At 61.3% G+C, this 57,671-nt stretch carries 49 protein-coding genes, 1 tRNA gene and 2 pseudogenes (2 of these 52 only partly in view); 28 read left to right on the plus strand and 24 right to left on the minus strand.

Going from position 1 to position 57,671, the window contains the following annotated elements:
- On the plus strand, positions 1–450 hold the 3' portion of the coding sequence (locus E3O25_RS14165; RefSeq protein ID WP_134361453.1) for a CGNR zinc finger domain-containing protein. The gene continues 129 nt to the left of window position 1, outside the view; 450 of the gene's 579 nt are visible here — the last part of the coding sequence; the start codon falls outside the window, past its left edge; the stop codon is at positions 448–450.
- On the opposite strand, the gene E3O25_RS14170 is transcribed toward E3O25_RS14165, so the two are convergent.
- Positions 416–1,396 carry an NAD(P)-dependent alcohol dehydrogenase gene (locus E3O25_RS14170; protein WP_092111417.1) on the minus strand — a complete coding sequence of 327 codons (981 nt, stop codon included), beginning with the start codon at positions 1,394–1,396 and terminating at the stop codon, positions 416–418. The two genes, E3O25_RS14165 and E3O25_RS14170, sit on opposite strands and share 35 nt — an antisense overlap.
- A 202-nt stretch (positions 1,397–1,598) precedes the next feature.
- On the opposite strand from E3O25_RS14170, the gene E3O25_RS14175 reads away from it, so the two are divergent.
- A complete protein-coding gene (locus tag E3O25_RS14175) occupies positions 1,599–2,666 on the plus strand; it encodes an NAD(P)-dependent alcohol dehydrogenase (protein WP_134361454.1) in 1,068 nt (355 codons plus the stop codon).
- Between the two features lie 103 nt (positions 2,667–2,769).
- On the opposite strand, the gene E3O25_RS14180 is transcribed toward E3O25_RS14175, so the two are convergent.
- Positions 2,770–3,264 (minus strand): SRPBCC domain-containing protein, encoded by a 495-nt coding sequence (locus tag E3O25_RS14180; protein WP_092111421.1) that lies wholly within the window; start codon positions 3,262–3,264, stop codon positions 2,770–2,772.
- The gene (locus E3O25_RS14185) at positions 3,261–3,623 is read right to left on the minus strand and encodes a helix-turn-helix transcriptional regulator (RefSeq protein ID WP_134361455.1); all 363 of its coding nucleotides are present in this window, start codon (positions 3,621–3,623) and stop codon (positions 3,261–3,263) included. The genes E3O25_RS14180 and E3O25_RS14185 overlap by 4 nt, the downstream gene beginning before the upstream one ends.
- 260 nt (positions 3,624–3,883) lie before the next feature.
- On the opposite strand from E3O25_RS14185, the gene E3O25_RS14190 reads away from it, so the two are divergent.
- Positions 3,884–5,869 carry an HNH endonuclease signature motif containing protein gene (locus E3O25_RS14190; RefSeq protein WP_134361456.1) on the plus strand — a complete coding sequence of 662 codons (1,986 nt, stop codon included), beginning with the start codon at positions 3,884–3,886 and terminating at the stop codon, positions 5,867–5,869.
- A gap of 122 nt (positions 5,870–5,991) precedes the next feature.
- On the opposite strand, the gene E3O25_RS14195 is transcribed toward E3O25_RS14190, so the two are convergent.
- The 3 genes from E3O25_RS14195 to E3O25_RS14205 form a co-directional block, all read right to left on the minus strand.
- Positions 5,992–6,270, minus strand: a complete 279-nt coding sequence (locus tag E3O25_RS14195; protein ID WP_092111434.1) for a cupin domain-containing protein — start codon at positions 6,268–6,270, stop codon at positions 5,992–5,994.
- A 57-nt stretch (positions 6,271–6,327) separates the two neighbouring features.
- Positions 6,328–7,593, minus strand: a complete 1,266-nt coding sequence (locus E3O25_RS14200; protein ID WP_134361457.1) for an MFS transporter — start codon at positions 7,591–7,593, stop codon at positions 6,328–6,330.
- A 176-nt stretch (positions 7,594–7,769) separates the two neighbouring features.
- Positions 7,770–8,213: a VOC family protein gene (locus E3O25_RS14205; RefSeq protein ID WP_092111436.1), complete on the minus strand. Its 444-nt coding sequence runs from the start codon at positions 8,211–8,213 to the stop codon at positions 7,770–7,772.
- Between the two features lie 301 nt (positions 8,214–8,514).
- On the opposite strand from E3O25_RS14205, the gene E3O25_RS14210 reads away from it, so the two are divergent.
- On the plus strand, positions 8,515–10,386 hold the full coding sequence (locus E3O25_RS14210) for an FAD-binding monooxygenase (protein ID WP_134361494.1): 1,872 nt from the start codon (positions 8,515–8,517) through the stop codon (positions 10,384–10,386).
- A 24-nt stretch (positions 10,387–10,410) separates the two neighbouring features.
- Here the strand turns inward: E3O25_RS14210 and E3O25_RS14215 are convergent, their stop codons facing one another.
- The 7 genes from E3O25_RS14215 to E3O25_RS14245 form a co-directional block, all read right to left on the minus strand.
- Complete coding sequence (locus E3O25_RS14215; RefSeq protein WP_166787817.1) at positions 10,411–10,935, minus strand: FHA domain-containing protein; 525 nt, start codon at positions 10,933–10,935, stop codon at positions 10,411–10,413.
- 20 nt (positions 10,936–10,955) lie between these two features.
- Positions 10,956–11,621, minus strand: a complete 666-nt coding sequence (locus E3O25_RS14220; protein ID WP_134361459.1) for a hypothetical protein — start codon at positions 11,619–11,621, stop codon at positions 10,956–10,958.
- Entirely contained in the window at positions 11,611–12,231 is a 621-nt protein-coding gene (locus E3O25_RS14225; protein ID WP_134361460.1) for a hypothetical protein, read from the minus strand. Before E3O25_RS14225 ends, E3O25_RS14220 begins: the two co-directional genes overlap by 11 nt.
- A gap of 2 nt (positions 12,232–12,233) precedes the next feature.
- The gene (locus tag E3O25_RS14230; protein ID WP_092111443.1) at positions 12,234–12,932 is read right to left on the minus strand and encodes a hypothetical protein; all 699 of its coding nucleotides are present in this window, start codon (positions 12,930–12,932) and stop codon (positions 12,234–12,236) included.
- On the minus strand, positions 12,932–14,107 hold the full coding sequence (locus tag E3O25_RS14235) for a hypothetical protein (protein ID WP_134361461.1): 1,176 nt from the start codon (positions 14,105–14,107) through the stop codon (positions 12,932–12,934). Before E3O25_RS14235 ends, E3O25_RS14230 begins: the two co-directional genes overlap by 1 nt.
- A gap of 68 nt (positions 14,108–14,175) precedes the next feature.
- Entirely contained in the window at positions 14,176–14,463 is a 288-nt protein-coding gene (locus E3O25_RS14240; protein WP_092111445.1) for a hypothetical protein, read from the minus strand.
- A 53-nt stretch (positions 14,464–14,516) separates the two neighbouring features.
- Complete coding sequence (locus tag E3O25_RS14245) at positions 14,517–14,813, minus strand: WXG100 family type VII secretion target (protein ID WP_092111446.1); 297 nt, start codon at positions 14,811–14,813, stop codon at positions 14,517–14,519.
- Between the two features lie 144 nt (positions 14,814–14,957).
- Here E3O25_RS14245 and E3O25_RS14250 point away from each other — a divergent pair, with 144 nt between their 5' ends.
- Both E3O25_RS14250 and E3O25_RS14255 read left to right on the plus strand, forming a co-directional pair.
- Positions 14,958–15,542: a hypothetical protein gene (locus E3O25_RS14250; RefSeq protein WP_092111447.1), complete on the plus strand. Its 585-nt coding sequence runs from the start codon at positions 14,958–14,960 to the stop codon at positions 15,540–15,542.
- Positions 15,543–15,568: 26 nt separating this feature from the next.
- Positions 15,569–19,990, plus strand: a complete 4,422-nt coding sequence (locus tag E3O25_RS14255) for an FtsK/SpoIIIE domain-containing protein (protein WP_134361462.1) — start codon at positions 15,569–15,571, stop codon at positions 19,988–19,990.
- 12 nt (positions 19,991–20,002) lie between these two features.
- Here the strand turns inward: E3O25_RS14255 and arfB are convergent, their stop codons facing one another.
- The 6 genes from arfB to E3O25_RS14285 form a co-directional block, all read right to left on the minus strand.
- Positions 20,003–20,425 carry an alternative ribosome rescue aminoacyl-tRNA hydrolase ArfB gene (gene arfB / locus E3O25_RS14260; RefSeq protein ID WP_134361463.1) on the minus strand — a complete coding sequence of 141 codons (423 nt, stop codon included), beginning with the start codon at positions 20,423–20,425 and terminating at the stop codon, positions 20,003–20,005.
- A 36-nt stretch (positions 20,426–20,461) separates the two neighbouring features.
- Entirely contained in the window at positions 20,462–21,223 is a 762-nt protein-coding gene (locus E3O25_RS14265; protein ID WP_134361464.1) for an SCO1664 family protein, read from the minus strand.
- On the minus strand, positions 21,223–21,786 hold the full coding sequence (locus tag E3O25_RS14270) for a DUF3090 domain-containing protein (RefSeq protein ID WP_092111455.1): 564 nt from the start codon (positions 21,784–21,786) through the stop codon (positions 21,223–21,225). The genes E3O25_RS14265 and E3O25_RS14270 overlap by 1 nt, the downstream gene beginning before the upstream one ends.
- Before the next feature lie 18 nt (positions 21,787–21,804).
- Positions 21,805–22,503 (minus strand): histidine phosphatase family protein, encoded by a 699-nt coding sequence (locus tag E3O25_RS14275; protein WP_092111457.1) that lies wholly within the window; start codon positions 22,501–22,503, stop codon positions 21,805–21,807.
- A gap of 52 nt (positions 22,504–22,555) precedes the next feature.
- Positions 22,556–23,323 (minus strand): MOSC domain-containing protein, encoded by a 768-nt coding sequence (locus E3O25_RS14280; RefSeq protein ID WP_166806030.1) that lies wholly within the window; start codon positions 23,321–23,323, stop codon positions 22,556–22,558.
- A gap of 81 nt (positions 23,324–23,404) precedes the next feature.
- Positions 23,405–23,605 carry a hypothetical protein gene (locus E3O25_RS14285; RefSeq protein ID WP_092111461.1) on the minus strand — a complete coding sequence of 67 codons (201 nt, stop codon included), beginning with the start codon at positions 23,603–23,605 and terminating at the stop codon, positions 23,405–23,407.
- Between the two features lie 230 nt (positions 23,606–23,835).
- Here E3O25_RS14285 and E3O25_RS14290 point away from each other — a divergent pair, with 230 nt between their 5' ends.
- Positions 23,836–24,840: an NYN domain-containing protein gene (locus tag E3O25_RS14290; RefSeq protein ID WP_092111463.1), complete on the plus strand. Its 1,005-nt coding sequence runs from the start codon at positions 23,836–23,838 to the stop codon at positions 24,838–24,840.
- On the opposite strand, the gene E3O25_RS14295 is transcribed toward E3O25_RS14290, so the two are convergent.
- On the minus strand, positions 24,837–25,577 hold the full coding sequence (locus E3O25_RS14295) for a hypothetical protein (RefSeq protein WP_092111465.1): 741 nt from the start codon (positions 25,575–25,577) through the stop codon (positions 24,837–24,839). The genes E3O25_RS14290 and E3O25_RS14295 overlap by 4 nt on opposite strands.
- A 251-nt stretch (positions 25,578–25,828) precedes the next feature.
- On the opposite strand from E3O25_RS14295, the gene E3O25_RS14300 reads away from it, so the two are divergent.
- A tRNA-Pro gene (locus tag E3O25_RS14300) sits at positions 25,829–25,905 on the plus strand.
- A 235-nt stretch (positions 25,906–26,140) separates the two neighbouring features.
- Here E3O25_RS14300 and E3O25_RS14305 read toward each other — a convergent pair.
- Positions 26,141–28,081, minus strand: coding sequence for a hypothetical protein (locus tag E3O25_RS14305; RefSeq protein WP_134361466.1), 1,941 nt, complete (start codon positions 28,079–28,081; stop codon positions 26,141–26,143).
- Complete coding sequence (locus E3O25_RS14310; RefSeq protein WP_166806031.1) at positions 28,078–29,079, minus strand: tyrosine-type recombinase/integrase; 1,002 nt, start codon at positions 29,077–29,079, stop codon at positions 28,078–28,080. Before E3O25_RS14310 ends, E3O25_RS14305 begins: the two co-directional genes overlap by 4 nt.
- A 541-nt stretch (positions 29,080–29,620) precedes the next feature.
- On the opposite strand from E3O25_RS14310, the pseudogene E3O25_RS17950 reads away from it, so the two are divergent.
- Positions 29,621–29,677: pseudogene (locus tag E3O25_RS17950) on the plus strand (hypothetical protein); the annotation flags it as partial.
- Positions 29,678–30,072: 395 nt separating this feature from the next.
- On the opposite strand, the gene E3O25_RS14320 reads toward E3O25_RS17950, so the two are convergent.
- Positions 30,073–30,399 (minus strand): hypothetical protein, encoded by a 327-nt coding sequence (locus E3O25_RS14320; protein ID WP_134361468.1) that lies wholly within the window; start codon positions 30,397–30,399, stop codon positions 30,073–30,075.
- Between the two features lie 162 nt (positions 30,400–30,561).
- Here E3O25_RS14320 and E3O25_RS14325 point away from each other — a divergent pair, with 162 nt between their 5' ends.
- From E3O25_RS14325 to E3O25_RS14415, 19 genes and pseudogenes are all read left to right on the plus strand, one after another.
- Complete coding sequence (locus tag E3O25_RS14325) at positions 30,562–31,158, plus strand: helicase associated domain-containing protein (RefSeq protein WP_134361469.1); 597 nt, start codon at positions 30,562–30,564, stop codon at positions 31,156–31,158.
- A 267-nt stretch (positions 31,159–31,425) separates the two neighbouring features.
- Positions 31,426–32,094, plus strand: coding sequence for a hypothetical protein (locus E3O25_RS14330; protein WP_134361470.1), 669 nt, complete (start codon positions 31,426–31,428; stop codon positions 32,092–32,094).
- A gap of 891 nt (positions 32,095–32,985) precedes the next feature.
- Complete coding sequence (locus tag E3O25_RS14335) at positions 32,986–33,723, plus strand: hypothetical protein (protein WP_198410993.1); 738 nt, start codon at positions 32,986–32,988, stop codon at positions 33,721–33,723.
- Positions 33,724–34,267: 544 nt separating this feature from the next.
- Positions 34,268–35,274 (plus strand): annotated as a pseudogene (locus E3O25_RS17585) (Eco57I restriction-modification methylase domain-containing protein).
- Between the two features lie 29 nt (positions 35,275–35,303).
- Complete coding sequence (locus tag E3O25_RS14345) at positions 35,304–37,883, plus strand: GIY-YIG nuclease family protein (protein WP_134361471.1); 2,580 nt, start codon at positions 35,304–35,306, stop codon at positions 37,881–37,883.
- Positions 37,884–37,919: 36 nt separating this feature from the next.
- Positions 37,920–39,329, plus strand: coding sequence for a competence protein CoiA family protein (locus E3O25_RS14350; protein ID WP_134361472.1), 1,410 nt, complete (start codon positions 37,920–37,922; stop codon positions 39,327–39,329).
- Between the two features lie 726 nt (positions 39,330–40,055).
- Entirely contained in the window at positions 40,056–43,109 is a 3,054-nt protein-coding gene (locus E3O25_RS14355; protein WP_134361473.1) for an RNA 2'-phosphotransferase, read from the plus strand.
- Between the two features lie 364 nt (positions 43,110–43,473).
- Positions 43,474–44,058, plus strand: coding sequence for a hypothetical protein (locus E3O25_RS14360; RefSeq protein WP_134361474.1), 585 nt, complete (start codon positions 43,474–43,476; stop codon positions 44,056–44,058).
- A 501-nt stretch (positions 44,059–44,559) separates the two neighbouring features.
- A complete protein-coding gene (locus tag E3O25_RS14365; RefSeq protein ID WP_134361475.1) occupies positions 44,560–45,354 on the plus strand; it encodes a hypothetical protein in 795 nt (264 codons plus the stop codon).
- A gap of 401 nt (positions 45,355–45,755) precedes the next feature.
- Positions 45,756–46,013, plus strand: coding sequence for a helix-turn-helix domain-containing protein (locus E3O25_RS14370; RefSeq protein WP_241988610.1), 258 nt, complete (start codon positions 45,756–45,758; stop codon positions 46,011–46,013).
- Between the two features lie 6 nt (positions 46,014–46,019).
- On the plus strand, positions 46,020–47,207 hold the full coding sequence (locus tag E3O25_RS14375) for a tyrosine-type recombinase/integrase (protein ID WP_134361476.1): 1,188 nt from the start codon (positions 46,020–46,022) through the stop codon (positions 47,205–47,207).
- 277 nt (positions 47,208–47,484) lie between these two features.
- Positions 47,485–47,979 (plus strand): DUF1801 domain-containing protein, encoded by a 495-nt coding sequence (locus E3O25_RS14380; protein WP_134361477.1) that lies wholly within the window; start codon positions 47,485–47,487, stop codon positions 47,977–47,979.
- 355 nt (positions 47,980–48,334) lie between these two features.
- Positions 48,335–49,558, plus strand: coding sequence for an ABC-three component system protein (locus tag E3O25_RS14385; protein WP_134361478.1), 1,224 nt, complete (start codon positions 48,335–48,337; stop codon positions 49,556–49,558).
- Complete coding sequence (locus E3O25_RS17955; protein ID WP_134361479.1) at positions 49,555–50,043, plus strand: three component ABC system middle component; 489 nt, start codon at positions 49,555–49,557, stop codon at positions 50,041–50,043. The genes E3O25_RS14385 and E3O25_RS17955 overlap by 4 nt, the downstream gene beginning before the upstream one ends.
- Positions 50,040–51,995: a DUF3732 domain-containing protein gene (locus E3O25_RS14395; protein WP_134361480.1), complete on the plus strand. Its 1,956-nt coding sequence runs from the start codon at positions 50,040–50,042 to the stop codon at positions 51,993–51,995. The genes E3O25_RS17955 and E3O25_RS14395 overlap by 4 nt, the downstream gene beginning before the upstream one ends.
- Before the next feature lie 1,228 nt (positions 51,996–53,223).
- Positions 53,224–54,270 (plus strand): helix-turn-helix domain-containing protein, encoded by a 1,047-nt coding sequence (locus E3O25_RS14400; protein WP_134361481.1) that lies wholly within the window; start codon positions 53,224–53,226, stop codon positions 54,268–54,270.
- Positions 54,267–55,031: a hypothetical protein gene (locus E3O25_RS14405; protein ID WP_134361482.1), complete on the plus strand. Its 765-nt coding sequence runs from the start codon at positions 54,267–54,269 to the stop codon at positions 55,029–55,031. Before E3O25_RS14400 ends, E3O25_RS14405 begins: the two co-directional genes overlap by 4 nt.
- Before the next feature lie 158 nt (positions 55,032–55,189).
- Positions 55,190–55,657, plus strand: coding sequence for a hypothetical protein (locus E3O25_RS14410; RefSeq protein WP_241984066.1), 468 nt, complete (start codon positions 55,190–55,192; stop codon positions 55,655–55,657).
- 100 nt (positions 55,658–55,757) lie between these two features.
- On the plus strand, positions 55,758–56,225 hold the full coding sequence (locus tag E3O25_RS14415; RefSeq protein WP_134361483.1) for an SRPBCC family protein: 468 nt from the start codon (positions 55,758–55,760) through the stop codon (positions 56,223–56,225).
- A 110-nt stretch (positions 56,226–56,335) separates the two neighbouring features.
- Here E3O25_RS14415 and E3O25_RS14420 read toward each other — a convergent pair whose 3' ends face one another.
- Positions 56,336–57,671, minus strand: the 3' portion of a protein-coding gene (locus E3O25_RS14420) for an ABC transporter ATP-binding protein (RefSeq protein WP_092111487.1). It continues 566 nt past the right edge of the window; the window shows 1,336 of its 1,902 coding nt (coding positions 567–1,902); its start codon lies off the right edge, out of view — the gene reads right to left on this strand; its stop codon occupies positions 56,336–56,338.

Genomic DNA, 57,671 nt, shown 5'->3' on the forward strand with positions numbered 1-57,671 from the left:
CCGATTCCGTTCACCGGGCGCATCGACGGGAACGACGCCGAACTGGCCGACGTTCGGCAGACCCGTGCGCTGCTCCGCCGAGTCTGGACCCTCGACCGCGATGATGCCGTGGTCGAGGTCAACCGCATGCTGCGCGAGGCGAAGGCGCTGCCCCAGCTGGCGCGCCATGACGTGTCGGACTGGCACCTGCACGCGACGGTGCCCGAGGCACCGCTCGGGGAGCGCATGCGCGTCGAGGCGGCACTGGCCCTGATCGACGTGATCCGCAGTGACGAAATGGGTCGCCTGCGCATGTGCGAAGCGGATGCCTGCACCGGCCTGGTGCTCGATCTCTCCCGCAATGGGTCCAAGCGGTTCTGCAGCGTGCGCTGCGGCAATCGGATGAATATGATCGCCTTCCGCGGGCGTCAGGCGGCTACTGCCCAGAGCTCTCGTCGCGAACGCGAATGACGACGTTGCCGATCTTCTGGCCGACCGCCACGTACTCGTAGGCCTCACGAATCTGTTCGAGGGAATAGGTGCGGTCGATTATCGGCCGAAACTCACCCGATTCGGCCAGCCCCTTGAGCAGCAACACATCGTCTCGGGTGTCCTTCGGGATGGGAAACAGCACGCGTTTGCGGCGCAGCAGCGGGGTGGTCACGGCCAACACCGGGTTCTGCCACATCGAACCAAGCTCGGACGACACGTAGATCCCCCCGGGAACGAGCAGCCGCCGGCAACGCCCGAAACTGCTCTTGCCGACCGCATCGAGCACCACGTCAAATTCGTCATCGAGAGTCGTGAAGTCATCCCGGGTATAGTCGACGACCCGCTCGGCACCGAGGGAGTCGAGCACAGACAGGTGCGCCGTGGCGCAGACCGCGGTGACTCGAGCGCCGAGGTGCACGAGCAATTGCACTGCTGCCGAACCGATTCCCCCGGTGCCTCCGTTGACCAGCACCTTCTGCCCGGCCGTGATCTTCGCCGCGCGAATCATGTTGAGCGCATAGTGGGCACCCTCCACGATCGGTGCGGCCTCGCCGTACGACCATCCCGCCGGAATCTCGGCAACCAGATCTGTTTCGGAGATGGTCAGGTATTCCGCATGCCCACCAAACTTCACCGCGTTGTAGCCGAACACTCGCTGCCCGACCGTGAACGACCGCACGCCGGAGCCGACCGCGGCGACGTCACCGGCGAACTCGCAGCCGAGAATCGTCGCTCGCGGCGCACGCAGACCGCTGAAAAATCGAACCACACGTGGCTTGCCGCTCAGAAAGCCGCAGTCCGTGCGATTCACGGTGCTGGCGTAGACGCGCACAAGCAGCTCGCCCGGACGAGGAACCGACGACAACGCATTCTCGACGTGCACAAAGCTCGGCGGTCCGTAGTGGCGGTACACGGCAGCTCTCATGCGGCACAGCGTACTCTTCCCGTCCCAACGCATCAGTGGACTGCCTGACAAGCGGATGCCCAGGGAGGGTCTGTCAGAACCCCCTGCGGTCCTGACAATGCCACCCGCTTCGCGTAGCGTTGAAGCAGCGGATCTCACCGTCGACACGTGCCACGGCACGGGGTCCCCCCGCATTCCATCACCCGTACTGGAAGAGTTTCTTATGACGACTACCGTTCCCGCCATCGCCGCCCCCGCAGCTGGCCAGCCACTCCTACGCACCACGATCGAGGTGCGCACGCCCGGCGCCCACGACGTGGCCATCGATATCAAGTTCTCGGGTATCTGCCACTCCGACATTCACCAGGCCCGCGACGAGTGGGACGTTGGACTGTTTCCCATGGTCCCCGGCCACGAAATCGCCGGCATCGTTTCAGCCGTCGGCAGCGATGTCACCCGTTACCGCGTGGGCGACCGCGTTGGGGTGGGATGCTTCGTGGACTCCTGTCGCGAGTGCGTCAACTGTCTGGCCGGGGAGGAGCAGTACTGCCTGAAGGGTGAAGTGGGCACCTACAACTCGCGGTACTACGACGGAACTCCCACCAACGGCGGCTACAGCACCGCAGTCGTTGTGGACGAAAACTTCGTTCTGGGCATCCCGAACGGCATCGAGCTTTCCGAGGCCGCTCCCCTGCTCTGCGCCGGCATCACGCTGTACTCTCCGCTCAAGAATTGGAAAGCGGGCCCCGGAAAGAAGGTCGCTATCCTCGGCATGGGCGGCCTGGGGCACATGGGCGTGAAGATCGCGCACGCGCTCGGCGCCGAGGTCACCGTACTCAGCCAGACCCTGAGCAAGCAGGAGGATGGCCTGCGCTTCGGCGCAGACCACTACTTCGCCACGAGTGACCCGACCACGTTCACAGAACTGGAGAACCACTTCGACCTCATCGTGAACACGGTGGCCGCGAACCTCGATATGGAACGCTACCTGCAGCTGCTCGCACTCGACGGCACCCTCGTACACGTGGGAATTCCTACTGAACCCGACAGCGTGAAGATGTTCTGGCTCGCCTCCCAGCGGCGCTCAATCGCCGGCTCGAAGATCGGCGGCATCCGTCAGACCCAGGAGATGCTCGACTTCTGTGCTGCCCACGGGATCGGCGCCGACATCGAGATCATCTCGGTCGATCAGGTCAACGAGGCCTACGAGCGCGTCGTCCGCAGCGACGTACGCTACCGTTTCGTCATCGACGTGGCCACCTTCGCGAGTGAGACTCGCTCCGCCGTGTAATACAGGCCGGGTGCGCGACGCAGGTCGATAGCGGCTTAGACCAGCCGTCCGAAAATCGCTCCCGAAATGTACTTTCGGGAGCGATTTTCATTCTGCTCGGGGATTACGCCCGCGCCTCGGCGAGCAGGCTGTCGATTTGGCCCATCGCCTCACGCATGCCCTCTTCCATGCCCATATCCATCATCTTCTGCAGCTGCTCGGCGGTCTCGAAGGTGCTGAAAACGGTCATGCGTGTTCCCGCTTCAACCTGCTCCAGGGTGACCACCGCGTGCGTCACCCCCAGTTCACCGGTGGGCTCACCGTCGTCATCGGCGAAGCCATCGTCAAATTCCAAATGCTCGGGCGAGCGGATGGCGGTGGTCACCCACCAGCCGCGCGCCTTCTCGCCGTCGGGGCCGGTCATGTAATACTTCGATCTTCCGCCGGGTACGAAGTCGTGGCGGTCGAAGGTGGCTGGCCAGGTGGGCGGCCCCCACCAGCGCTCCAGCTGGCGCGGATCCTCCCAGATCTGCCAGACACGTTCGACGTTCGCGTCGAATTCGGCCACAAAGGTGAGGGTCAACGCCTCAGGATCTGTCTGTGAACTGACGACGGTCATGATTCTTCTCCTTTTTCTTGTTCCGCGACACCCTGGGACAAGATGTCACTGATGCTCTGGGCGCGATCCCGCCAGAGTTCTTCATAGTGCTGCAGCAGTACCGTGGCTTTGCGCAGCGTGTCAGGGTTGCTGCGCACGATTTGTTCCCGACCGCGACGCTCTTTGACGATGAGGTGCGCTCGTTCGAGCACGGCGACGTGCTTCTGCACGGCGGCGAAGCTCATGGCGTAGCGCTCAGCGAGCGTCGACACCGACTGCTCTCGCTGCACGACCCGCACGACGATGTCGCGGCGCGTGGCATCCGCGAGCGCGTGAAAAATGCGATCGGTCTCGTTACTCACGTCTTGATATACAACCATTTGGTTGTATGGTATCGCCTAGGCCGACGTTCGGCAAGGGAAATTTCCCTCCGGACTGCACGATGGCGCACCCGACTCGCAGGGCGCGTATTCGTGACAGAAAATCACTCATGACTTCGATCTCGCGAAGTGGTGCAGGAGCGATATTTCAGGCATTTACTGGAATCAGCGGCGTAAAATTCGCGAAAGCCGCCAAATCACTTCGCTAGACCACTTCTGAGTTTTTCTCGCTTTTCTGTTCGATTTGCGGTAAAATCGTTGTGAAGGAGGCACTGGCGCCCATGTTCATGGAAAACCCGAGTGAGTCCAGTTCATCTGCCGCCATTGTGGCGGTGGAGCAGGCCAGGAATTCCTTGTTGGCGGCGTTGGGCGGGGTGTCGTTTGGGTTGCTCGGTGACGAGGAATCGCTGAGCATGCTGCTGGCTTTGGAGAGCGTGGGCCGGGTCGTCGACGGGGCTCGGGTGCTCTCCACGTCGGATGTGCTGCGCCGCTCCGAATACTTCGATGCGGCCGCTGCTAAAGCCGCCGCTCAGGCTGCTGTTGATCAGAGTGCCGCCGCCCCGAGTACCGCCCCGGAACATGCTGGTGCGGTGGGGGCGGCTCCGAGCGTGGCGGGTGCGTCGGCGGCTCTGGCGGCGCCGACGTTGGCGCGGCGGCTCGGGTGCCGCAGCGGGGTCGAGCTGGTCTGCACCCTGGCCAGGCTCTCCCGCAGCGAGGTGCGCCAGCGGGCCGCGCTCGGCGAGAAAGCCGGCCAGCGCATGCTGCTCGGCCGGCCCCTCGCCCCCACCTACCCCGTGCTCGGCGCCGCCCTGCAGGGCGGGGCGCTCGGGCTGGAGCAGGCGCGGGTGATCGTGACGGTGCTCGACGGCCTGCGTTCCTCCGTGCTGGTGGAGGATCTCGACCGGGTCGAGCGTTCCCTCGTCGCCAGCGGATCCGGTGCGATCACCCCCGAAACCGAGGGGCTTCCCGGAGCGGGCATCGCGTTCGCGCCGGCGTTACTGCGGCAGCAGGGCATCCAGTGGCAGGCACGCCTCGCCCCCGACGGATCCGCGCCCGGCGACACCCCCACGGAGCGGCGCAGCTGGCTCACCTTCGGCGGCCTCAGCAACGGCGGCTATAGCCTCAACGGCTGGTTCACCACCCTCGACCGCGCCATCATCGGCAACGTCTTCGACGCGTATCTTTCCGCTGCGGCGGTCAATCCCGTGCCCGGCGCGGCCGGCACGACCGAATCCGATGTCACCCCACTCCCCGATGCCGCCCCGGTACCCGAGGCCACCCCCAGATTTGCGCCCGACACCACCCCGCGTGCCAGGGTCGCATTCCATGAAACCGAACCGACCGACGCCGAGCACGCCGAGGCCAACGAGGGCAGCGAGGAATCGGCAGCTAGCGAGAACGCGATCGAGGCCGAGGTCGACCACGCCGCTGAGTCGGATGCAGAGTCGGATGCGGAGTCGGATGCGGAGTCGGATGCGGAGTCGGATGCGGAGTCGGATGCGGAGTCGGATGCGGAAGAGGAGGCTGAAAATGCGGCCGAAGCCGAAGCCGATGCCGGGGTAGAAGCCGACGCCGGGGCTGAGACCGGAGCGGGAGAGAGTAAGCCGCCCGACCCGGGCGGTCCCTGTCCGCAGCACCCCGATGACACGCGCTCGATCAGCGAGAAACGAGCCGACATCCTCCGCGCCGTGTTCGAAGCCGCCGCACGACACCCCAGCACCCCGACCATGGGCGGCGCCGCCCCCACGGTGCTCGTGCACATCAACATCAACGATCTCCTCGCCGGGCGCGGAGCCGGCTGGATCGACGGCATCGACGGGCCCCTCACCCCCCAGCAGGTCGAGGAGTTGATCTGCGCCGGCGGCTACCAACCCGTGTTGTTCGGCCACACCGGCACCATTCTCAACCTCGGCACCAGCAACCGGTTCTTCACCACCCAACAACGAAGAGCCCTCGCCGCCCGCGACGGCGGCTGCGTCATCCCCGGCTGCACCGTGCCACCCCAACACACCCAAGCCCACCACGTCATCCCGTGGAACCAAGGCGGCCCCACCGACATCGGAAACGCCGTGCTCATCTGCAACGCCGCCCACTCCAGCATCGACACCTCCGGCTGGAACATCCAAATGCGAGACGGCCGGCCCTGGATCCGCGGCCCCCTCCTCTTCGACCCCACCCAAACCTGGCGCCCCGCCGGCCAGAACCGCGCCGCCACCCCCACAGAACCACCCAATTGGAACAAATAAGTCCCACAGACGCACGGCCAGCTAAATCGCCTTGGAGGGCGCCCGCTCGGCAGTAATCAGTCTCTCCATGTTTGCGGAGATGACCGTTGACCAGATCGAGGATTAGGGCAATAAGTCGACCGTCAGGCTAGCTTTTCTACCTCAACGAATTCGATGATGCGCGACCCGCGATTCTCGACGGTGTGTTCGGCACCCGAGGGGCGTGTATAGCTCTGGCCGGCGCGAATTTCCGCGACGATTTCGGAACCGTCGGCGTTGATGACGTGCATGGTTTCACTCACCATGGGTACGACCACGTACTCATATTCGTGCACGTGCATAGGAATGGCGTCTCCCGGTTCAATCGTCCACTTGGTCGACCGAAAAATACCATTGTCGATTTGCGTCTCACCGGTGGCCATGCGTTCCCCTTGCTCGATTAGCAGACATTGGGTCGATCCTACTCAGGGCGGGACGGCCTACGCGGCGGGTGCGGCGGCATCCGCTCGTGCGGTGTTGGTGTCGGCGCGGTCTCTCTGGCGGCGGCTGGCCAGCAGAAACGGCACGCCGATCAGCTCGACGACGGCGCCGATCACGAGCGACGGGCCGTAGCCCTGCAGGTCGGCCGCGCGGCCCAGGGCTGGCTGAATGACAACCCCACCGAGGCTGCCGAACAGGGAGTCGAACGACAGCACCGTCGCGCGCTGCTTCGACGGGATCATGTCGTTGAGATAGGCCTGCCGCACCGGCCCGGCCACGGCGAAGACGAAACCCCAAACCACCAGGAGCACCACGGCTAGCCAGAACACGCCGTTCAGGCCGAGCGCCACGAGTGTGCCGATACTGATGAGACCGGCCACGAGCATCATGCTCGTGCGCTTGTCGAACAGGGAGCGGATGCGCGGCGCCAGCAATCCGCCGCCCACCTGCGCCAGAGACAGCACGGCCGCGGCCAATCCGGCGATGGAGTAGGCCGTCGGGTCGCCGTAGAGCTGCAATAAATAGGGCTGCAGCGCGTAGAACGCGTAGATGCCAACCCCGCCGGCGAACGGCGCCGAAAAGATGACGTAGCGCACCGAGCGCTTGCGCAGGCCGTGTTCGACCGACTGGGTGAGCACGTTGCGGGTCGCTTTCAGCGGGCCGGCGGAGCGGTCCGGGGTGAAGCCGAGGTCTCTCATCACCATGTAGGCGAAAATGAACATCACCACGAGCACTCCCGCGCGCACCAGGAACGGCACGCCGAGGTTGGTGGCCTGGGCTATCACGCCGCCGAGCACCGAGCCGGTGAACATGGCGATTCCGGTCACCACGAGACCGCGGCCGAACACGGCCTCGAGGCTGCCGGTGTATCCGGTGAAGGCGAGGGCATCGACCAGCCAAGCCTCCACCGCACCGGAGAAGAAGGTGAAGCCGAGCCCGAGCAGCACCGAGACGAGCGCCCACCAGACGAAGGGAGAGTGCCAGAGCCACAGCATCCAGTACAGGCCGGTCGTGACCGACAGGGTGATGGTGCCGAGCAGGTACGACACCTTGCGGCCGACCGTGTCGGCAACCACGCCGGTGGGAATCTCGAAGATCACCATGCCCACCGTGAAGAACGCGTTGGCGGCGAAGGCTTCGAAGTTCGACAGCCCCGCGTCGAGCAGAAAGAGCGTGTTGATGCCCCAGATGAACGAAGCTGCGAGAGTGTTGCCGAGCATCAGCGTCAGGTAGATGCGCTGCACCCGGCGCGCAGCCGGGTTCACAACCAGCTCCGCACGCTGCATGTTTTCACAGAGCAATCATCGACCCTGTTCGAGCGGATGGCTACCGCGAGCACCCCGCGGCGTTTCGGTCACCCGCGTCTAACGTAACCGGCGGCCGGGCCAACATTGGGCCCGGCCGCTGATCGTGAGGACCGTGGCTGTGAGGCCACCAGGGATCAGATCGCCGACGGATGCTCGGCCAGGTAGGCCTCCGGACCCTGTTCGGCGGCGACCGGGTCCATCCAGAGGGCGCTGAACTCGTTGCCGTCGGGGTCTTGAAAGTCGCGGGCGTACATGAACCCGTAGTCCTGGGCTGCACGCGGTTCGGTGGCGCCCGCGGCAAGCGCCGTGTCTACAATCAAATCGACCTCCTCCCGGGAGTCCCGGCTGAATGCGGTCTGCGTGAGTACCGTGGTGCTCGGGTCGGCGATCGGTTTGTCGGTGAAGGTGGCGAAGAAGTCTCGCGTGAGCACCATGAGGTAGAGGTTCTCCTCGATCACGATGCAGGCGGCGTTCTCATCGGTGAACAACGGGTTGATGCTCCAGCCCAGTGCGGTGAAGAAGGCTTTCGACCGGTCGAGGTCGATCGTGGGGAGATTGACGAAGATGCTGGTAACCATGGTGACTCCTTGGTCTGGCGAGATTGGTCTGGCGAGGTTTGCCCGGACGTTGCGAGCTCCTTCCATCGTTGTGAGAACACGCGATGTGTCAAGGGCCAGTTGCCGGGCGGGCGGTGCCGACCAGGTCGCGCTCAACCCGCAACCGATGGTCCGTGCCCCAGTCGATACCGGCCGACGTTGCGAATTTTCCCAGAACGTATATGATTCGACAAACGATAATAGAACACCTCGTTCTATTATCGAACAAGCAATGAGGCTGGCATTCGACCTGCCGCCGACCACACAGAGAAGTGAGGAAGCCGTGCAGTTTCACCACCACGGATACGTGTCCACCGATCCCCGCAAACAGGATGCAGCCGGGGTCGGCATCGATCGCCCCGAGGAACTGCCCGACAACGTCGACGTTCTCATCGTGGGAACGGGACCGGCCGGCATGATCACCGCCGCCCAGCTCTCCCAGTTTGCAAACATCACGACCCGCATCGTGGAGCGTCGCGGCGAACGCCTCGCGATCGGCCAGGCCGACGGCATTCAGGCGCGCAGCGTCGAGACCTTCCAGGCCTTCGGCTTCGCGGAGCGCATCATCGCCGAGGCCTACCGCATTACCGAGATGGCGTTCTGGAAGCCGGACCCCACCAACCCGGCCAACATCATCCGCACGGCCCGCGCCATCGACGATCCCACCGGCATCAGCGAGTTTCCGCACCTCATCGTCAATCAGGCGCGGGTGCTGGACTACTTCGCCGAGGTGATGGCCAACGCCCCCACCCGCATGACCCCGGACTTCGGCTTCGAGTTCGTCAGCCTCATCAACACCAACGAAGGCGACTACCCCGTCACGGTCACACTCCGATACACGGCGGGTGCCGAGCAAGGCCAGGAGCGTATCGTGCACGCCAAGTACGTGGTGGGCGCCGACGGCGCTCGCAGCGGAGTGCGCGATTCCATCGGCTGCACACTCGCCGGCGACGCGGCCTTCCACGCCTGGGGCGTCATGGACGTGCTCGCCGTCACCGACTTTCCCGACATTCGCACCAAGTGCGCGATCCAGTCCGGAACCGGCGGGAGCATCCTGCACATTCCGCGCGAAGGCGGCTACCTGTTCCGCATGTACGTCGACCTCGGCGAAGTGGCCGCCGACGACAACGGCGAGGTGCGCAAGACCTCGATCGACGAGATCATCGTCAAAGCAAACGAAATTCTCCACCCCTACACACTCGAGGTGAAGAATGTCGCCTGGCACAGCGTGTACGAGGTCGCCCACCGGCTCACCGACCGGTTCGACGATGTGCTGCCTGACGAGGTCGGCATCCGCTCGCCGCGGGTGTTCATCATGGGTGACGCCTGCCACACGCACAGTGCCAAGGCCGGCCAGGGCATGAACGTCTCGATGCAGGACGGCTTCAACCTCGGCTGGAAGCTCGGCTATGTACTCGACGGCCGCAGCCCCGAGACGCTCCTCGGCACCTACTCCGCCGAGCGTCAGGTCATTGCCAAGAACCTGATCGACTTCGACAAGGAGTGGTCGTCTCTCATGGCCGCGAAGCCGGAGGACCTCAAGGTTCCGCTCGAAGATTTCTATGCCCAGACGGCGGAGTTCCCCTCCGGCTTCATGACGCAGTACCCGCCGTCGATGTTGATCGGCGAGGCCACGCACCAGTCACTCGCCACCGGTTTCCCCATCGGCAAGCGCTTCAAGTCCGCCCCGGTTGTGCGCGTCGGCGACGCCAACCCGGTGCAGCTGGGCCACCACCACCGCGCCGACGGCCGCTGGCGCGTGTACGCCTTCGCTGACGCCGACAACTCCGCCGTCGCCGACTGGGCCGAGTGGATGCGCACCGCTGCCGATTCTCCGCTGCTCGCGCACACCCCGGCCGACAGCGACATCGACAGCGTCTTCGACGTCAAGGTGATCCATCAGCAGGCGCACACCGAGGTGGACCTGGGCCAGGTCGACGCGGCGTTCCTGCCGACGACCGGCCCGTTCGGGCTGATCGACTACGAGAAGGTCTACGCCGCCGACCCGCACGACGACATCTTCGATCGCCGCGGCATCAGCTCGGGCGGCGCCGTCGTCGTGGTGCGCCCCGACCAGTACGTCGCCCACGTGCTGCCGCTGACCGCCACCGCCGAGCTCGCCGCGTACTTTCGGCAGATGCTGCTCGTTCGGTAGACGCTTGCCGCCGGGGTGTCGCGATCAGCTGCGGGCGATTTTTACCTCGAAGTTGCCCAGCAACAAGGCGTCGCCGTTTTCAACAACGTATCGACGACCGGGCACGCACTCGACGCGTGTGCCGTCGACTGCCATGATTTCGCTGCCATTTGCTGAACGCAGGTCGACGACGAGCAGCCGACCTCTGGCATCCACTTCGAACCCGAGGTGGTTACGGGAAAGCGACCGCCCGTCATCGGTGACAGCGATGGTTTGCAGGCCGCTGGAGGAGTCCGGACTTCGGCCGATCACTCCCGACGGGGCCTCCACCGCGATCGGTCGACCGTCAACGATGAAACGAAAATGCGGAGTGTCCGCAGCTCGCCGACCGGACACTGGCCGTACCGGGACCGCTACGGGGAGCTGCGCGGGCCGCACGATCGCGCTCGGCGTACCGGGCGCCACCGACTCCGGAATCGGATACACCTCAATGCGGCCAAAATGGCCAGCGCGCCACCGAGCACTCACGTCGTCGGCCGTGATCACGGGCAGTTCGGGCACAACGTCCACTGAGCGACGAGAGCGTCTGGTCACAGGGTCCCGAGAACAAGACAGGCCAGCACTATCGCCAGGAGGATTGCACTCGCTTCCCAGAGGAGAAATGCGAGAAATCCGATCTCATAACGAATGGGACGATGCTCGAGCCAGGTGTAGTAATCCGGCTGTCGCTTAGCCACAGCCAAGGGACTGATCGACTCGGAATGCACGCGAAGCCTCGCTGGCATTGCTTGCGCGATGGCGACCAGGTCATTCATGCGCCAGAGCCGCATGCTCAGGCGCAGCACCGTCTTCTTTCCAGAGCGTATGACCGCCCAGCGTTCATCGTTGACTCCAATCGGCGTTCGAAATTCGCGAATCGGAATCGATCCCGAACCCACCACCGACGCAAAATACACGATCTCGGTCGATGCGTCCGACTCAATCCGGCGCAGGCGAAAGAATACATCCCGATATTCCAGGTAGCCACCGGGAACGATACGCACTGATCTCGACCGTGCTCCGGCATACATGACCGTGAGGATTCCCGGAATGATGAAAACCAGAAACCACATCACGCGCGCAGCCCCAGGATAAACGAGTAAGAAGGCGATTATGGCGAGCGCCGTAGCGCTGACCATCCCCACCGATGCCCAGAAACGCCAGCGTATTGGCGTCAGCACAACGCTGTCGAGAACAACGGATGCCTCAATCGCCACGCGTGATCCCCTTCGCGAATTCCTCGGTCAAGGTGCGCAGTGTCGGGGTGAACGTGAGATCGTCTGTGGTTGTCGTGACGGTGAGCAACATCGTTGGCCCGGCGTGATCGTCGAGAAGCCAATACCAGCAAATGTGTTCGGAGATCACCGCATCGCTTTTGCGCGCGCGGCCGCGGCGGAGTGCGCGTCCAATGGCCTGCGGCTCGTTCACGTAACGTTGAATGCACAGCGTTGCCTTGCCAAGCGGCGTGTCGTTCGGCGAAATCTCCGGATCATCGATCATGAGCGGGCCCGCTGCTAACGACTCAGTAATCGCATCGGCGACGGCACCATCTCCGGCGGCCAACCGCCATCGCACAATCAGTGCGCCCAGGAGCCCCACATTCGGCGCATCGGGCACAAGAGCAAACCCCGCGTCGGCTTCGACCGAAACCATGAGATTCGCCGTGGCTTCGAACCTTGTTTCCAGATCTGCCGCGAGTTCGCGCGAGACCGGTGCGTCAAATCGACTCAGTACCACCTGAGCCGCCATGATCGCTCCGGCGTGAACGTCGTCGAGATGGAGCTCGACCCAGGAGTCAGGATAGGTGAAATTCAGGGGAACGGTCACGATCAGACCCACTTCAATGTCGTCACAATGGCATCGAACATCAGCACCTGCACCTCGCTGAAACTGCTGTCGTCGCAGCTGAAGACGACGAGAAGGAAGGCTCCCGGCGAGGCAGGAACCGGTAGGAGATAACTCACTCGTGTGCTGGGGAGCATTCGTCCGGACGATTCCTCGTTCCGGATGAGCGCGACGGCCTCAAACGCTTGGGCGGTATCGGCCTTCGGTAGGTCGAGCTGCGCACTCCCAGCGAATTGGCCTGCGACGAGACGTCGAAACTCAGCCACCGTCGATGCCCGATGTTCAACCGCACGAAAGCAACGCCCGACTTCAAGATCAACGAACTCCGACTCTGTCGCTCCGAATCCGGCAACCTCGGCCAGGTCCGCCTCGTCGAGGTCAGCAGCACTTGCGCCGAGGTACGTCATCGAGACGACAAAACTCATTACTACCGGGACGCCGCGGATCTCCTCCGAAAAAACGTAAAGATCGAGTGCACCGGCCGCCTCCGCGTCGGAGACCAGACGCGGCATCTGTTCACGCAGAGCGCGCTCCGTGAGTACGTGGTCACGTCCAGACTGTTTCCGCAGTTTCCAGGCAATGAACCGTTCGATTGATTCAGCTGAGCCGTCGCCGGTCGTGACCCGTTGCCAGCCCGCCGGAACGGTGATGCGGTATCCGGAAACCGTGTCGGAAGCCGTCATCACAGTGAACCGACATGAACGCGCGTGAGGTCTGCCACGTAATCACCCGCCATGACTCCGCCAATATTTTGTACGCTCTCAAACAGGCCACCTATGCCGAACATGGTCGCACCCGTGGCAGCAAACGCCGGAATGATTCCGGCCTTGAGCCCGCTAGCTAGAATTTCGGGGGCTCGCAGGGACGCTCCCGCGCTGTTCACGCTGAGAAGTTTGGCGAGTCCGTGGCCGAAGAGTTCGTCGACGACCCGGGTCGACGCTGCCGACTGCGTCGCCACTGCTTTCGTGCCGGAGTAGGCAGCACTGTAGCTGAACCCAGCCGCCCTCGCCGCATGGCCCGCGGAGTGAGAGATCGAGCTGGTGAGTTTTGTGGTGACCTTCGCCAGCGCACCGCCAGAACCGAAAGCGACACACGACAACGCCAGGCCGGCCACGGAGATCCACACGTCAGTGCTGGTGGCGTCACCGGTGCCTGCTTGCGCCAGGGTGATCGCGGTGCTGACGGCGGCCAGGACGATTCCGACCAGTACCAGGCCAATGATGCTGGTCGCCGGGAACACAACGAGAACGAACAGAACCGCCAGAGCGAGGATAACGCCGATGACCGACAGGATGTCCTTGACCACGTTCAACCAACCGCGCGCATCGTGGACCCACTGTTTAATGCCTTCGTACCACTGGTCAGTCATCTCGTCGTTGCTCGAGGCCCGGATGGCGTTCGCGGCACGAGTATTGGTGGCCGCCCACTCGCCCCCCGCCTCGGTGAGGCGTGCGATGTAATTCTTGTTGTTCCGCACAACCGTCTGTGCCGCCTCGAGGGCCTTCTTACGCTCAGACTCGGCAAGGACATATTCCGGGCTGCCGGGTTCTCCAGGCACAATCCGGTGCACGGCCTCGCTGACGTCCACGGCCCCGATGCGGGCCGCCGCGAGATACCCATCGGCACTCGCCTGCACGAGGTCCAGCTCGGTCTTGTAGTCTTCCAGGGCCTTCGCGGTTCCTTCGTATCGGCCCTTGGCCTTCTCGATTGCGTCTGCGAGATTGCCTGCGGCCGACTTGAACTCGCGTCCTGATTCCGAGTCCCAGCCATCTTCCACGTATAACTTGCCGAGCGCGGTCACCTGGTCAGCAATCCGCCTGGCGACGCGGCGCATGTCGCGCGCACTCGCCTCGATCACTGACGTGTCCCCAGCGACAGGATCGCCGGACAGCCCGAGCGGCTGCCAATCTGTTGGACGTGCCATCGCTAGGTCCCCAATATTTCGTTGGCTAACTTGAGATCGACCTGCGAGAACGACGATTCAGCATCGCTGGCCATCGTTTGCACGGCGTCGATCGACTCGAGCAACCGTCCGCGCCGGGTCTTCCAATTGTTCCAGAACTCGTCCAGGGCATCGAGAACGTCGTGCGCACTAATCGCACTCGCGGTTTCGGCGGCACTCTCGGGGACCTCCGAGAAGTCCGAGTGGAGGGTGCTGAGATTGGTGGCCAATCCTGCGATGACGCCCAGTGAGACGGAGATGCGCGTAGTCATGCCGGTTTCTCCCTACCGCAGCGCCACGCGAATGACCCTGGCTATCAAGTTGCTCAGCCCTTCAGTGCGTTGGCGAGCTCGGTGTCGGTGGAGCCCAAGGCTTCGGCGGTCTTCTCGAGAAACGTTGCAAGGCCGTCAATGGCCTGGATCGTTTCGGTCGCGCTCTTGTTATAGCTCGTGTACGTCTCCTCAAAGGCAACGGAAGACTTTTCAGTGACGAATCCATCACTCACCAGGCCTTCGATGTGACTCTTGAGCTTGCCGAGGACGCCCTCCGCCTCTTTCTGCCCGTCACGTAAAACCTTGGCGCCGGTTGCGAGATCCTCATAGCTAACCTTGATGCTGCCCATCGCGCACTCCCCTTGTTCGAAATCTCAGTGTTGGTTCCACGGAGGCGAACGTCGCCCACCCCGCGGTTCCTATCAAAGATAGCCGACACCGAACCCCACAATGGGTGACTTAGGCTCGTCAAGACGGTTTCATACGATCTGGGGGTGGACATGCGCGCAAAACAGAAGGCACCGGGGTTCAGCAAACCGAAGTCGCTGTGGTCGCACATTGGCAACGGGATCATCATCGTCGGTCTGCTCGGCTGCGCAGCCTATTTCATGTACGCGGGAGCAACCGGAGTTGCTTTCGACCTGCGCCGCAGCAACCTGACGGGGGCCATGGAGCATAGCGCGGCCGCTTCGTCGGGGAAAGTACCGTTCATCGCTAATCAACTTCTGTGGTTTCCGGTCGCCCTGGCTTTTCTGAACATTTTCGCTCTGAGGTATCTCAGTCGTTCCGATCGGCAGTTCTGGGTCATTTTCAAGTCGGGTGCAGCGAGCATGGTGGCGTTGTGCTGCGTCGGCCTCGGTGTGGAAATAGTTTGGGTCGCCAGCGGTGTTCCGTTCTCAAACTATTCGGGCATCTCGTCGAGCTGGACCGATCCGGCAAGCTACTTCTGGTCAATCGTTGCCTTCAGCGTCTGCCTGCTGACCGCTGTCGGGGTCGCCGCAGTCGGGGTATTCGCGGCGCGATTACAACGTCGAATTGTGAAGCCCGGGAGCTCCGGAAGGTCGCGCAAACCTGCCTGAGATGCTGGCCCAGCCAATGGCGCAGCGTGCCACCGCATACTCTGGATCTGCACTCATCCGTTTGGGGGATCAACGTGAAACTCGCCGTCACCGTCACGCATTCTGCGTCCGAGCGCAGTTCCGACCTGGTATTCGAGGTTGAAGCAGCGACGCTCATCGGTGAGGTTGTGCGCCACGCCGGAAAACTCTTTGAACTACCTGACGACGAGCTAACGGTAGCGTTTCTCGACACCGTTCCGGTCGACCTGTTGGATGAAATCGGTTCTGGCCCCCTCCTCGACGGTGCTGAACTCATGATCGGAACCCCCCGTGCGTACTCCGCTCGCCCCTTCGAGCATCAATCCAGTCTGCGCATCGTCAGTGGTATCGGCGCCGGTACGGTGTTCTACCTGTCACCGGGCATCGGCGTCATCGGCACAGATTCGCGCTGCACACTGCGCGTTGGAGATCCCGATGTCGCTCCCTTCGCCGCTTGGGTATCGACGGATGCCTCCGGTCGCGTTGAAATCACTCCGTCCAGAGACGCTCCCCTCTTCATCTCCGGCCTGGCCGTGGCCGCAGCCACCGGAGTAGACCCGAATACCGAGATCCGCATCGGCAACACCTTGTTTGAGTTCGCTGTTCCTCAAGGCTCGGATGCCGCTATCACCCGTTCCGACGAGCTGCCCCGGCTCGACTACACCCGACCCCCTCGGTTGCTGCCGCCGGAACGACCGAGCGTATTCAAGCTTCCTACCCCGCCGAAGGAATCTGCTCGGCGACCGCTGCCGCTGATCACGGCCCTCGCGCCAATCGTGGTCGCAGTCCTGATGGCCGTTCTCTTCAAGCAGGTGAGTTTTCTCGCCTTCGCGGTGCTCTCTCCCATCATGATGATTGCCACGTACACGAGCGATCGACGCAATGGTCGAGTGTCATTCCGCAAGCAGCGGGAGGACTACGTCATTCTCAAAGGAAGGATCGAAGCCGACGCTGATGCCGCGCTCGTGCGCGAACGCATCGAACGGCGCAGGGAGGCACCAGATGCCGCAACCCTGCTCGAAATTGCCGTCGGTCTGCGGTCACGCCTGTGGGAGCGCCGCCGAACCGACGATGACTACCTGAATGTGCGCATCGGAACGGCCGACCTTCCGTCCGAGGTGATCCTAGAAGATCCGGAAGAGTTGGAACACCGCCGCGGTGTCACGCGGATTGCCACGGAAGTACCCGTCGTCCTCGATCTTGCCGCGAGAGGGGTTGTGGGAATTGCCGGTACGAACCCGGCCGCTCAGAACCTGGCGGGCTGGTTCGTCGGGCAGATAGCTGTACTGCAAACACCGCGCGACACCTCGATTTATGTTCTGACCGATTCACACTCGGTGCAAAATTGGTCGTGGTTGCGCTGGCTTCCCCATGCGCGTCCGGCGGTCGGTCAGGACGCAGCGGTAATGATCGGGAACGATGCCGAGACCCTCGGCCGTCGCGTGGCGGAACTTGGCCAGATTGTGGAAGCCCGGCTGCGGGCATCCGTCGGCACTCGTGGACGCGTCTGGGCCGACCCGGATATTGTCGTCATTATCGACGGCGCGCGCCGCTTGCGAGCCTTACCCGGGCTGATTCGTATTCTGAAAGACGGGCCGGGCGTCGGCGTGTACGCCGTCTGCATCGACGTCGATCGACGACTCCTTCCCGAAGAGTGCACGGCCGTCATTGTGATGGGGCCGACCAGCGTTGACCTGTTTCAGCAGCGGGCCGAAGATGTCATCAATGCTCGCACCGATGTGCTCCCTGAGGCCTGGTTCGCTCAGGTAGCCCGTGCTCTCTCCCCCATCGTCGACATCAACGACGAAACGGCATCCGGAGCACTGCCTGGGTCGAGCCGGCTGCTCGACGTGTTGCAGCTCGACCCCCCAACCGAGAACGCAATTGTTGCGAAGTGGCGTATGGGCGGTCGCACCACGGAGGTGGTCGTCGGCGAGAGTCTCGATGGCGCTTTCAGCTTCGATTTGCGGCGCGACGGGCCTCACGGCCTCGTCGCCGGCACGACCGGATCGGGTAAATCCGAGCTGTTGCAGACTATTGTCGCCTCACTCGCTCAGGCGAACAGACCAGACTCCATGACTTTTGTACTCATCGACTACAAGGGCGGGGCAGCGTTCAAGGACTGCGTCGACTTACCGCACACGGTTGGCATGGTCACCGACTTGGACACCCATCTGGTCGAGCGCGCCTTGGAATCACTCGGGGCCGAACTGCGCCGACGTGAACATCTGCTCGCCGTTGCCGGAGCCAAAGACATCGAAGACTACACCGAGCTGTCCGACGCCGACCCGGCGATCCAATCGTTTCCCCGGCTGCTGATTGTCATCGATGAGTTCGCGTCGCTGGCACGTGAACTGCCCGACTTCGTCAGCGGCTTGGTGAATGTCGCCCAGCGTGGTCGGTCATTGGGGATCCATCTCATTCTGGCGACTCAACGCCCCAGCGGAGTGATTTCTCCCGAAATCCGCGCGAACACGAATCTGCGTATCGCCTTGCGAGTGACGGACGCCGCGGAAAGTGCCGACGTCATAGATGCGCCCGACTCGGCACAGATCTCAAAGAACACTCCGGGTCGGGGATATATTCGCCTCGGAGCATCAGCGTTGTTGCCGTTTCAGTCCGGACGTGTTGGTGGTAAGCGACGCAGTGCCAGTGCAGCCCCCAGTCGCGCCCTATGGAGCAATGAAACTCGCTGGGAGGACCTCGGCCGTGCGGCAGCGGAACCGCCAAAAATCGAACGGAACACCGAGAAAGAAACGGATCTGCAAGCACTCGTACAGGCGATCTGCCGGGCTAGTGAGAACATGGCTATTCCGCCGCAGCACAGGCCCTGGCTTCCGGCCCTCACGACGTCCATCGTGCTCGATGACATCAACGAATTCGCCCTGGACGACAGCCACGACACCGGCTGGTCGATCAGCCCGATTCCTTACGGTCTGCAGGACCTGCCGGCACTCCAGCAGCAGGGCACCGCGTTCTTCGACCTCGATTCTGCCGGGCACCTGTTCATCGCGGGGGCGCCGCGAAGCGGACGCTCGCAGGTACTTCGCAGCATCGCCGGCGCCATCGCTCGCAACACGTCGGCCGCCGACGTACACCTGTATGCCCTCGATTGCGGTAACGGTGCGCTCATTCCCCTCGGCGATATGATGCACACCGGCGCCGTCGTCATGCGCACTCAAACCGAACGCGCGCAACGCCTCCTCGCCAAGCTCGTCCTGGAGACCCACCGACGTCAGGAAATCCTCGCCAACGACGGATTCGCTGGGATCACTGAGCAGCGCCAGAACGTGGTGGCGGGCAGCCGACTCCCGCATATCGTCCTGCTGATCGACCGCTGGGAAGGATTCCTCGGCAGCCTCGGCGAGCTCGACGGTGGGGCCTTGGTTGATCAGGTGACCATGCTCTTACGCGAAGGTGCGAGCCTCGGGGTCCACGTCATCATTGCGGGTGACCGACAGCTGCTCTCGAGCCGCATCGGAACGCTCGTCGAAGACAAGCTGGTCTTGCGACTGTCTGACCGCGGGGACTACAGCTACGCCGGTCTGAACGCCAAGAAATTGCCTGATGTCATTGGTGAGGGTCGCGGCTTCGTCGCGGAAAGTGCGATCGAAACTCAAGTAGCACTCCTCACCGCAGATTCCACTGGTCAGGCGCAGTCCGCCGCGTTAGTCGAACTCGGCCGAATGACTTCAGCGAGGGATGCCTGGGTGCCGCGATCACGCCGTCCGTTCCACCTCGACGTGCTGCCGAGCACGATCACATTCGCCGAGGCCTGGGAGCTGCGCGCTCCGGAGCGCACTGGACTCTGGGCAATGGTCGGGGTGGGTGGCGACGACTTGCTGGCGGTAGGCCCGACCCTCGATGACGGCATGGGTGCCTTCATCGTGGCAGGAGCGCCTAAATCGGGCAAGAGTACTGTCCTCGTGACGATGGTGCGCTCCCTGCTTGCTCAGGGTGCCGAGGTTGTGTTACTAGCTCCCCGGCTCTCGCCCCTGCGTGATCTGGCGGGAACACCGGGCGTGCTGGCCTTGATCACCGACGCTGAGGTCACCGCCGACACTCTTGAAAATTTGTTCCCGGTCGGCCGCCCGCGGCGGGTGCTCGTGATCGACGACGGCGAGCTTGTTCGTGACACCGCTGCCAAGTCGTGGTATTTGCAGTTCGTGAAGTCGTGTGCTGACCACGGGCAGGCGATCATCCTGGGCGGCGGAATCGGCGAGGTAGCCTCCGGAATTACCGGTTGGCAGATAGAGATGAAACGCGGCCGCAGAGGTGCCCTGCTGAGTCCGCAAGCCACGGGCGACGGAGAACTCATCGGAACGCGTCTTCCACGCAGCTCCGTTGGCGGTCCGGTTCACCTCGGCCGCGCCATCCTCAACCTAACGACGGGCGGCGACCTCCTGAACGTGCAGGTGCCCGTGGGATGACAGCATTACCGGCTACTCGGCCGCGGGCCGCTGGCGGTTCTGCTTCGTGGCCGAGCGCTGTTGCTTGACGGCGAGGTGCCGGCGGGCCGAACCCCGGGTGGGTTTGGTCGCGCGGCGCGCGGCCGGTTCCGCCGCCAGCCCTGCAATCACCAGGTCGGCGAGCTTGCGCAGGGCAATCTCGCGATTGCGCAACTGGGACCGCTGCTCGCTCGCGGCGATCGTGACCACGCCGGAAACGAGACGGTGACCGAGTCGGGTGAGTAGCAGCATCCGCTCATCGTCGGCGAGCACCGCGGAGTCGGCGACGTTCCAGGACAGTTCGACGCGGCTGTCGGAGGTGTTCACGTGCTGGCCGCCGGGCCCGGACGATCGGGAGAACCGCCAGCCGAGTTCGCGGCCTGGAATGGTAAGCGCCGGTGACACCTCAAGATCCATGCCTCCAGCGTGGCACAGTATCTGCGTTTGTCGCAGCTAGAACAGCGGCCAAGGCACCGCGGGCATGTCGCCGCTCGGGGCCGGGAATCGTGCAGCCGTGTGCAATCGGCTGCAACGCTCGGCGAGCGCGGCGACTTCGTCGGCGCTGAGGAGGCCAGCGAGGCTGTCACCGAGGGCACCGCTCAACTCGGCGCTGACGCGGTCGACGCCATCGAGCTCGTCGGCGCTGAGCGGGTCGCCGAGCCACCCCCACAGCACGGTGCGCAGCTTGTGTTCAGCGTGAAAGGTGAGTCCGTGGTCGACGCCGTGCCGATGACCGTCGGGCATCGGCAGAATGTGGTCTCCCTTGCGATCGGCGTTGTTCACGACAATGTCGAACACAGCCATGCGTCGAAGCGGGGCCGTGTCTTCGTGGATGAGGCTGACCATCCGTTCGTTCTCGTCTCGCCCATCGAAAACGTGGCGCCATCCAGACCCTGGCACGGCCTTGGCCGCCACGATGTCGACGGCGGTCTGGGCCGGGTCGGCATCCTGCCAGAGCTGCACCATTCCCGGGCCCATCGGGCCGCCCCGCAGCCAGGTGCGCGGCACCACATTCCAGCCGAACACCTGTGAGACGAGGTAGGCGGCCACCTCGCGGTTCGCCAGACCGGCGAAGTCCCAGAGCGGATGCTCCCCCGCAACCGGCTTGTAGACGACCGTCACCCCGTCGATGCTGGCGAGAAATGTCGCGTTCGATGCCGTGTTGATGCGGCCCGTGAGCCGCAGCTCGCCGTGCTGCAGGTCGGGCTCGGACATCAGACCTCGGGCAGGGTGCAGGTGTGTCCGTCGGCGTCCACTGGATAGCCGCACAGGGGGCACATGGGCCGCCCTGCTCCCACGACCTCGCGGGTGCGCTTCGCGAAGGCGCGCGCGGTGCCGACGGGTATGCGCACCAACAGCATTTGCGCGATCTCCACCGAATCGGGCGAATCGTCGTCGTTTTGGTCTTCCTCCTCGTCTTCGCCGTCGATGAGCGGGTAGGCCTCGATCACGACCTGCACCGTCGAGGGATCCCAGCCGAGGCTGAGGGCACCGGTGCGAAATTCTTCTGCGACGGGCTGATCGAGGGGGTCGTTGTCGACCAGCTCGACCGGTGTCGTCGTGGGAATGCTGAACGGATTGCCTTCGAAGGTGATCAGCTGGTCGAGAATCTCATCAATTTTCTCGGCGAGCAGCGCCGACTGCTGTTTCTCCAGCGCGATGCTCACGATCCGGGTGCCGGTGCGCACCTGCAGATAGAACGTGCGCGATCCGGGCAGTCCGACCGTGCCGACGACGACCCGGTCGGGCCAGTCGAATTCATGAACGATTGTGGGCATACAAATACTCTAAGCGCGTCAGGTGCGCGGAGCCTGAGGCCCGGCCCCGCCGCCGACCGGTGCGTCAGCCGAATGGATGCCGGTCGCCAGCCACGACAGGTCGCCGGCATCGGTGTTGGTGGCGTGAACGCTTGGCCGCCCCACGCCGTACCGCACGATTGAAACGGATGCCGGCCCCACGTTGATGCGCTGGAACAGGTCAAGGTGCATACCGAGCGCGTCGGCCAGTATTGACTTGATGATGTCGCCGTGGCTCACCGCCACCCAGACTGCGTCGGGCCCGTGCTCGGCTTCGAAGACAGCGTCGTGGCGTCGAATAGCGGCCACCGAACGCGCCTGCATGGCGGCCATCGATTCGCCGCCCGGAAAGACTACAGCTGAGGGCTGCGTCTGCACGACCGACCAGAGGTTCTCGGTGGCGAGGTCGCTCAGGCTGCGGCCCTGCCACTGGCCGTAGTCGCACTCGGTTAGTTCCTCATCGAACGGCGTCACTGGGGAGCCGGTCTGACGGTCGATAATTAGTTGCGCCGTTTGCCGGCAGCGCTCCAGGGGGCTTGAGACCACGCCCACCAGCGGCACGGCCGCGAGCCGTTGCCCGGTCAGTGCCGCCTGCTCCCGCCCGAGCTGGTCGAGGCTGACTCCAACGGTTCGTCCGGCCAGCACTCCGGTGGCGTTTGCGGTGGTGCGGCCGTGCCGCACGAGAATAACTGTGGCCATGTGCCCAGCCTAGACATCCGCTCACCGGTTTGATCGCAGGTCAGGCCACTATTCAGTCGTGCGGTTCGTCTACCAGCCGGGCCTCGTCGCCAACTGACACCGCTCCGGGTTGGATGACGCTGGCATAGACACCGAACATGATGTCGTTCCCCTTCAGGCGATAGCCACCCAGGGATTTCAGCAGGTGAGTTCCCCGAACGCCGGTTTGCGGGTCGATGTCGATGACCGCGCATCGCGGTATACCTCCCTTGATGAGCAGTCGGGCACCGCCCACTACCAGCTCGCGGCCGGCCCACGAATCCTCGATGTGCGCGTCGGCGTCGCCGGTATCGATTGTGAAGGTGGAACGGAAGCGGCGTGTGTCGACGGCTCCGCCGACTTTGTCGGCCAGCCGATCGAGTGAGCTGGTCGTGGAGATCGTGATCGGATCGGCGTAGACCACACCTCCCGTGACCAGGCTCCGCGCGAGAACGACGCTGCGCCCCAGCAGACGCGAGAACTCGCTGGCCCAGGGTCCGTCAACCACCTGCATGGGCGTGCCGCGACCCCAATATTCCAGTTCGATCTGTTGCCCGGTCGGCTCCGGCACGGCCGAGAATCGCCGTCCGTCGATCTCCACCGAGAGAACTCCAGCGGCCCAATCGGCCTCGCAACCCACCAGCGCGGCATTTTCGACGGTTTTCAGAATCTGTCCGGTGTGCAGATCAACGACGGCGAAGTCACGGTCCCCGGCGGCACCGTCGTGCCCCAGCTGAACGCTCTGCCGCGGCTGGTGTCGGCCACCTTTCAGGGGCGAAATACCGATATCTCGAATTTGCATGATGCTGATCACCCTAGCGAGGGGGCGGGGCATCCACTTCTCATGCGTCTCGTCGGCCGACCGGGCGTCGAGTGGCGGCGATCAAGCACCGATTGAGAGCAGCACGTGGTAGACGACATAGACCGGCCAGACGATAGCCTGCAGCAGTCCCAGGATGACACCCCAGAAGGTGCCGGTCGACACCGAGACGAAGTAGATCGCCGCGCCGATGTAGGCCAACAGAAACACGAACCCCCACGGGCCATCGCGAACGACCACCCGAGCTCGACTGTTTGTGGTCATTGCGTCCTCCGTTGCTCGTTCTCCGTCACGAAAGACAGTAGTCCTGTCTCGATCCTGGACCCAGCTGGTGTGCGGCCGGCGGCACCCAGAAGGGCGGTTTCGAAAAAGAACGAGCGTCGCCCCTCTTCCTCGGTCACGTCGAACCCAAGTTGCCCTCCACCCGCAGCTCGGCGCAAACTAGGAGTACCGGATCGCTACTGAGTCTTCCGCCTGCGGCTGAGGAGCTCACCATGACCGAACCAAACGACGCGCGCGTCGGTCTCTATATCGACTTCGACAACATCGTCATCTCGCGGTACCAGCAGTTGCACGGGCGAAATGCCTTCCAGCGTGACGGCATCCGCGATTTCAATCGACGTAGCCCGGATGCCGACCCCGAGATCGCCGCTCGGCTCGCCGCTGCGACGGTTGACTTTAACGCCATCATCGACTTCGCTGCGTCGTTTGGCACCTTGGTGGTCAACCGGGCCTACGCCGACTGGTCGGTTCCGGTCAATGCGAGTTACCAGCGCCAGCTCATGTCCCGAGCGGTGGATCTGACCCAGCTGTTCACCACCACGACCCGAGGAACCAAGAACGGGGCGGACATCCGTTTGGCCGTCGACGTGGTCGAAGACCTCTTTCGCCTGCCCGACCTGACCCACGTCATTATCATCGCCGGCGATTCCGACTACATCGCCCTCGCTCAGAAGTCGAAGCGGCTGGGCCGTTTCGTGGTGGGGATCGGCGTTGCGGGTTCGACGAGCACGTCGCTCGCCGCCGCCTGCGACGAGTTCGAGGACTACGACTCACTGCCCGGGATCGGTTCGGCCAGCCCGGTCGTCGCAGAGTCCCCGCGCGAGAGCCGCAAGGCCGCCGAACCGGCTCCTGCCAAGGTCGACCCGGTTGTCAGTCCGGCCCGAAGGCTCACCACGATTCCTATGTTCTCGCACACCGAAGACGCGCAATACGACGAGCCGGAGCTTGGCGATGACATCGACCCGCAAACTCTGGCCACGGACCTCCTGGTGCGTGCCCTGCAGATCGGTCACGCCAAGGGAGATGCCGACGAGTGGCTCAATACAGGCACGATCAAGAACCAGATGCGCCGCATGGACCCATCGTTCAACGAAAAACCCCTTGGCTTTCGTTCCTTCACCGACTTTCTCGCCTCACGCAGCGACCAGGCAGAGCTGAAGGAAGATGGCCCGCACCGGCTGATCCGGCTGCGCCCCGAAGCAGGAAGTCGGCGCTAAGCAGTCACTTGACGCCGCGCAGCGGATCGGCGACGAGAGCGCTCTGCCATCCCTGCCGCTACGAGCATCGCCACGCCTGCCGCGGCCGTCGACACGGCGACGATGGTCTCGGTGAAGGGAGTCGTGTCGTGCGACTGATAGCCCAGAAGGGCCGGAGCAATCTGGAAAGTGGCGACGATATAGCCCGGCAAGGTGACGCCGAGCAGCAAGAGGCACGCAACGGATGACGCCCATGACACACGCAGCCAGCGCACGCTCAAGGCGATCAAACCCGCGAACCCTATCAAGCTCAGCAGCATCTGCACCGGCAGGAATTGCAGCGGGGACGGAACACCCATGAGGCCCGAAACGAGGGCGTGCATGCCGGTGATGCCAAAGGATGCTGCGGTGGCGACGGTGAGCATCCGCTCAAAGCCACTGTCGCGACTCGCGGCTGATCGCGCCAGGGCTCTGATGCCCAGCGCCAGCAGCAGAAGACCCAAGCCGAAGAATTGCGCGGTCGTGCCGAGGTTTTCCCACGGGTCAGCGGGGTAGGAGTAGTCGAAACGGTGGTCTTCAATCGAGATGTCGGTGCGCGTCCATGAGCCGGTGAGCACGACCCACCGTTCCAGCGAGGCGACAAGCTGCAGCGCGGCCGCTGCAAGAAACAGCCCGGCCGCGGCGAGCGACCAGCGGACCGAAACACGACGGGCGCGAACGATCGGGGCGGGGTGATCGGTGCGTGCGATGGCTACCATGCGATCAGAGTAGCAACAGGGTTACGTGAATCTAAGCGTGAGGGCGTTATTGCCGCCTCGTCTCACGACAGCCTTATCGTCGCCGGACCCGTCGCGACGCAACCAACGAACCAGATCAGCACGCAGGCCGCGGCAATACCAGGGCGATCGTCGGTGCCATTTCATGTGTTCATCGGTCCTCTCATAAGGCGGTAAGCTCTTACAGTTGCCTTCCGCAGGTTTCGAATCTTGGAATCGCTGTGCGGAAGCGGCGGGCTGTGGCGCAGCTTGGTAGCGCACTTGACTGGGGGTCAAGGGGTCGCAGGTTCGAATCCTGTCAGCCCGACCAAAGGGCCGTTCGCGAAACTGTTCGCGAAACGGTCTGGTTGGAACAAAAAGAAATCGCTCCTGAGGATTCTCAGGAGCGATTTCTGGTTCAAGCAGTGCGTGAGCGCCGAGGTGAGGGCGATTCGATGGGCGACGCTGCCGCCCTGGCGATTCTTGCCGTTTTGTGGCGCGTCGGATTGTTCTAACAGCTGGAAGGCTTGCCCTCGAGGGCGGTGATGTTCTCGCTGAGTGCGCTGCTACTGGCGGCGGGGTGGCCCGCCAGTTTCATCGGTCAGCGCACCGCTCTTTCCTTTGCCTGGTCGCGCGACGCCGGACGGATAGGTGTCGGTGTACGGGTTTCGCCACTCGCGGTCGCGACGTCGAATGATGGCGACAGTGGGTTCACCGAGAGCGTTTCGCTTGGCGTCTTCCTTGATTTTGTCACTCATGAACGCGGCGATTTTGCGTATGTTGAAGTTAGTCAGCAGCACGGTGACAATGATTTGGGCGGCGCCGAATCCACGGAGTCGACGACGACCGGCCGATTCAATATCTTCTGTTCCGCCGGCTTTGACTTGGGCGTTGAGGGACTCGATGCTGTTGCGGGCGTGGGTGTGGAATTCGTCCCATTCTTTGGTGCCGTAGTCGAAGGCCTGTTGTTGGCGGCGCATCTTTGCTACCTCGAAGGACACGGAGTGCTGGCGGCAAATTTTGTCAGGAAAGTCGGGCACATCGTCCGGGTCAACCGACGGACGTTCCTTGTCCACCACAGTCTGAGTCTTCAATAGTTCCCGTAGGGGGCATGTCACACTGGGGCTTGGCCCAAGTGCCGGGCAACGGAGTACCGTACGTCCGCGCGCGTCAGGCTTCTCCTTCTGATGCAGTTGGAAGGCCTTGCGCTCCTTGATTCGCACCCAGTAGGTCTCTTTGTCGAGGAGGCCACTTAGTTGGTCCTTCGTGGCATCGCGAAGCGGCTGGGGTGTTCCGGGGCAGTACGCCGCTCCCTCGATGTATTTTGCGCCGTGGTCCCCGCCTTGCACCCCGAGCCTGTCGACGCGGTAGTCCGTCGAGGGTGTGAATCCTTCGTTGAATGCGGGGTCGTGGAGGCGCTCAACGAGGGAGTTCGCCCAATATTGCTTGTCCGCATCTCCGACTCCTGGCTTCAATCCGGTGGCCTTGGCAGCCCTCATTAATGAGACAGCTTCTTCGGCGACGCCGACGTTGGGCAAGCTGAGAGTTGCGGCGATGGCCAGTGCCGGAAAGCGGGACTGGCCGGGAGCTTCGGAGTCGACACGAACAGCAATATTCGCCTCCCATCCCCAGGCGTAATTCGTCCCCGCATCGGCCTTCCCGTGGGGGTCCGTCTGGTCGGATTGGCCACGACGAGAGTCGACTCGTTCTCCGGCGCGTACGTGCCATCCAGCGAAGGCATCGACTGGCCCCGGCGTCAGAGTGCGCTTTTCCTCAATTTTCTTTTCGTCGGCGACCCGCTTGGCGAGGCTCTTTTTGGAGTAGCCCTTTGTTGTTGGCGTTCCAATAAAAGTTTGGTCAAAAGAAATGTCGACTTTGCTTGATATACGACGAATGTGGCGCGGTTGTTCGTTGTACGTCATGACGAGAAATAGTTTCGTGAATTCGTCGAGTCGGGCTTTGCGTTTGTCGGCCAGCACCCTGTCATGTGTATCCAGAATGTGCTGAATCTCGGTGTAGGTCTTTGAATGCCGACGTTCCTGAGGAAACGGGTCCATCAGGTCGTTGAGACGATGAAACGCTCGGTGCGTGTTGTGGTACCAACGTTTTTGTTCACCCACGTGCCCAATGAAGCTGGTCATGGATGCTTCGAGCCCGAGCAATTCACGGGATTGGTCGCTGAGTTCGTATTGAAACAGTGCGGCGAGTCGAGTGATGAACATCGGCGCGTTTGCCTTGGCGAGTAGCAACATGCCCGTGAGGATGGCGAGTTCCGAGATGAGTGAGGGTCGGCCACCCAGGCTCTCGCCAGCGGCATCTTCGTCGCGCCAGTCCTGGAGTTTGGCGAGTGCGCCCGTCTTGCGAACACGGCCTTCCATCAAAACCACGACGTCGTCAGCGATGACGTGATGAACGCGGCCCCGCCCCATCACTTCTTCCGCGGTGACGCCGCCCAAATCGTCGTCATACACGGAGTAGCTGTGGTCGGTGTCGCCAGCGCCGTTCATCGGGCGACCTCTTCGCCGGTGATGAGACCGATATAGTCGGCAAGGTTTAGGGGTTTCGCATAGCGGAGGTGTTTATCGAGACTCTGCGCTGAGGCGAAACCAGCGATGGCTTTCAGGACCGGCAGCGGGAGCCCGTTGTCGATTTGGCTGACTATCCACGTGGAACGCAGCCGTGACACTGTGGCGCGCACCCGGGACGGATGCAAGGTCAGGAAGGTCTGGATGGCGGTTGGCCGATATTCGTTACTTCGGTAGCCGCAGAATAGGAACTCGTCGGGGTTTGTACGTTGGTCGAGGCTGCGGAGGAGTGTTCGGTTCCACGGGTTCATCACGGGGACTCGGCGTGGTCGTGGCCCGGGAACGTTGACGAAGACACGCCCGTCGGTCATTTCGATATCGCCCAGGCGCACGTCTATGATTTCGTCGGTCCGGAGGCCAGCGCCGCCGGCAAGGCCAAGTATTGCCCACGCGTTTTGACGCTTCAGATTAGTTGTGAGCGATGCCGCCCAGCTGTGCATGGTGGCGGAATCGGCCAGGCTGAAGGGGCGCCGCCCGGGCAGGTGAGGTGCTGGCAGGCGTTTGATACCACCATTGGCGAGGAGGTCAGCGATGGTGCCGAGCTGCCGAACAATTCCCCACCGATGCGATTCGGAGTGGGTAGGCAAGAATTCCTGCAAGTAGCGATACACATTGCGCGATGTGTAAACGCGTTCAGCGGTGAGTTCACTACCGGTGGCAGCCCACAGCCAGCTGTGGAACCTCGCCGTCATTGTCATGAGCCGGCGAGTGCTTTCGTAGCTGCGGGGCTTCATCTGCACTGCCGTAGCGATGGTGAACTCCCGTACGGCCTTCCACTGTGTCAGCGAGACCTTCGGGTGATATCGGACGATGATGCCCCAGAGCGCGTCGGGGAGCTCCGGGTCGAGAGCCCTTAGATGCGCATATGCTGCGGAGTCGCTGAGGAATTTGTTGTTGAGTCGGTCTTTTCGGTCGGTCATGTAAACCGTGTACGGGGGCTCGCAGAAAAGCTGCACGAGCTGCCGCAGCGACCGAACCATGGCTGTTCACCGTCACCTGTCGCGCATCATGATTGCGCTCCTATGTGGAGGTAGAGCGAGTGGGTTGGGTGCCCGATTCCGCGGCCTGGGCAATGAGCTGGTCAAGCGCCGCGAGGTTCTTGAGCCCAGATATGCGGAGGAGCTCCCGCGGGGGCGTACCCGCAATGAAATGCCCGAGAAGCCACGTCGCACGCATTCGGCTCGGTCGAACATCCAACGTCGTCCGGGCACGCTGCAAGAAGTCCGTGACCTGACCGGGGTGAACTCCGGTGCGACCGGGACAGAAGAACCAATCGTTGGGATTGAGGTCATTGACGATGCGGTGCAGAGGTTTATGCCATTCGGGAAGGACGGGCACGAGGCGGGGGCGGCTTTCCCAGACAATGATGAGCACGTGTTCATCGCGTAGCTCGAGGTCTGACGTTCGGACGGCGAGCAGCTCACGGGTCGCCAAACCGGCACCCAATCCAAGTGTCAGAAGTGCAATCGCGTCCAGCTGACGGCGCGGTGTGCCTTGGCTGCGAGCCCAACTGTGTAAAGCGGCGACATCGTTCGGTGCGTACGGCTTGGTCGGTGCGGACCGGGGAATGGGTCGGTGCTCTCGAACGCTGTCAGCGGGGTTCAGAGCCTCCACCATCAGAGCGAGCGTCGCCCGGTGGGTTGCTTTGCTGCCGCTGAGGTAGTTGCCCATTCCACGGTGGATGAACTCTTCAACGACGCGGCGCCGGAAGATGCGTCGCCGCTCGAGCGGAGTCCCTCGTGTTTGCCAACACCAGAGCACGAACGCCACTGTGGCGGGGAACAGCTTGCGAGGTGCGCGCCCCGTCGCGGCAGCAACCTCGGCGACCGCATCTTCGATGAACGGGCCAATGGTTTCCCAGTAGGCCAGCGCGTAGATGGGGCGGTATTGATAGGCCCGCTCATCAGCGTTCCTCATGGCCGTTGAGGTGGTTCGGTAATCGGCTCGATTGAGACCACTCTGGTGGTCTCTCGGGTGGTGAGCCAGACGCCGGGTACGTGCAGGTTTATCAGCACCACCATGGGATTGCCAACGCAGCAGGTGACGATTTCCAGCAGGTCGACGTCATCACCATCCCGTCGGAGGCTGAGCGTGTCATTAAACATGGCGCTGGCCACCCGTCGAAGGACCCGTGCGTCGAGGTCGAGCGAGTAGCGGGTCGCGGACGCCGTCGTAACGAGGTATCGGCCGCGGTCGGCATCCGTCAGTGCGTTCTGTGGGTGTTCCGCGGTTGTCGGCATCACGACTCCGTCTCGTGGTCTCGGGCTCTGGAGCACAACAGTAGAGATTCGCCTGGTTTCAAACCACCGACTCAGTGACAAACCCGGGCCGAATTAGTCCTTTTGGGCACAGCGCATAGCTGCAGTGAGGCAGCAATTCATGCGGCCAGAACAGGCGGCACAATGCAACAAGGAACAAGCACCAGCGAACTCCACGAGAAAGCACGCACGCTCTGGTTCCAGGTCGGCGATGTGGACCCGGAGTCCGAGCAATATGAGACAGCGGACCATCGGCGTGCGAGCGGCGCTGAGGCTAACCGAGCGGTGGGCTACCGGCGCTCAGCCAGCTGGGCAGACGCTCTCCACCGCTACGAAGAGTTCTGGCGAGCAAGCGAGCACACGCCGCGGGAGAACACTCGAAACCGGTCGACCTTGCCGAACAACGAGCGCCGACTCGGGGAATGGGCGCGACACCAACGCCGGTTCGATGACAGGCTCACCGCCTATCAGCGCATCCGGTTGGACGTCTCCCCCGCGTTCGAGTGGGACCCGCACGAGAGCCGCTGGCGAATCAACCTCGCCGCATCCATCCAGCACGTGCAAACGAACGGTCGGTTGCCGCGCCTAACTTCCGCTGACCCGGCGGAGTTTGCGCTGGGGAGATGGCTTGGACGTCAACTGCGGCAGCTGAAATCTGGAACGCTCTCGCGTGACCGAGAGGCGCATATTAGCGCGCTCTTGGCCCTGCCGACCGGCGTCCCCGAAAAACCGACTCTGTGACAAAACTCGACCGGCTCAGCGCAAACGGATTGCTGACGCAGTAGTTTCGGCCGCGTAACACCGAACTGAGTCCCGGGCGCCGCGCCGTTCACAAGCCTTGTGCTTTCGACGGCGCGGCCCCTGGCCTCCCGCACGAAGAACACGCCGACCTCCTTTCCCTGCGCAAAGTGTTCAGCAGCACCCCGCACCCGGGCACATCATCAACCGAGGCCTAACGGAAATGAAGTTCATCTCAAGCGCCGCAGAACGTGATATGGAGGACCAGCAATGAAAACCGTCGAAGGGCTTAACGGCGACGAATCGGGCGTCTGGCGCGTCACGACTGTCTGCAGCAGCTACATCGTGAACTTCCAGCGCGGCACAGTCACCCGCATCCCGGGTGTGGGCAGTAACGTCACCTTCAACGATTTCGAACGGCCGCTCCGCACCCTTGATACGTGCAAAGTCGGCGAGGCCGGGTATTGGACGATGAAATCCGAAGACTCATTCGCCGACTATTACACGCAGCAAAGCACGACTATCGTGCGCATTGCGCTTCTCACCGGAATAGAGCTCGGGAAGGCAATGACTGACGTTGCCCTTCAAAATATCCATGCCCTAGATGGGCTGTATTCCATGACCGATGTGGCGACCATGCTGAACGTGGAAGAGCCCAAAATCAGGGTAATGCTCGCTACGGACCAGCTCATTGCGCTCATCTGGAGGGAAGAAATAGTGTTCCCCGGCTGCCAGTTCGGACCCGACCGAAATCATATTGAGTCCTTTGTGCTGCCACTCGTCTCGGCGGCTGCCGACCTGGATTTTTCAGGCTTCGGTCTGACTTTCTGGTTGTACACGCCGACAACGTACTTTGGCGGCGACCGGCCGCTCAGCCACCTTGACGAACCCGAAAGACTCGTCGAGGCATTTATTGCCCATGCGAGCATCGAATGGTGACAGGGCAGTCGTCAACAGCTAAGCAACGATTCAACTCCCCGCAGCGATACCGCAATCGGCTCAGTACGCGCAGGGGATTGGCGGCCAGCGGTAAGACGCTACCTCTTGCCCAGCCCCGGAGACCCTCCACCGACTATCGACTGAACCCACCTCTTCTTCTTCGGGTCGGGCGCTGACTTGCGTCTGGGCACGGTTCCACGTTCAAGGTTCGCCTTCTTGCGAGCGGCGGCCTCTGCTTCGTAGATTCGTTGGGATGCAAGCGACGCTTGTCGACGTGATTCGAATGACTTTGCTTTGCCCACTCCTCCTGGCTTTGTGGTGGAGCGGCGGGCAACAGCCGGCATCGGTGCCGGCGCCTTAATTTCGCGAGCTGGAACTTCGTTCCGCCGCTGGCGGGACGAAGCTGGCGGCTCTACGAGTCGCGGACGAACGCGGGGCCTCGGCGCCAGGGCCTTTCGAGATGCCCGAAGTAAGTTGCGTTCTTGGGCCGCTGTTGGTCGAGGGCGAAGGGTGTCCGCGACCAACTTCCCCGGCGGCCCGCCTGTTCCTGAGCAGCGACCTCCACTGGACTCGTGGGCCGTCATCACTTGTGTGGTGCTTACCGTGACAGTTTGGTCGCAGACCGGACAAATTGCTCGCATCGTTGAAGGCCCTCTCGTGTGGTTGCACGATACTGGCTGCCTCCGACACGACCGCCGCCGCGACTCGAGTCCAATGACGACGGAGGCGTGCGTCGAAGCGCCCCTGCGCCGCGTCGTGTAAGCAGTGTCGGCCCGACTCGCTAGGGTGAAGGTGAGGCGTGGCTGTGTTTATTCCGGGGTCCCAGCTACCTGCTTGGCTTTATTGCAATGAATTCGGAATTTCGCTTGGGTGCGATACAAGGAGCAGATGGTGGGAAATGCTATTCCGTTGGAGCCGGTGTCTGGCATGCTCACCGCAGGTGATATCGCACCACGTGAGCGACATGTCCAAATAAGGACTCGCGAGCGCGTTCGAGACTTGGCTGAGGTTTACACCCATGAGCGCGAAGTCAATGCGATGCTCGACCTAGTTCCGGATATGTTCCCGAGCGCAGAGGACACCGGCAACCACGACCGGACATTCCTGGAGCCAGCATGCGGTTCTGGAAACTTTCTCGAAGAAATTCTCCAACGCAAGCTATCCACAGTCACCGTTCGGAGCTATGGGCGCGGTGAGCGATATGAACACCGTATTCTCCGATGTCTTGCGTCCACCTACGGCATAGACATCGACCCGGAAAATGTCACGGAGTCTCGCGACCGCCTTAGGGCAGTGATTTCGTCGCACCTCGACCGAGACCTGAACACCCAAGCACCGACACAAGGATTCGCCACTGCAGTCGAGGCTATCCTCGCGACGAACATCGTTCGAGCTGACACTCTCCTCGACACAAAGCACATCGTGTTTGTCAGATATCGTCCGGGGCGAGGGGCAACTTTCACCCGTGAATGGGAGACGCTGGCGGAGCCGGAGGAAGCACCTCAGCTTGACCTTTTCGGGGAGTATTCAGGCGCTTCGCGTCGTGACAGTACGGGAATTCACTACAGTGAGTTGGCCCAGTATCCGGGGCCATTCGTCGGGGGGAACGCAAATGAGTCTGGTAAATAGTGCCCAGAAGTCCAGCCAACATGTGCCGGACATACTCGATTGCTTGGCCCAGCTCTCGAATGACGAGGTACCAACCCCGCCTGCAGTTGCGCGCGCAATGCTCGACTTGCTGCCAGATGCAGTGTGGCGTGAGCCGAATTATCGATGGTTTGACCCGTTCTGCAAATCGGGCGTATTTCTGCGTGAAGTGGCAGCTCGGCTGCTTGATGGACTCGAGGATTGGGAGCCTAATTTCGAGAGACGGCGCGAGCACATCTTTCGGAACATGCTCTTTGGTGCGTCAATTACCGAGATGACCGGCCACATCGCCCGGCGGAGTGTCTACTACTCGCGCGATGCATCCAGCTCGAGGTCAGTAGTCGAATTTAAGTCGGCCGACGGGAATCTGCCCTTCGTGCCCGCAAAACACCTGTTCGGCAAAGGGGAAAAATCCAAGTCCTGTGTTGTGTGCGGAGCACCCTCGGCGCTTGAACGCGGCGGAAAGCGCGAGAACCACGCGTACGCATTTATCCATGGGGGTTTCCCCACAAAGGAGCTTCCCGACATGAAATTCGATGTAATTGTCGGCAACCCGCCGTATCAGACCGAAGACGGAGGGCACGGGGCCAGCGCGGCACCAATTTACCAACACTTCGTTGAAGCGGCTGTCAATCTGAACCCGCGGTACGTCCTGATGATTACTCCTTCGCGATGGTTCGCGGGGGCAAGGGGCTGGACCAGTTCCGGGCCCGGATGCTGGCCGACAAACGGATGAGCAAGCTTGTCGACTATCCCAAGCTCTATGACGGATTCCCCGGGGTCAAGATTCGAGGAGGCGTGTCGTACTTCCTCTGGGCACGCGAACACAGAGGGCCCTGCTCAGTAGAGACGATGTGGGATGGCAAATCGCTTGGTGCTCCTGTCGAGCGGTACCTGGATGCCTTTGACGTGCTTGTGCGGAGAAACGAAGCGGTTTCCATTCTTGAGAAGGTACGCGTACATCGTGCCGGCGGTAGTCCAGAAACGACCCTCAACGAGCGTGTTTCAAGCCGCAAGCCATTCGGATTCCCAACCAACTTCCATGGCGTAACGACTGCAGCCAAGTTGTCGGACCCGGTGAAGCTCTACGGCTCCCAACGAATTTCTTGGATAGAGCGCACTGGAATACTTCAGAATGCGTCATGGGTAGAAGAGTGGAAGGTGCTGATGACGCGAGTGCAGGGGACGAGCGCCGCAGTTGAGACGATGTTTCTGAGCCGACCCATTGTTGCGTTGCCCGGGGAGGCGTGCACCGAAACTTACTTGGTTGCCGGGCGATTTGCCACGGAAGAGGTCGCAAAGCGATATGCGGCGTATCTGCGGACCCGCTTCGTTCGCTTTCTGGTGTCGCTTCGAAAGCCAACACAAGATGCAGCGAAGGGGGTCTACTCCTTCGTTCCGGACTTGCCTATGGACCGAGAATGGACAGATGCAGCTCTCTACGAACGCTACGCACTGACCAAGGATGAGATTGAGTTCATTGAATCGCAAGTGAAAGAGATGCCCGCGCCTTCGATTGCGGCCTCCAATTGACAGAGCAAACGGAGGCCCAGGGTCTCGCGTTGAGCGAGGTCGAGACTGTGGGCTCGCCCGGCACACCTCGCCGTGTGTACGCGTACACGGTTATTGGACGCGATGACGTGAAATGGGAACGTACAGTCGGAAACACACGCATTGTTGGCAAGGGAGTCATCAAGGTTGGCGAGACTACGAAGTCGTCGGCGCGCGCTCGCATCAAGCAGCAACTGGGCACTGCGTATCCGGCTCTTGAAGGCGTCACAATCTTGGTGGATAAGATTGCTCAACGAACTGATGGTTCATTCTTCCGTGACCATGCCGTCCACCAGGCGCTGAAAGCGCAAGGTATCAAGCGTGCGGGCGGTGAATGGTTCGAAGCAACGGTCAATGAGGTTGAAGCGGCAATTACCGCAGTCCGGAACGGCACTGAATTCGATTCGGCCAGAACTCTCGATTTTCCGATGCGCCCAGAACAGGAAGATGCGGTCGCGGTCACGGCCGGCTATTTTGCGGCGCATGGAGCAGAAACCTCCGGCGGAAAGGCTCCCAGGTTTCTCTGGAATGCAAAGATGCGCTTTGGTAAGACGTTTACGGCCTATCAGCTGGCGAGAGAGATGGGCTGGCAACGCATCTTGGTATTGACGTACAAACCCGCCGTACAAGCTGCTTGGAAGGATGACCTGCTTGGTCATGTCGACTTCGAGGGATGGCAGTTCGTCGACCGCGACACTTCCATAGCCGAGATGGACAAGCTTGCAGACGAGTCAAACCCTCTGGTCTGGTTCGCATCATTCCAGGACCTCAACGGCAAGACACCCGACGGACAAATCAAGGCCCACAACGAGACTGTTCACTTGCTCGAATGGGATTGCGTCATTCTGGACGAATATCACTTCGGCGCTTGGCGTGACTCGGCACGAGACCTCTACGACCCCGTCGACAAAGAAATCGCAGAGACGGAGGAGCCAGATGAACGGATTACAGACGAGGACCTGGGGCTGCAATCCCACCACCACCTGTACCTCTCTGGCACTCCATTTCGAGCCATCACGAACGGGGAGTTCACTGAAGATGCCATCTTCAACTGGACCTATGTAGATGAGCAATCGGCGAAAAGTCTTTGGAAGGCGGAAGAGGGACAGAATCCCTACATCGACCTGCCTCAGATGAAAATGTTCTCATACGAGCTTGGCGACCAGGCCAGCGCGTGGGCAAAAGACGGGGAGTTCAACGGATTCTCGCTAAGCGAGTATTTTAGAGCCAAGAAGCGCGTCCCTTCGAGCAAGTCAACTGAGCTTGGTGCCTATGCATTTGAGGACCAGGAAAGGGTTTCAGAATTCTTGGAACTCCTGCGGGGCAAGCTCAGCGACCAGATGAAAACAAAGGTCGTCACTGGGCAGAAAGCTCCGTTCCCGTACGAATCTCCCGAGTTCACCGAATCCATTAGACACTCTGTTTGGTACATGGCCGATGTGGCAGCGTGCTACGCGATGCGTGACATGCTCAAGAAACATTCCTACTTCAAACACTTCACCGTCGTTGTGGCCGCAGGCAACAAAGCGGGCCAGGGAGCCGCTGCGAAACCACCGGTAGAAGCGGCCATCAGCAAGGGCGCGTCCACAGGTTCCATTACGTTGTCGTGTGGAAAACTGATGACCGGGGTGACCGTTCGCGAGTGGGGCGCAATCATGATGCTTCGCTCCCTGAAGTCACCAGAATCGTACTTTCAAGCTGCGTTCCGTGTTCAGTCACCGTGGGCTTTTCGCAATCCCGACGGAACCATGGACGTTCAAAAACACACGTGTTACGTCTTCGAGTTTGACCCCAACAGAGCACTCGGGCTTGTTGCCGAATACGGGCTACGGCTCGCCACTGCCGGCGACGTTTCTCCTTCGAAAGCCATCGGGCAGTTGCTGAACCACCTACCCATTTTTCAATTCTCGGGTGGCAGCATGACCCAACTCGATGCTGGGGAGCTGCTCAACTGGGCGACCGCAGGTATCGGAGCGACGGCTCTTGCGCAGCGGTGGAGTTCGCCGTTGCTCGTGGAAGTCAGCGAGCACACACTGTCCGCGCTTCTCAACCAACCAGAACTTCTCAAAGCGCTCGAGCAGATTGAGGATTTCCGCAATCTCACAAACTCCGCTCAACACGTCGTTACGTCCAGCAAACTTCTGAAGAAAGCAAAGCGAGCGCAGGGTGGCAAACTCGACCCGGAGCAGAAGAAGGTGCAGTCCGAAGCTTCGAAGCATCGCAAAGAGATTCGTGAGAAGCTGCAGAAATTCGTTGCGAAGGTGCCGGTCTTCATGTACATCACGGACTTCCGCGAAGAAGCGTTGAAAGACGTCATCGAATCGTTGGACTCGGAGTTGTTCGAACGAACAACCGGACTTACCGTTGCCGACTTCAAGCTCCTGAACAGCATCGGGGTATTCAACGCCCAGCATATGAACTCGGCAATTTACCAGTTCAAGTCATTTGAGAACACAAGTCTTCACTACGCTGACGTGGTCAGCGCAGACATCGCGATTGAGACGGTCGGCTTGTGGGACTCGACGGTAAACGTAAACAATGCCGTCAAAGTCGATGAGGAGAGTCTGGCCTTGTCCGAGAGCGGTGCATAGCGCCAGGTGTAGCTGAACTCCTTTGCGGGATACAACATGCCGGTCAGCTATATATCGGAGGCTCGAATCGAACACCCGCTCGCGCTGACAGTTATAGAAGACGTGCTGCAGGCAGGTCCGCAGGTGCCTTTCTCCGCGACAACGAATGGAGCTGCGCACTTCGCTGAAGAGCACCGCGCAGGCCTGGCCGCATTTCAGGGCGGAGAGGCAGTCTTCGTTTGGGGTCGGGTCAAAAACACGGGCGAGCTGTGGCATCTCGAGGACGACACGGCCACTGAGTTCCGCAGCTTCGTAAAGGAGCACGTCGTCTGCCCCGTCCCGGGATGCGACTCGAAGTTGACCACCGCCCACCGCACGAAAAAACGCGACGGGCTGCAGCACCTTTCCGGGAAAGGGGGGCATTCTCGGGAGTCAATATTTCATTCGCAGGGTTGTGCGCTCGTCGAGTCCTGGCTGACCGAGGCGTATCCGAACTCGGTTGCGGTTCGGGAGGAGTACACCAACGAGAAGGGTGAGCGTCAGGCCGATGTCCTCCTCACCGGGCCGCACGGGGACCGGATTGCCTTCGAGGTGCAGTACAGCCCACTCACGCCGGATGCGTGGCGGCATCGTCACGACTCGTATCGCGGGCAGGGCATCGTCGATGTTTGGTTGTTCGGGCACACCGGCAAGCAGTTGAAATTCGACTCGGACGAGTTCCTGAAACTCAGCCCGACGCACGAAGCCGTTCTCCACTCCAAAAGTGCGTTGTTCTTCCTCAACCCGGAGTTAGAAGTGGTCGGTGTCGCCGTGGGTGAAGGCGACCGCTACAGCGTGGAACATGAGAGCTATTGGGGCGAGCGGACCGCCGTTTGGGACATGAGTCGACGTGCAGTGCTGGAGCTTCTACCACTCGGAGAATGCCGGCCCTCCATGGTTCGCGGGCTGACCAGCCATTGGTTGGCAGCGTTGTACGAACAGACGGACGAGCTTCGCACCCACAACGTTGACGCGCGTGCTCAAGTCGCCGAGAATCGGGAGCGGAGAGCGCACGAGAAGGCCCAGCGGAAGAAGCGGTGGGCGGAGCAACGGGGGGAAGCACATTCGCGCATTAGGGAGGCGTTGGGGAATGTTCAGCGGTGGAGCCGCAGCGAAGCGCTTGCCCTCATTACGGGTTACTTCACGGAATATCTCCGGGGGCGCATTGAGACCAAACCCGATGGGCTGCTCGTTCGGTGGCAGTGCGTTGTGTACTTCGATTTCATCGCCGGATATGACAAGCCGTTTGGAGTCCGTGATGCCTATCAGCAGATAGTGCGGCGTGGAGTAAAGATGGGTCAGCCGGATGCCTTCAAACTCATCTCGAGATATCTCTATCGTCTGGAAGACGAGGGTTACGTGGAGAGGGCGGCGTCAGTCGGGAAATTCCCGGTGTTCGTCGCCACTGAATCCGGCGCACGGTGGTAGCTGTCGGCACGCCGTGCATGGGCGGTCCGGCGTGTGGGGTGACAGTCGGTCCTCGAGGCTGGTCGAATTTCTGGAGCTACATGGAGCTGGACCGAGGAGAACAATGATGAACCGGTTTCCCGGGTGGGAGACCCTACGTGCTTCGGCGCCGGTCCATGTGAGTCCGCCGCCGAAGCTGACGGAGAAGGAATCAACGAAGCATTCCGTCGCCCTCCGCGCGTTCCGGCTGGAGTGCGTGTGTGGGCACATCACCGTTTGGGCTGCGACGGAGCGCTTCGCACTAAGCAAGTGGATGAACCATCTCGCCGTGGTCTCGGGGGCAAAGAAGCGTCCGGACAATCGGAAGGTGACGCCGGGTTCGCACCCCCGTGGGACCTGACCGCGGACAAACATAACCGGCGGCGTTGTGGGTGGCGGGACGCTATCGATATGTCGTCCGGATATTCGTTAGGCGTGAAGATTTGCATCAACGCGAATGGAAATGCCCCCTGGACTGGTGATTAAAGGAGGGACGCCGGCCGAAGAGGGTTCGATAGTCTCGAGAGTAGTGGCCTCTTGGTCCAACGGCGGGTTCACAGCGATTGGTACCGGAGTTGGGGAGCCAAGGCGATGCCAGCGTCAGTCGAACGAAACAGAGAGCAAAACTTTGGCAAATCCCCGAGACCGTCTCTTCATTCTGAACGCGCCTAGTTCGGACTTGAACGGCGCTGCGATTGGACGTAATGCATGACGATTCCGACGCCTTCAGAGCTGGCCGCGCGACTCAGTGGACCTCGCGAAGAACCAACTATTCGAATGCTCGTCCTGCAGGTCCAGACCGACTTTCCTCACATCGTTCGGTCGATTGAACGAATCGACATCAGTCTTCTGCCCTCGGTGAAGCAATGGATTGAGGTTGAAGGCTCGGTTTCAGTTGCGCAATGGGTAGGACGAGGCACTACATCCGCAGCGCTAGCGAGCCTCTGGGGGGCGAGTCGTCAGCTGGCGCCGCCAAACCTGTTGTCAGCGCTCATCAAGGAACAACAGCTCAGCACCCGGGGAGATGGCATCGGGGCCTATCTGCGCTCTTCTCGAGGCTCGTACGTCAATAGTCTCTTGGCGGCTAGGCGGGCGGTATCGGCTGCGCTCGTGCAGAATGTTTACACAGTTCCATTTCATATGCCCGTAGTGCTCGCGCGGGCCGCGAATCTCGCTCGTGAGTACCTGCAGGAACTCATCGGGATTGAACCCGGGAGCGACGCAGGGCTTACCTGGTCAGTCGAGAATCGGCACGCGGCAGAACGCGATTTTGGCAAAGTCGTCGTCATCGCCGCGAGATTTTCAACGGTCGAGGTCGGTCATTTAGAAACGGCGCAGGGATATCTTAGAGCTGCGGCTGAGCGGTCATTCGACATCTCGGCCGCGTCCTATCATCTTGAGGCGAGTCTCGAGCTGTACCGGAAGGGCAGCGACAAGAACGTCCTCACGGACATCGCGAGTTGGATAAATACCCAGGACGTTCCTGACAATGATTGGGGAACTTGGCATCTGAATGTTGCTGAGGTCTGGCTAAATCTAATCGAACACGCGGAAACAGAGCGCGCGCGACAGCAATTCCTCGCCATCGCGCGAAAATCATTGGCAAGGCTGAAAGATATCGACCTGGAATTGACGTTCGAGGTCCGATTCCGGATGCTCGCCGCAATCGCGGAGTTTCTCACTGAACGCTCCTCCCTCTTGAACGACCTGACCCTACGCGGAATGAAACTCCCATTTGCTCTGAGAGTCACCAACACGGATATGCCGCCAATCCTCTTTCAAGCCGCGGACGCGCTTGTGGGAGCTCTCTCTCCAGCCGCGAATCGCGGCCAGTATGCCTATCGCGATTCCCTAGCGGACCTTCTCTCCCGTTTGGCACGCCACGACAAAAGAGGGGCCGAGCGAGCACCTCGATTGAGGGAGGCGATTCGCTTACGCAACCCAGTTGCGCAGAAGGACGCCCTTGCCGGAATGCGGTCTCGACTGGCGCAAGCGCAGGACTACCTGCTACTCGCGCGGATTGAATCGGCAGTGGACTTGCGACGCCGAGGGATTGATATCCTTATTGAACAGCACCTGTCGGATAGCGGTGCGCCGTCGCCCTTGGTGCTCCTTGCAACGGAAATTGAGGAGCACGGTGCTCTTCCGAACGTTCTGGCGGTCCCGTCAATCAACGTCGATTTGCTACGCGCGGTGCGCACCGGTAATTCTGAAGCCATCCTTCGAATGGCGGCGAAGTGCGCTCTTGCAAGTCCGGAGCTGCGTCGCCGAGGCCTAGGCGGTCGGGGAGGCGTTGTGACTGTGGACGACTACTCGGGCGTATCAGGCCAAACTTTCATTCTGAAGGACATGTCCTTGGAAAGCCAGCAACGCGACCTGTCTCGAGCGCGAGCTCTAAGCATAGACATTCGCGACGCCGAACTCGAAGCCCGTTTCGGAGTCGTCGAGCATCTAATGAGCGAGCACATCGATGGGCACGAAAGCGGCGTCGAGCATGTCATAAGCGTCCGGCGATATCTCAGCGGCAGGACGCTGAGGGCAGTTTTGGCGGAACAAACAGGTTCACCTGCCAGAGTGCTGAAGTCGTGTGTCGAGTTCTTGGCGTTCATCCACGCTAACGAGGCGAAAAGAATGAAGCCTCGCCACGGGCGACGTGACATCAAAACGAAAGAACTGGGCCGGTGGCTCCGAGCAATTACGCCGAATGGCGAAGCTTCCTTCGCCAAGTGGTGGTCGCTTGTTGAGTCGATGCCCGCGCTACCGCGGCGAGACGCACATTCCCTCAACTGGCTTGTCGATGGTGATGCTCGAATACTCGCAGTGGACCTTGAGACGGTGGGTTCAAGGCCCGCAATGTATGAGCTGGCCCAACTCATTGACGATTCGCCGATATACGCCCCGGACGATTGGTCAGGTCGCAACGAGTTGCACTCGCTCTACGTCCGTGCTCTCGAAAATCTCGGAATGGACGTTGATTATGAGATGAGCAGAAAGGCTTATCAAGCGAGCACCGCTGCGCGAGCAGTCAGCCTCCTGACTGACCCCACCGGAACAAACTCCCTTCGGCTACACGGATTCAAGCTTTTGAAGGAACTTTCGGCGTCGTCAGAATTCGCAGACGTTGCGGCGTGGGCCGATGACATCGCTGTCGCCTGGTCTGTGAAGGCCGGGCTTTCAGACCCAACGCGCTACAACTCGATTTCACCAGCTGACAAGATGCGAATCAGCAAGGCCATGGCATTTCACCTGAGGCACGATGCAGATGCATTTGTTGTTCGGGGGGGATGGATGTACGCGGAGGACCTGGCCGAAAAACTCAAAGCCAGTGGTCATCGGGTGACTCCCAGCCAACTCCTGGTTGTGGCAGGTGCAATGGGGGAAAAACGTTTCGAGTTAGATGGGCTTGAGATTCGCGCTCTCTACGGTCACTCGGTCGATATGCGAATCGACTACGGTGAGGCAAAAGCCCCCAAGCAGCTTTACCACGCAACCACGAGTGACCGTTTAGCTTCGATTTTCGAGGCACGCGCAGGACTTCGTTCGATGTCCCGGGTCTATGTTCATCTCAGCGATAATCCCGAAGCGGCGATTCAGGCAGGTGCTCGGAGAGGAGCCCCGGTTCAGCTTCTGCGAGTTGACCCGAAAGGCGCGAGCGGGCTGGTCTTCGCGGGAGCAAACACTTGGCTTGCGACTGCGGTGAAGTCCACGGGACTTTCAGTGATGACTGTGGTGGAACAGGTCGCACTTGAAGCCGAGGACTAGAGTCCGACGTATTGAAAAAACCGACCCTCCATGGTTCGCGGGCTGACTTGCGATTGGTTATGCGCATCGCACGAACAGACGGATAGCCTTATTCTGCAAATGCATCGGCGAGTCAGGATGTCAGCGTGCGTTTCTCTCAAACTTTGCTTTCTTCGGCAACGCGCTCGGCCAGATTCCCGCGGGAATTCCTTCGTCGTCGGAGTGCCGATAAATGATGATAGGTCGCTTCGCGTGGTGTCTCCTGACGTGCGCGAGAAGGCTTCATCCAAGCTCACACGGGATTGCATCCGCATTGAATTTTGGGGCCCGGACTTCCGACCGAAAGCGTGGCAATGCGCTACTTCGGTACCAGTATTCTGAACGGATGGACATTCTGAAACTACCCGAATCAGCAGCGCTGCTCGGGGTCGTAGGTGGAGTCGTCGGAATCATCTCGTTCGTCTGGACCGTGGCGTGGTCCATTGTCTACAGGCCAAGGGTGCGATGGTCACTCAACCGAATCCTGCTTCGGGACTGCAATTCCGAGCTCAATATGATTGCATTGGTTTTCCGGAACGTCGGAACGGCCGCGGCCGAGGACTCCCATGCGGTGATGCGAGCACCCCACCTCGACGGGCTACGCGAGTTCCCCTCTGAAGGGCGCCTTCGCGTTGAACCTGGTGGAGAGATTCAAGTGTTGATACAGGCGCATGTGCGGCGAGATGAACGGGCCCTGCAGGACCGGCGAATCCGTCCATACATGAGCGGCGATGCCACCATGTTCGAGATGTCGAAGCTTCGCATCACGCTGAGGTGGCGGCGGCAGACCTTTGGCTTCGCCCGGAGATGGTTCTGGCCAAATCGTCTTCAGTATCGAGTGCCGCTTGGCGATGACCTATCGAAAATCAACAATCAGCCGAGCGGGACGGCCACTCTGGCGGCGTCTCCTGCGGTCATTCAGTCGTCATAGAGCAGCTACAGTTTCGCTCTCCATCTACGCTCCGACATCGGCATGGGTTGTGGCCGCGGTTGCATGCGCCGGCGGTGGGCAATACCCGTTGCTCGCTGGCTCCCGTAATTCAGAGAGTCGGTTTGGAGGAAAATAGCGTCAGCCCGCGGAGGAAAACGAATTCGCTCGACACCTGGCTTCCGCGTCCTGACGGGCTTCGCGAACGGCCCGACTAGTAGAACTGGCCCGGCGTCATGCGCCTGCGCTTCGTGAAACACCCTGCGAGTTGAATAGGTTAGGACTTGTTGCTCTTGAAGAGGTCGCGAATAACTTCACGCTCTCGCTGCAGTCGTTCCTGGCGAACCTCAGCCGTCACTTGAGAGAGAGTACGGCCTGAACGAGTTGCGCGCATTGCTGCACGCTGTCTAACGCGAGCGCAGTTCAAGGTCACGCGTTCGGACGTAGGCGGAGACTAACCTTCCCTGTGCCAGTCCTCGTGACGCCCTACGGCATGATGGCTTCATGTCAGAAATCCCCCCGTCTGCAGTTCCCAGCATCCTGTCTGAAATGTTCGCTGTCGTTCTTTACAGTGACCACGGGTCGGGGGTTCGCTTGCGATGGAACTCGGCTGACCGGACTTGGCTCCGGTCAAACCCGTACGGCACGGGTTTCATCGAGCAAGACCCACCGCACAAAATAGGTTCGGGCGAACGGGCGTTCACGACCCTGGTCGACGCGCCGACGGTCGAGGACCTTGCCGTTTCCGTTGCATTAGCCGAATCGCTGAAGAAGACCGGGTACTGCCAATTCTGTGGAAACGGGACGCTGTCGCTCCACGCGATTGTTCCGGATATATATGGTGAAGCGACTGTCGCTTGCGTCCTTCGCCCAAACCCATCGGTAGTCGATTCGTCCGGCGGTACTGCGCGGACGAAGCATTGGGGCACGACTTTCGCCTGCAATGCGGTCAGTAGGACCCCGGTTCACCGACCGAACAGTTACCTCGAGGTCGGCGTCTACCTCTACGGCGAGCCGCTCACTATCCTCGAAGCCATTGACCGGCCTTGGTGCAGCAAATGTTCTGGAACGGCGCAAAACGTGCGCATAAATTTATCGGAAGCTCTGGGCGGGGAGCTCACCGCGATTGGCCTACGCGACGCCCTGCGAGATAACGAAGAACGGCGCACCCACGGCGACCAAATCAGGTACCTTCTCCATGAAGTCAGGGACCGAGACCGGCAGGAGCTGTTGGTAGAGATGCGTGCCGGAATGCGCGGGCTCACGGCCGAGGTTTACGCGGCCCGGGACGAGAACTAGGCCGACAGGCACGCGCCTGCAGTTGCGGGCGCCTATCCAGATAGCACCATGGCCAGCAACCACTGCCCTGCAGGTCGAGGCTTTTACAGCAACTGCAGAACCCCCGTTCGTCGCTGTCAGGCGAAGAAACAGAAGTAGAGGAAAAAGTGTCCTAGGGCGGAGGAAAATGCTTTTGACAGACGCCTGAGTTCCGTGCCCTGACGGGTTTCGCGAACAGCCCACCAAAAGTCCCGGAAACTCAAGGGTTTCCGGGACTTTTTAGGTTGAAGATTTGATTAAGTCATCACTAGGTCATCACTTTGCGCGTTTTAGAGACGGTGATTCGGCTGTGTCGTGCGAGTCGACGACGTCGGTTTCGGTACGTCCCGATCGTTCGGGATCGTCGTGCGCACCTTCTGGGCATGAGTATCCACGACGACAAGCTGACCTCCCCTCCCACCGACGGCTGGGGGCTCGAGCCTCTGATGGACGTTGCCGAGCTGGCGGCCTATTTGGGCATCCCCATCTCCACGGTCTACGACTGGCGGGTGCACGGCAAAGGGCCCACGGCCTACCGTTTCGGCAAGCATCTGAAGTTCGCGATCTCCGACGTGCGAGCCTGGATCGCCCAGCAGCGCGAGCCCTCCCCCAGCGAGCCCAGGCGCACCGATCGGCGGTGAGCTGAAATGGCCCGGCAGAGGCTCACGATCGGCACCTTCGGCGACATCAACACCCGCCAGACACCGACCGGCCGGTACGCGGCGCGAACCCGATACCGGGACTGGGATGGCCACGCGCGCCTCGTGCAAGCCACCGGCACCACAGCTAACGCCGCCGAGCGGGCGCTGAAGACCAAGCTCGCCAATCGGGACCTGTTTCAACCCGCCGACACGAGCCTGTCACCGGACAGCCTGTTCAAAGACCTGGTGACGTACTGGCTGGAAGACATCGACCTGGAGGATCGGATCTCCCGGACCACCCGCAACCTGTACGAGCGCAATATGCGCACCCTGGTCTCACCGAGCTTCGACAACCTGGCGTTGCGGGAGATCGGCGTGGCCCGGTGCGACAAATACATCAAGCAGCTCGGGAAGCTCTCCTACAGCCGGGCCAAACAGGCTCGGGTCGTGTTGCGGCTGGCCTTGGAACTGGCGGTGCGGCACGAGGTACTCCCCCGCAACCCGATGCACCACGTCGCCCGCCTCCACCGAGAGCCGCACGTGCCCAATGCCCTCACCGCCCCAGAGGTGAACGCCATCCGTGCCGCGATCGCGCACTGGGAGAGCGCCGTCAACCATATCTCTGGCCCCAAACCCGATGGCCAGCTCGGCGCGATCATCGAGGTGATGCTCGGCACCTCGGCCCGGATCGGTGAGGTTCTCGCCATCCGACGCCGGGACATCGACATCACCAGTGCCGTGCCCTCCATTCGCCTGGCCGGAACCATCGTCAGTCGCAACGGCGAACTGACCTTCCGGCAAGACCATCCCAAAACCGCGAAGTCCACGCGTGTTGTGGCACTGCCCACATTCACCGCCGACGCCGTGCGCCGGCGGCTCGCCAAATTCGGGAGTCTGGGCCTAGATGGGCTGCTGTTTCAGTCCCGCGACGGCACTCCGTTGACGACCGCAAACGTGCGTCGTCAGTTGCGACAGGTGCTTGAGGGAGCGGGCATCAACGGAGTGACACCGCACATGTTTCGCCGCACGGTCGCCACCGCGGTTAACACCAACGCCAGCATCGAACTTGCCGCGGAGCTGCTCGGCCACACGGACACGAGGATCACGGTGCAGCATTACATCCAACGCAGCGAGCTGGTGAACCCGGCCACCGCCGCGCTTCTCGACCGCGCGTTTGCGAAAGATGAGGAGTGAACACGGTGCTGCCACGGTGGCAGCACCGTCCAATCTGGGGTTTTTTTCAAGTCAGGCCATAGGCTGCCCGACCCCCGCCGCACTTCTCGACCGGAGCTTGGCAAGAGTTGCGGTGGTGCCACGGTGGCACCGCCGTCTGATCTGGACTTTTTGTTGAATCCCGTGTTCACGTTCGTTCCGGTACCGAGGGTGCCGACTAGAACTATCCTCAGTGATACACCGAATTTTGAGCATGCGCAATCGTCTTTTGGCGACGCTGAAGGAATAGCATCTCGCCATGGACAGCAGCGAGAGCGGCAAGAGCGAAGTTCAAAAGCCGGCCAAAGGCATTGCGGTGTCTGGCGATGCGTCGTGGACATTGCCGGAAGCTATGACTGGGCGCGCGAGCCCCGCCAAAGCGGCCGTCGGCGATAAGCCCGTCTTCGCCTACATCGCCAGCCTTCCGCAGCCGCAGCGCGGCATTATCGAAGCAATCGACGCACTCGCCGCCAAAACACTGCCCAACCTTCAGCGCTCTGTGAAGTGGGGCATGGCGTACTACGGAGTAGGCGACGGGTGGTGCTTCAGCTGCGGCGGCTTCGCCGGCCACATCAAGCTCATGTTCATCAACGGCACGGCACTCGAGCCGGTACCGCCGGTGACACCGGTAGGGATGGGCAAGTCGACGCGGGGTGTGGAGCTCGAGTCCCTGGGCGACCTCGACGAAGGCCAGATCGCGGCATGGATGACACAAGTCGTGTCCGTGCCGGGGATCGGGGGCAAGAAACGCTAGGCCCCGGGGCGCCGTCGAGGCATGCAGTGGCCTGAGCGCGTGTAAACGAGTCGAATCTCCTAGGAAGACATTTGCCACGGCTTCGCGGCTGCGTCCATCGCGACACCCACCAGTTTCTGGCCCCACGACTGGGGTGGGCACCAATTGTCCAGCGGTCCATTTCGATGTTGGCCTGTCAGTAAAGTCAGTTGAGAACCGTCGAGATAGTTGGCGGGGCTGAGCCACCGGGGCAGGGTCGCGAACTGTGGGTATTGTCCGCACCCGAGCCCATCGAGGAGCAAAAAATGGGGAATCGGATGAGTGGCCTTCTTAGCGAGAGTCCGTCCCCGCCCAAGCTTCAGAATGGATCGTCGCGGTGACCGATCCCCTGAAAGACAAGTACTCGGCGGGTGAGCAAGGGCTTGGATATATTTACCAACCCCGCTTCGCGCTGCTCAGGCTCTTCGAACTGTCTGAATCTACAGAACTTCTCATTGAGAAAGACGACGATCTCGACTTCATTCATGAGACCGGTGCTAAAGCGCTAGCCTCGCTGAAGCACAAAGCTGAAGGCGACCGTCTGACGGATCTTTCCACCGACTTCTGGAAGTCGGTCCGGATTTGGGTAACGAGGTACAAAAGAGATGGCTGCCTAGAGGCGAACCTGACTTTTTTTCTCTTCACGACGGCCAAGGTATCGGCGACATCATTTCTGCGTGTATTCGTCAGCAGGCCGGAAAGAACTGACGCCGACGATGCGCAAACCGCCGAGGACGCTCTAGGAGTTCTAGCGAAGTCGAATTCGAAACTGGGCGCCGAGATTAGGACTGAAATTAGCCCTCTTGACGAGACGGAACGGAGGGACTTTTTCTCCAGAATCGTGATCGTCGATTCGGCTCCGCGCATATCTGACATCCCCCAGAAAATCATGGATGTCCACATGCGGAGCATTCAAAGAAGATTCCGACCGGCTATTTTCGAACGCCTTGAAGGTTGGTGGAACGATTTGACGGTTGACTTACTTGCGGGGCGTCGATCGGAGGCCGTCTCAGGCTACGAACTTTCTGACAAGCTTTCAACTCTGGCAGGTGAGTACACATCCGAGAATTTACCGATACATTTCGCGGGGATGTTCCCTGTTGGCGAGATCGACGCGACCACGGACGGTCGGCAGTTCGTGGTCCAGTTGCGCGAAATTGGCGTTCAGTCCGATCGGATTCGGAATGCGATTCTCGACTACTACCGTGCATTCGAACAGCGGTCCGTCTGGGCAAGAGAAAATGTGCTTGTAGCAGGAGAAATGGAACGTTTCGAGGACCGACTTGTGGACGAATGGAGCAGGTATCGCGACGTGGTTTTCGAGGAACTCGACGAAGATAGTGCGCATCCAACACTTCTGGCAGCAGGCCGAGCACTCTACCGGTGGGCCGATCTAGAAAGCGGAAATCTGGCCACTTTGCGCATCAGGGAGCGAGTGACTGAACCTTACATAGTCCGAGGCGGTTTTCACATGCTGGCGAATGCCCGGCCGACCCCGAGAATATATTGGCACCCACTGTTTCTCGAGCTCGTGGGCAAAGCCTTGGCGGAGAGCAAATGAAGCCCTGGGCTGAGCGGCCACTCGAGATCAGGAATTTGTTCAACCCAGCGTTTTGCGGACTCGTCTTGCACAGAGCCTTGAAGGGATTTGAGGAAGTTGATTCGAGGGGTATGCCGTTTTCTCTATCCCTTCTTGTGCTGCCCCTGAGCCTTCACCGGGATACTCGGGAGACGCTCGCACTGAATCCAAAGACCCACCTGCTCACCACGATTGAAGCGAATCCACAGATACTTGTTGATTTCGATAGGCGCGTGCGTGACCTCCTGCCGTTCGTCCATGAAGCCTTTGGCCTTCTGGCACAGCAAGGCTGTCTATCGGTCTCACCTAGCGGGGAATTGCGCACCGTGAAGAGGAAGCTACGGAGCCAAGTCACCGGCACGACGGAATCAGTTTCTTGCCAGCGAATTGCAAGGAACATTGGACGGGAATTCGCTCGAATCGGCGACAGAGCCACCGTGTATACAACGCTAGGAATTCGCCCATGAGAATCAAATCACTTCACATCTACAGCCACGACGGCCGTCGGCGAGACCTCAGTTTCACCTCTGGCCTGAATGTAATTACAGGGCGTTCATCGACCGGCAAATCTGCACTATCCGAGATCATCGAATACTGCATGGGAAATTCGGAATTTAAGGTTCCTGAGGGAGTGATCAGAGACAAGGTCGCTTGGTTTGCAGTGATTTTCAAGTTCACTGACGAAGAGGTCTTGATCGCCAAGCAGACACCAGTAGGCGAGGCTCAAAGCTCCAGCTCTGCCATGGCGCGGAGAGGCAAGGAAGTCGCCGTTCCCAACTTTGCCGAACTGAGTGCCAATACCGAGGACGGAGCGGTCACTTCGCTTCTCTCTAGGCTCCTAGGGATACCCGAAAACCGTACTGACGTTCCCGTGGGAAATAGCCGTCCAAGCTACGCGGCAAATATCAAACACACGCTCTACTACCTGTTCCAAAAACAAGGCCTGGTCGCTAACAAGGATCAACTCTTTTATCGTCAGAACGAACCGTACATTCCGCAGAGCATTCGAGACACTCTTCCAATTTTGTTAGGGATTGACTCCGCAGATCGATACTCGCTTGAGTCAAAGCTCCGTGTAGCAAAACGGGATCTGGCGCTGTCTCAGAAACGGCTTGACCTGATACAAGGCTCGAGTACTGAATCTCGCCTTACGGCCATCAGCTTGTATTCCGAGGCGGAGGCCGTCGGCATTTTGAATGCGGGCGACGTCGATGTGGATCGGATCGAAACGCTACGCGGGCTCGAACATTGGGGCCCTGAGACGACGCTGGTTTCGAGCGACGGCGGAAGCCGTGCTTCAGAGCTCGCGACCGAAATTGAGCATTTACGAAAGCGTAGGCGCGAGCTGCAATACAAGCTAGATGCTGTTCGAAAATATTCGAGTAAGGCCGGGGGGTTCGAGAACGAAGCCGCGGAGCAACGAGATCGGCTCTCATCCATCAATGCGTTCCCTAGAAACCCCAAGACGGGCGAGTGGCAATGGCCCTTTGCTCAACAGAACCTTGGGATGAGTGAACCGATTGCGACGGCACTCCTGGCCGAACTCGAATCGCTGGATCGAGAGATGGAAGATGTGCTGGGGGAAAAGCCGAAACTCGACGCCTTCCTGGCGGGCCTTAATGACCAAGTGCGCCGCACGTTTGAAGAGATTCAGGGAAAGGAAGCGGAGCTTTCCGCGTTGGTGGAGACGGACGAACGGATGGCCGCTATGCGTACTCGCGATATCGCCGCGGCCAGGGTTGTTGGGCGGGTGAGCTTGTTCCTCGAAAACCTGGTTTCCGAGAGCGAAGTCTCCGACGCGGAGGACGCGAACCGAAAGCTTAGGAACCGAGTCGACAGACTCATGAAGCAAATTGGGCGGGACGATCGTGACGATGCACTTGCTTCAATCTTGAATATTATTGCCTCGGATGTCTCCCGCTACATCGACGTGTTGGAAGCAGAATTTCGCGGGATTCCAGCGCGACTCGATCTCAAAAAGCTGTCAGTAGTCATCGATCGGCCCGGGCGTCCAGTCTTCATGGATCGTAGTGGCGGAGGCGAAAACCACTTGGCGTACCATTTGGCCGCGATTTTGGCTCTCCATCTTTACGCGTCGAAGAACGGCTGCCCGATTCCTTCCTTTCTGCTCATCGATCAGCCGACTCAGGTGTACTTCCCCTCGGAGGAACGGTACAAGGATGCTGACGGCTCAGTTGAGCGGACTGAGGCCGACGCAGACCTCATGGCAGTGCGACGGCTATTCAAGTTACTTTCACGGTTCGTTCAAGTGGAGAATCCCGGATTCCAGCTTATTGTGACCGAGCACGCCAACCTTAAAGACGATTGGTTCCAGGCCGCGCTGGTCGAGCAGCCGTGGGCAAAACCTCCTGCTCTAGTCCCGGAGGACTGGCCAGACTCCGAGCTGCTGCACCCTTAAGGCGGGCGTCGGACTCATCCGTCCTCGGTTCAACCAAGTGACAAGAGCCGTCGGGAATGCCGAGGCGTGATGAATGGGCTCCAGTAATTGCCGGTCTCGCCGAGCACGATCTTGTGACCTGGTTCGCTGAAACGGAATCAGTAGAGGCTGCGATCGGGTGGGAGCTGTATATTCAAGGCCTTAGTTGGCACATGATGCGTAGGTTCCTCCCGTTATCCGGTTAGAGCCATAAAGCGGACCGCAAGGGGGACTGGGTGACAGACCTCGTCGATGCCGAACGAAGGGCGAAGGCCGGTATCTAAAGTCGGCGCATGTACCGGGGATAGTGAACAGTGGCGGATCCTTCTGAAATGCGTCGTCCGAAGCGCCCACTGGTTCTTTGTTGCCGACTTGCGAGTTCGCCGTTTTCTCCGTTTCGTGCACTCTCAAAGATTCGCATTCCCGGCACGGACGAAGAACCTGTCCCAGAGCTCGACGTCGTCCAAAACGGTGGCGCTGCGTCCGAAGGCAGCCACGATCAACCACCGACTTGCCGCAGCCTTGAAAGTGGCTCCAATCGCTGAAACTCCTTGCCTAGGACGCGGTACCCGAGCGATCGCGTCGGACTCTGAATTCGAGTTGCCACGCCTCTTGCAGATCGAGGGCCCGGCTGTTTCGTCGGTGACGAAACGGTGCAGCCTTGCGCTCCTGCTGCGTATGAGCGACCTGCGGAAATCCACCTTCCGACGAACGATCTCGACCCAGTGCGTCCGGTGTGGCGCGGTGCTGCCGCCGGCCGCGGGCACCGGACGACCGCGCGTCTTTTGTGGGCCTGGCTGCCGCAAAGCAGCGTACGACGACAGACGGGCTCGAAAACCGGAGGCATTTCACGTGCGGATTGTCGACCGTACTGTCGTGGAGACGGTCGAGATGATTCGGACCATCGATGAAGGGCACGACATCACCGAGTGCGTCCGACAGGTCTGCGGATCACCCCGGGCGATTGCGAACGTCCTCCTCGCTCTGACTGGCTTGGTCCGGTCGGACACACTGCTGCTGGACAACAAATGGGCTCCCGCACTGCGTCTGATCGTCGACTTGAGCCGCGCCCTTCAGAATGCTGCTGAGCGCGCAAGCCGGCGCCGTGGACGCTGAGATCGTCGCGGGACTGGACCACGGAAAGATCGAGACTCCGGCTCGCGGCATACTGCTCGATTCTATCTAGAGAAAACTCGCACTAGTAGTTATAGTGAAACAACTCACTAAAAGGAATATGGGGATCACGGTGCCGGCTTCTGCGATTACTGAGTCTGACGTAGTTGACGTGCTCATCGCGGCGGGTTTCGACGTGTCCGTGCGTTCAAACGAGCGTCGGGGCGTTGTCCTTTTCGTGAGCCGCGACGGCGAAACCGCTGCAGTGCAAGTGAAGGTGCGGCAAAAGACGATCTACGAATGGGACGCCCTGCATTTGCTGGAGAATGCCCACGAGCGTGTCTTAGTCGTCGTGCCCGTCGCAAGTCGCGGCCTCATCGACGCTGCAAAACGCGATCGGAGGTTGGGCGTTGTATCGCTCAGGGATCGACTCCTTGTCTGGGACCGCGAGGAGATTCAGTCGCCAGACGCGATCCTGAAGGCACATGCGTCAGAGGCTGTGCCTGGCCGTCGACGCAACCCGTGGGGTCGCTGGGCAATCATGCGTGCCTACATCCTCGACGGGGAGCCTCGATCCCAAGTCGAACTGGCGAAAGAAACCGGCGTGACGCAGTCTGCGGTGTCCAAGTCAAACAAAGCGCTCGATGGCCTTGTTGTGAGATCAGCTTCTGGTTGGAGGGCGACAGATCGCTTAGCGCTCTGGGATAGGTTCATGGCTGAGTACGTGGGCCCTGGAGGAATCACAACACACTGGTACGGGCTGGATGCTGTCGCTGACCAGTCGCATGCGGTTGTGGCCGCTGGCGCATCCGCTGGAGTCCAAGTTTTGGTCTCCGGAGATTCCGCAGCTGACCAGTTGGCGCCGTGGCGGGTGCCTGCACATGCTGTCATCTACGCCTCGTCGGGGATCGCCCTGAGCAAGCTTGGCTTCGCGCAGACCACAGATGCGCGTGCCACGCTCACGTTTACCGTACCGGCCGACCAAACGATTTGGGCAACCGCAGCCTCGTGTTCGCAACGAACCAACGCGCCGACCGTCGATCCGGTCATTGCGGCGTGGGATGTCAGGCGGACGGGTGGCCCGGACGCGGATGAGGCTGTTCAACGGATCCGCGATTTGGTGCTGGCACGAGGTGGATCTTGACGATCCGACGCTCGGTGGAGACGGTCGCGACCTCGAATGCCGACGATGCCGCCTACCAGGCGTTAGAAGACGTGGTCCGCATCACCGCGCACCTCGAGGATGTCCGTGTCGTCGGCGGCCACATGGCCAGCTTGCTGCTGACCGCATTCCCCGTCGCGGGAGCCATCATCCGGCGTACGGCCGACGCGGACGCGGCCATATCAACCACGATTGCCGCCTCTGGGCAGATCCACCGTGCGCTGACGGCCGCGGGATACGTTGCTGCGAGCGGCAACCACTATGCCAAGGGACCCCTCGCGATCGACCTGCTCGTGCCGTCCGGCACGAATGAGTTTGTGAAGGTAGAACACGGAGGACGCGGCTTCGACGCCGCTCCTGGCCTCATGCGTGCTTTCGCGATGGAGCCCATCATTCTCGATGTCGGCGTCATGCTCACCGATGGGAGCCGCCACGACTCCGTAGTCCGCGTTCCATCGGTCGAGATCGCGGTCAGCCTGAAGGCCTACGCCACCACCTCACGAGCAGCACCGAAGGACCTCACGGACCTCTACAACCTGCTGAGCGTCGCGAACTCGTACGACGAGGACCGAATCGGCGCTTGGACGCTGAACGGCCACCTCCAGGGCACCCGACTCGACTCTGGCCGAATCCTCCACAACATCGCGGACAGCGCTCAGACGAGTGCGCTGATACGCGAGGCGGGAATTCCGCAGGAGCGACTCGCCGCCCTGATCCGGAAGCTCGTCACAGATCCGCGCTAGCAGCCGACAGAGGTTCGCGGGCTTGTCCATTTGTGGAGGTGCGCACGCGCAAGCACTTCCATGGCTACGGTTGTAACGAGCACAGTGATTGAGAGCGCGTGATGACGTACAGCGTAATTCGAGTTCGCGCGACGCCTGGTGCCTCGCGCTCAGGGCACATGGGTAACGTGCTCGTGGTTGCTGGTATCGCGGTGGCCGCGTGGATCTCTTTCGGCCGCCACCTCTTCGGGATCGGTGGCGACCTCACCATCATCTACGCGGCGACGCTGGGTGTGACTTTTGCCGCCTTGCTGGTGTTCACGGGGCTCGCGGTACGACGCACGGCACGTCGAGGGTTCGAAACTCGCGCGATAACATACGTGTTTTTCCTTGCATCAAGCGGTATCGGACTCTTGCTGGGACTCACGCTTCCAGATTCAACACCTCGCGGTTTGCAGACAATCATCAGCGGATCCACACAGCCTGCGTTGGATATCGCTATTGGTATCGCGAACCCCCTGGGCGTTATCGGAATCGCGACCGCGATCATTGCGCTCGTGCTTTCGATTCGCGATTCGCGCGGGCGAATTACGCTTGTTGAGTCTTGGGGCGACGAGGATGACGGCGCCCTTGTCGACCCCGCGTAGCGGCAATACGTTGCATCGACGCCGCTCCTGAAAGACCCACGTGCAGCGCGTCAGGCCGGAAACACCGTCTAAGAGACAGCCCCCACCTAGGCTGAGCAGTATGACGGTCGAACAGGTTGAGCAAGGGCCTCGCCAAATCGCGCGCACTGTTGAGGTGCCGGCTTCGGCCGAAGACATCTTCGCGTTGGTGGCTGATCCGCACCGTCACGGTGAGCTGGACGGCTCGGGCACCGTCGGCGGTACGGTGTCGGGACCGCGGCGGCTCACCCAGGGCGCAAAATTCTCGGTAGCGATGAAGCAGTTCGGCTTCCCGTATCGCATCACCAGCACGGTGACGCGCATCGAGGACGGTCGGCTTGTAGAGTGGCGTCACCCCGCGGGACACCGGTGGCGCTGGGAACTCACGCCGCTCACGCCCACGTCTACGCGCGTTACTGAGACGTTTGACTACAGCACCGTCCCAGCCGTTCAGGGAAAGGTCTACGAGCTGCTCGGCTTTCCTCGGCAGAACGCAGCCGGCATCGAAGCCACCCTTCGCCAACTCGCGTCGCGCTCCGCCGGCGCTTGACGTGAGGCCACCGGGCCGGAGTCGGTTACGCGGCCGTGATTACCAGCGCCACCGACTCGTCGGTCGTCCGGCTCAGGCGCCGGACCGCATGGTGGCGAAGTGCTCAGTGACTAGATCTCGCTTAGCGCTTCCGCATCCGCCGCAACATTCTTCTGCACGGCGAACTGGGTCCGGTGCAATTCCTCGTACCGCCCACCCACAGCCAGCAGTTCCTCGTGCGTACCGCGCTCCACGATCGAGCCGTCCTCAACCACGAGGATCAGGTCCGCGCTGCGGATGGTGGAGAGGCGGTGTGCGATCACCATCGCCGTCCGTCCCTTGAGCGCTTCGCTGAGCGCCGCCTGCACGGCGGCCTCAGACGTCGAGTCCAGCGCCGCCGTCGCCTCGTCGAGGATGACGACGCGCGGCTGGGCGAGCAGGAGCCTCGCGATGGTCATCCGCTGGCGCTCACCCCCGGACAATCGGTAGCCACGCTCGCCCACCATGGTGTCCAGCTGGTCGGGCAGGGACCGGATGAGCGGCTCGAGCCGCGCACGGCGGACGGCGTCCCACACCTCGTCGTCGGACGCTTCCGGCCTCGCGAGGCGCAGATTGGAGAGGATGGTCTCGTGGAACAGGTGGCCGTCCTGCGTCACCATGCCCAGGGTGTGCCGCATGGAGACGAAAGTGACATCGCGGACATCCGTCCCCGCGAGGCGCACGGCGCCGCTGTCGACGTCGTACAGGCGCGAGAGGAGCTGCGCAATCGTGGATTTGCCGGCACCGGACGAACCAACGAGGGCAACGGTCTGACCCGGCTCGATCCTGAAGGACACGCCGTGCAGCACCTCCTCACCGCCGCGGGTGTCCAATGTGGAAACCTCCTCGAGAGACGCGAGAGATACCTTGTCCGCGGACGGGTAGGCGAAGCGCACGTTGTCGAACTCGACGGACACCGGGCCTTCAGTCACGGCGACGGCGTCGGGCTTCTCCTTGATGAGCGGGTCAAGGTCGAGCACCTCGAAGACGCGCTCGAAGCTGACCACCGCGCTCATGATCTCCACCCGTGCGTTTGCGAGGCCGGTGAGCGGCGCGTAAAGGCGGGTGAGGAGGAGCGCCAGGGTGACCACGTCACCGGTGTTCAGCTGGCCGGCTAGTGCGAGGAAGCCGCCGAGCCCATACACGAGCGCGAGGGCGAGAGCGGAGACGAGCATCAGTGCGGTGTAGAAGACGAACTGCAGCATCGCGGTGCGCACCCCGATGTCGCGGACACGGGCGGCGCGGACGCGGAACTCCTCGGCCTCCTCGTCGGGCCGGCCGAACAGCTTGACGAGGGTGGCGCCGGGCGCTGAGAAGCGCTCGGTCATCTGCGTGCTCATGGCGGAATTGTGGTCGGCGGCCTCGCGGCGGAGCGCGGCGAGGCGGCCTCCCATGCGGCGGGCGGGTACCAGGAAGATGGGGAGCATG

It is taken from the genome of Cryobacterium sp. TMT1-3 (assembly GCF_004402315.1).
GTDB classification, from domain to species: domain Bacteria; phylum Actinomycetota; class Actinomycetes; order Actinomycetales; family Microbacteriaceae; genus Cryobacterium; species Cryobacterium luteum.

Coding starts and splice junctions, on each gene's coding strand:
- E3O25_RS14170 (WP_092111417.1), bottom strand. CDS start 1,396: ATGAGAGCTGCCGTGTACCGCCACTACGGACCGCCGAGCTTTGTGCAC.
- E3O25_RS14175 (WP_134361454.1), top strand. CDS start 1,599: ATGACGACTACCGTTCCCGCCATCGCCGCCCCCGCAGCTGGCCAGCCA.
- E3O25_RS14180 (WP_092111421.1), bottom strand. CDS start 3,264: ATGACCGTCGTCAGTTCACAGACAGATCCTGAGGCGTTGACCCTCACC.
- E3O25_RS14185 (WP_134361455.1), bottom strand. CDS start 3,623: ATGGTTGTATATCAAGACGTGAGTAACGAGACCGATCGCATTTTTCAC.
- E3O25_RS14195 (WP_092111434.1), bottom strand. CDS start 6,270: ATGGCCACCGGTGAGACGCAAATCGACAATGGTATTTTTCGGTCGACC.
- E3O25_RS14205 (WP_092111436.1), bottom strand. CDS start 8,213: ATGGTTACCAGCATCTTCGTCAATCTCCCCACGATCGACCTCGACCGG.
- E3O25_RS14230 (WP_092111443.1), bottom strand. CDS start 12,932: ATGACGGCTTCCGACACGGTTTCCGGATACCGCATCACCGTTCCGGCG.
- E3O25_RS14240 (WP_092111445.1), bottom strand. CDS start 14,463: ATGACTACGCGCATCTCCGTCTCACTGGGCGTCATCGCAGGATTGGCC.
- E3O25_RS14245 (WP_092111446.1), bottom strand. CDS start 14,813: ATGGGCAGCATCAAGGTTAGCTATGAGGATCTCGCAACCGGCGCCAAG.
- arfB (WP_134361463.1), bottom strand. CDS start 20,425: ATGGATCTTGAGGTGTCACCGGCGCTTACCATTCCAGGCCGCGAACTC.
- E3O25_RS14265 (WP_134361464.1), bottom strand. CDS start 21,223: ATGTCCGAGCCCGACCTGCAGCACGGCGAGCTGCGGCTCACGGGCCGC.
- E3O25_RS14270 (WP_092111455.1), bottom strand. CDS start 21,786: ATGCCCACAATCGTTCATGAATTCGACTGGCCCGACCGGGTCGTCGTC.
- E3O25_RS14275 (WP_092111457.1), bottom strand. CDS start 22,503: ATGGCCACAGTTATTCTCGTGCGGCACGGCCGCACCACCGCAAACGCC.
- E3O25_RS14280 (WP_166806030.1), bottom strand. CDS start 23,323: ATGCAAATTCGAGATATCGGTATTTCGCCCCTGAAAGGTGGCCGACAC.
- E3O25_RS14285 (WP_092111461.1), bottom strand. CDS start 23,605: ATGACCACAAACAGTCGAGCTCGGGTGGTCGTTCGCGATGGCCCGTGG.
- E3O25_RS14290 (WP_092111463.1), top strand. CDS start 23,836: ATGACCGAACCAAACGACGCGCGCGTCGGTCTCTATATCGACTTCGAC.
- E3O25_RS14295 (WP_092111465.1), bottom strand. CDS start 25,577: ATGGTAGCCATCGCACGCACCGATCACCCCGCCCCGATCGTTCGCGCC.
- E3O25_RS14305 (WP_134361466.1), bottom strand. CDS start 28,081: ATGAACGGCGCTGGCGACACCGACCACAGCTACTCCGTGTATGACGAC.
- E3O25_RS14310 (WP_166806031.1), bottom strand. CDS start 29,079: ATGACCGACCGAAAAGACCGACTCAACAACAAATTCCTCAGCGACTCC.
- E3O25_RS14320 (WP_134361468.1), bottom strand. CDS start 30,399: ATGCCGACAACCGCGGAACACCCACAGAACGCACTGACGGATGCCGAC.
- E3O25_RS14325 (WP_134361469.1), top strand. CDS start 30,562: ATGCAACAAGGAACAAGCACCAGCGAACTCCACGAGAAAGCACGCACG.
- E3O25_RS14330 (WP_134361470.1), top strand. CDS start 31,426: ATGAAAACCGTCGAAGGGCTTAACGGCGACGAATCGGGCGTCTGGCGC.
- E3O25_RS14350 (WP_134361472.1), top strand. CDS start 37,920: ATGCCGGTCAGCTATATATCGGAGGCTCGAATCGAACACCCGCTCGCG.
- E3O25_RS14355 (WP_134361473.1), top strand. CDS start 40,056: ATGACGATTCCGACGCCTTCAGAGCTGGCCGCGCGACTCAGTGGACCT.
- E3O25_RS14360 (WP_134361474.1), top strand. CDS start 43,474: ATGGACATTCTGAAACTACCCGAATCAGCAGCGCTGCTCGGGGTCGTA.
- E3O25_RS14365 (WP_134361475.1), top strand. CDS start 44,560: ATGTCAGAAATCCCCCCGTCTGCAGTTCCCAGCATCCTGTCTGAAATG.
- E3O25_RS14370 (WP_241988610.1), top strand. CDS start 45,756: ATGAGTATCCACGACGACAAGCTGACCTCCCCTCCCACCGACGGCTGG.
- E3O25_RS14375 (WP_134361476.1), top strand. CDS start 46,020: ATGGCCCGGCAGAGGCTCACGATCGGCACCTTCGGCGACATCAACACC.
- E3O25_RS14380 (WP_134361477.1), top strand. CDS start 47,485: ATGGACAGCAGCGAGAGCGGCAAGAGCGAAGTTCAAAAGCCGGCCAAA.
- E3O25_RS17955 (WP_134361479.1), top strand. CDS start 49,555: ATGAAGCCCTGGGCTGAGCGGCCACTCGAGATCAGGAATTTGTTCAAC.
- E3O25_RS14395 (WP_134361480.1), top strand. CDS start 50,040: ATGAGAATCAAATCACTTCACATCTACAGCCACGACGGCCGTCGGCGA.
- E3O25_RS14410 (WP_241984066.1), top strand. CDS start 55,190: ATGGGTAACGTGCTCGTGGTTGCTGGTATCGCGGTGGCCGCGTGGATC.
- E3O25_RS14415 (WP_134361483.1), top strand. CDS start 55,758: ATGACGGTCGAACAGGTTGAGCAAGGGCCTCGCCAAATCGCGCGCACT.